General features: G+C 70.3%; 34 protein-coding genes and 1 tRNA gene. 21 read left to right on the forward strand and 14 right to left on the reverse strand.

The annotated features are described in order from the left end of the window. Positions 1–180 precede the first annotated feature (180 nt). Positions 181–253 (forward strand) — tRNA-Thr (locus tag ACFWU3_RS31335). 45 nt (positions 254–298) lie between these two features. Here ACFWU3_RS31335 and ACFWU3_RS31340 read toward each other — a convergent pair. Further along, positions 299–2,953 carry a SpoIIE family protein phosphatase gene (locus ACFWU3_RS31340; RefSeq protein ID WP_384444439.1) on the reverse strand — a complete coding sequence of 885 codons (2,655 nt, stop codon included), beginning with the start codon at positions 2,951–2,953 and terminating at the stop codon, positions 299–301. Positions 2,954–3,221: 268 nt separating this feature from the next. Here ACFWU3_RS31340 and ACFWU3_RS31345 point away from each other — a divergent pair, with 268 nt between their 5' ends. The 9 genes from ACFWU3_RS31345 (at position 3,222) to ACFWU3_RS31385 (ending at position 17,506) form a co-directional block, all read left to right on the forward strand. After that, positions 3,222–8,723: a HAMP domain-containing protein gene (locus ACFWU3_RS31345; protein ID WP_384444440.1), complete on the forward strand. Its 5,502-nt coding sequence runs from the start codon at positions 3,222–3,224 to the stop codon at positions 8,721–8,723. Between the two features lie 274 nt (positions 8,724–8,997). Then, positions 8,998–9,678: a two-component system response regulator gene (locus tag ACFWU3_RS31350; protein ID WP_384444441.1), complete on the forward strand. Its 681-nt coding sequence runs from the start codon at positions 8,998–9,000 to the stop codon at positions 9,676–9,678. 122 nt (positions 9,679–9,800) lie between these two features. Continuing rightward, positions 9,801–12,611 carry a DNA translocase FtsK gene (locus ACFWU3_RS31355; RefSeq protein ID WP_384444442.1) on the forward strand — a complete coding sequence of 937 codons (2,811 nt, stop codon included), beginning with the start codon at positions 9,801–9,803 and terminating at the stop codon, positions 12,609–12,611. A gap of 190 nt (positions 12,612–12,801) precedes the next feature. Beyond that, positions 12,802–13,626, forward strand: a complete 825-nt coding sequence (locus ACFWU3_RS31360; RefSeq protein ID WP_384444443.1) for a helix-turn-helix domain-containing protein — start codon at positions 12,802–12,804, stop codon at positions 13,624–13,626. Between the two features lie 72 nt (positions 13,627–13,698). Next, a complete protein-coding gene (gene rimO / locus ACFWU3_RS31365) occupies positions 13,699–15,192 on the forward strand; it encodes a 30S ribosomal protein S12 methylthiotransferase RimO (protein ID WP_384444444.1) in 1,494 nt (497 codons plus the stop codon). Beyond that, entirely contained in the window at positions 15,189–15,854 is a 666-nt protein-coding gene (gene pgsA / locus ACFWU3_RS31370) for a CDP-diacylglycerol--glycerol-3-phosphate 3-phosphatidyltransferase (protein ID WP_327679562.1), read from the forward strand. Before rimO ends, pgsA begins: the two co-directional genes overlap by 4 nt. Further along, a complete protein-coding gene (locus ACFWU3_RS31375; RefSeq protein WP_384444445.1) occupies positions 15,851–16,360 on the forward strand; it encodes a CinA family protein in 510 nt (169 codons plus the stop codon). The genes pgsA and ACFWU3_RS31375 overlap by 4 nt, the downstream gene beginning before the upstream one ends. Positions 16,361–16,469: 109 nt before the next feature. Continuing rightward, on the forward strand, positions 16,470–16,853 hold the full coding sequence (locus tag ACFWU3_RS31380; RefSeq protein ID WP_313943729.1) for a helix-turn-helix transcriptional regulator: 384 nt from the start codon (positions 16,470–16,472) through the stop codon (positions 16,851–16,853). A gap of 182 nt (positions 16,854–17,035) precedes the next feature. Then, positions 17,036–17,506, forward strand: coding sequence for a Dps family protein (locus ACFWU3_RS31385; protein WP_384444446.1), 471 nt, complete (start codon positions 17,036–17,038; stop codon positions 17,504–17,506). A gap of 485 nt (positions 17,507–17,991) precedes the next feature. Here ACFWU3_RS31385 and ACFWU3_RS31390 read toward each other — a convergent pair whose 3' ends face one another. From ACFWU3_RS31390 to ACFWU3_RS31400, 3 genes are all read right to left on the reverse strand, one after another. Then, complete coding sequence (locus ACFWU3_RS31390; protein WP_384444447.1) at positions 17,992–18,756, reverse strand: SDR family NAD(P)-dependent oxidoreductase; 765 nt, start codon at positions 18,754–18,756, stop codon at positions 17,992–17,994. A 145-nt stretch (positions 18,757–18,901) separates the two neighbouring features. Further along, the gene (locus tag ACFWU3_RS31395) at positions 18,902–19,738 is read right to left on the reverse strand and encodes an Fpg/Nei family DNA glycosylase (RefSeq protein WP_384444448.1); all 837 of its coding nucleotides are present in this window, start codon (positions 19,736–19,738) and stop codon (positions 18,902–18,904) included. Between the two features lie 252 nt (positions 19,739–19,990). Then, positions 19,991–24,622, reverse strand: coding sequence for an ATP-dependent helicase (locus ACFWU3_RS31400; protein WP_384444449.1), 4,632 nt, complete (start codon positions 24,620–24,622; stop codon positions 19,991–19,993). 91 nt (positions 24,623–24,713) lie between these two features. On the opposite strand from ACFWU3_RS31400, the gene ACFWU3_RS31405 reads away from it, so the two are divergent. From ACFWU3_RS31405 to ACFWU3_RS31415, 3 genes are read left to right on the forward strand one after another with little or no spacing between them, the layout of a single operon-like run. Further along, positions 24,714–25,574, forward strand: a complete 861-nt coding sequence (locus tag ACFWU3_RS31405; RefSeq protein WP_384444450.1) for an AraC family ligand binding domain-containing protein — start codon at positions 24,714–24,716, stop codon at positions 25,572–25,574. A gap of 10 nt (positions 25,575–25,584) precedes the next feature. Next, positions 25,585–26,562, forward strand: coding sequence for an AzlC family ABC transporter permease (locus ACFWU3_RS31410; RefSeq protein WP_384444451.1), 978 nt, complete (start codon positions 25,585–25,587; stop codon positions 26,560–26,562). Continuing rightward, positions 26,559–26,867: an AzlD domain-containing protein gene (locus ACFWU3_RS31415; protein ID WP_384444452.1), complete on the forward strand. Its 309-nt coding sequence runs from the start codon at positions 26,559–26,561 to the stop codon at positions 26,865–26,867. The genes ACFWU3_RS31410 and ACFWU3_RS31415 overlap by 4 nt, the downstream gene beginning before the upstream one ends. 47 nt (positions 26,868–26,914) lie before the next feature. Here the strand turns inward: ACFWU3_RS31415 and ACFWU3_RS31420 are convergent, their stop codons facing one another. Continuing rightward, a complete protein-coding gene (locus ACFWU3_RS31420; RefSeq protein ID WP_384444453.1) occupies positions 26,915–27,850 on the reverse strand; it encodes a hypothetical protein in 936 nt (311 codons plus the stop codon). 78 nt (positions 27,851–27,928) lie between these two features. Here ACFWU3_RS31420 and ACFWU3_RS31425 point away from each other — a divergent pair, with 78 nt between their 5' ends. From ACFWU3_RS31425 to recX, 4 genes are all read left to right on the forward strand, one after another. Next, a complete protein-coding gene (locus ACFWU3_RS31425; RefSeq protein ID WP_352205049.1) occupies positions 27,929–28,123 on the forward strand; it encodes a DUF3046 domain-containing protein in 195 nt (64 codons plus the stop codon). Between the two features lie 181 nt (positions 28,124–28,304). Further along, positions 28,305–29,597: an AI-2E family transporter gene (locus tag ACFWU3_RS31430; RefSeq protein ID WP_384444462.1), complete on the forward strand. Its 1,293-nt coding sequence runs from the start codon at positions 28,305–28,307 to the stop codon at positions 29,595–29,597. 231 nt (positions 29,598–29,828) lie between these two features. Continuing rightward, positions 29,829–30,959 (forward strand): recombinase RecA, encoded by a 1,131-nt coding sequence (recA, locus tag ACFWU3_RS31435; protein WP_384444454.1) that lies wholly within the window; start codon positions 29,829–29,831, stop codon positions 30,957–30,959. 3 nt (positions 30,960–30,962) lie between these two features. Beyond that, a complete protein-coding gene (gene recX / locus ACFWU3_RS31440; protein ID WP_313943718.1) occupies positions 30,963–31,535 on the forward strand; it encodes a recombination regulator RecX in 573 nt (190 codons plus the stop codon). A gap of 182 nt (positions 31,536–31,717) precedes the next feature. Here the strand turns inward: recX and ACFWU3_RS31445 are convergent, their stop codons facing one another. From ACFWU3_RS31445 to ACFWU3_RS31480, 8 genes are all read right to left on the reverse strand, one after another. Next, the gene (locus tag ACFWU3_RS31445) at positions 31,718–32,113 is read right to left on the reverse strand and encodes a rhodanese-like domain-containing protein (protein WP_384444455.1); all 396 of its coding nucleotides are present in this window, start codon (positions 32,111–32,113) and stop codon (positions 31,718–31,720) included. Beyond that, positions 32,110–32,667 carry a cysteine dioxygenase gene (locus tag ACFWU3_RS31450; protein WP_384444463.1) on the reverse strand — a complete coding sequence of 186 codons (558 nt, stop codon included), beginning with the start codon at positions 32,665–32,667 and terminating at the stop codon, positions 32,110–32,112. The genes ACFWU3_RS31445 and ACFWU3_RS31450 overlap by 4 nt, the downstream gene beginning before the upstream one ends. Positions 32,668–32,860: 193 nt before the next feature. Continuing rightward, positions 32,861–32,947: a putative leader peptide gene (locus ACFWU3_RS31455; protein WP_311605579.1), complete on the reverse strand. Its 87-nt coding sequence runs from the start codon at positions 32,945–32,947 to the stop codon at positions 32,861–32,863. A 32-nt stretch (positions 32,948–32,979) separates the two neighbouring features. Then, complete coding sequence (locus ACFWU3_RS31460) at positions 32,980–34,575, reverse strand: FAD-dependent monooxygenase (protein WP_384444456.1); 1,596 nt, start codon at positions 34,573–34,575, stop codon at positions 32,980–32,982. A 222-nt stretch (positions 34,576–34,797) separates the two neighbouring features. Further along, on the reverse strand, positions 34,798–35,703 hold the full coding sequence (locus ACFWU3_RS31465) for an amino acid ABC transporter permease (RefSeq protein ID WP_313943715.1): 906 nt from the start codon (positions 35,701–35,703) through the stop codon (positions 34,798–34,800). Then, positions 35,700–36,368, reverse strand: a complete 669-nt coding sequence (locus tag ACFWU3_RS31470; RefSeq protein ID WP_384444457.1) for an amino acid ABC transporter permease — start codon at positions 36,366–36,368, stop codon at positions 35,700–35,702. The genes ACFWU3_RS31465 and ACFWU3_RS31470 overlap by 4 nt, the downstream gene beginning before the upstream one ends. A 74-nt stretch (positions 36,369–36,442) precedes the next feature. Beyond that, positions 36,443–37,282: a glutamate ABC transporter substrate-binding protein gene (locus ACFWU3_RS31475; RefSeq protein ID WP_383243162.1), complete on the reverse strand. Its 840-nt coding sequence runs from the start codon at positions 37,280–37,282 to the stop codon at positions 36,443–36,445. A gap of 52 nt (positions 37,283–37,334) precedes the next feature. Next, positions 37,335–38,120, reverse strand: a complete 786-nt coding sequence (locus tag ACFWU3_RS31480) for an amino acid ABC transporter ATP-binding protein (protein ID WP_313943712.1) — start codon at positions 38,118–38,120, stop codon at positions 37,335–37,337. Between the two features lie 261 nt (positions 38,121–38,381). Between ACFWU3_RS31480 and ACFWU3_RS31485 the strand changes: the two genes are divergently transcribed. Both ACFWU3_RS31485 and ACFWU3_RS31490 read left to right on the forward strand, forming a co-directional pair. Continuing rightward, complete coding sequence (locus ACFWU3_RS31485; RefSeq protein WP_340475796.1) at positions 38,382–39,086, forward strand: response regulator transcription factor; 705 nt, start codon at positions 38,382–38,384, stop codon at positions 39,084–39,086. Positions 39,087–39,092: 6 nt separating this feature from the next. After that, positions 39,093–40,478 carry an ATP-binding protein gene (locus ACFWU3_RS31490; RefSeq protein ID WP_384444458.1) on the forward strand — a complete coding sequence of 462 codons (1,386 nt, stop codon included), beginning with the start codon at positions 39,093–39,095 and terminating at the stop codon, positions 40,476–40,478. 97 nt (positions 40,479–40,575) lie between these two features. Here the strand turns inward: ACFWU3_RS31490 and ACFWU3_RS31495 are convergent, their stop codons facing one another. Beyond that, the gene (locus tag ACFWU3_RS31495) at positions 40,576–41,574 is read right to left on the reverse strand and encodes a TAXI family TRAP transporter solute-binding subunit (RefSeq protein WP_384444459.1); all 999 of its coding nucleotides are present in this window, start codon (positions 41,572–41,574) and stop codon (positions 40,576–40,578) included. Positions 41,575–41,673: 99 nt separating this feature from the next. Between ACFWU3_RS31495 and miaB the strand changes: the two genes are divergently transcribed. After that, positions 41,674–43,164 carry a tRNA (N6-isopentenyl adenosine(37)-C2)-methylthiotransferase MiaB gene (gene miaB, locus ACFWU3_RS31500; RefSeq protein WP_384444460.1) on the forward strand — a complete coding sequence of 497 codons (1,491 nt, stop codon included), beginning with the start codon at positions 41,674–41,676 and terminating at the stop codon, positions 43,162–43,164. 104 nt (positions 43,165–43,268) lie between these two features. Continuing rightward, complete coding sequence (locus ACFWU3_RS31505; protein WP_384444461.1) at positions 43,269–43,979, forward strand: class III extradiol dioxygenase subunit B-like domain-containing protein; 711 nt, start codon at positions 43,269–43,271, stop codon at positions 43,977–43,979. Positions 43,980–44,186 lie beyond the last annotated feature (207 nt).

Below are 44,186 nucleotides of genomic sequence, written 5' to 3' on the forward strand. Positions count from 1 at the left end.
TGTGGGAGAGTAGGACGCCGCCGAACAATTTTTAGCCTCAACCCCCGGACCATGTCCGGGGGTTGAGGCATTTTTGCGTTCAGGACCGGACGCCGGCGGCGACGCGGATTCTGTGGCCCCGGTGGTTCGAACCACGCCTCGGTTCGGGGTATGATCTATCCCGTTGCCACAGCGCAGCAGGCCCCAATAGCTCAGTCGGTAGAGCGTCTCCATGGTAAGGAGAAGGTCTACGGTTCGATTCCGTATTGGGGCTCGTACGAAGAAGGCCCCCGCCAACTGGCGGGGGCCTTCTTGCTGTTCAGGAGTGCTGAGGCTCCGGTACGCGCATCGCCAGGATGGCCATGTCGTCCGAGGCCGGCTCTGCGGCGAAGCGTTCCACCGCTCGCAGGACGCGGGCCGCCACCGCGCCCGCCGTCAGTCCGGTGCAGGTGGTCAGCACATCGGTGAGGCCCTCGTCGCCCAGCATGCGTGTCCCCTCACGGCGTTCGGTGACGCCGTCCGTGACGCAGAGCAGGACGTCGCCGGGGTCGAGGGTGACCATCTGCTCGTACAGCTCGAGATCGTCCATGACGCCCAGCAGGGGCTGCGGTTCGGCCGCCGGTTCGACGGTGCCGTCCTGGCGCAGGCGCAGCGGAAGCGGATGGCCGGCGCAGACGACCTTGAGGACGGCGCTGCCGTCCTCCTGCGGCCACAACTCGCCGTAGAGCAGAGTGAGGAAGCGGCTGCGGGCGCCCTCGTCGAGGATCGCGGCGTTGAGGCGCTCAAGCACCGCCGGGCCGCCGAAGCCCTCCCTCGCCAGCAGACGCAGAGCGTGCCGGGCGAGACCGGTGACGGCCGCGGCCTCCGGGCCCGTACCGCAGACGTCGCCGATGGCGAAGCCGTAGGCGCCGTCGCGGATCGGGAAGAGGTCGTAGAAGTCGCCGCCGACTTCGTTGCCCTCGCCCGCCGCGCGGTAGATGACCTCGACCTCGACGCCCGGGATGTGGGGCAACTCCGGCGGGAGCAGGCTGCGCTGGAGGGACTGGCTGATGGCCACGCGCTCCGAGTACAGCCGCGCGTTGTCGAGGGCCAGAGCCGCCCGTCGCGAGAGGTCCTCGGCGAGTTCCAGGATCTCCTGGCGGAAGTGGTCGTCGGACGGCTTGCCGAGGGTCAGCATGCCGATGACACGGTTGCGTGCCACCAGGGGCAGTACGACCGTCTCGCCGCCGACGGCTGCCGCTGTGGCGAGCGTGGTGCCGATGCCGGAGGAGACCGGCGGGGTGGAGCCGATGCCGAGTTCGCGCTTGGAGGTCAGCAGCGCCGCCTGCTGGGCCGCTTCGGCCGGTGCGCTCCACACACGTGCGCCGGGGGTGGGCACCGGGTCCGGGGGCGCGATCTTGGAGAGCAGGGCCTTGAGGCCGTCGATGCGCTCCTCGTCCTCGTGGAGGACGTAACTGAGGTACGGGTCCGAGGCCTGGTCGGCGATCGTGTAGACGGCGCACCAGGTGGCCAGCGTCGGCACGGTCATCTGCGCCATGAGCGCCAGTGTCTGGTCGCGGTCGAGGGTGCCGGCGAGCAGGTCGGACGCCTCGACGAGGAAGGAGAGCGAACCGCGGCGCAGTCGTTCGAGCTCGCCGAGACGGGCGGACTCCACGGCCAGGGCGATGCGGTCGGCCGCGAACTGGAGGCGCAGGGCCTCCTCGTTGGAGTACCGGCCCGACGCTTCGGCGGCGACGCCCAGCGATCCGGTGAGGCGGCCCTCGACCTTCAGGGGGACGGTGACGACGGAGCGCATGCCCGTGGAGTTGAGGAGCGGAACGGCGCCCGGCACCACGGTGAGGTCCTCGTGCACCGCGGGCATCCGGGCCGACCCGTAGCGCCCGGTGCCGGCCTCGACGGGCACGCGGGCGAAGCGCTGGCGGGCGGAGGGGAGTCCGGTGCTGGCCCGCACTTCCAGTTCGGTCTCGTCGTCGGTGGCCAGCAGCAGGAAGGCGGCGTCGCCGTCGAGCATGTCCCGGGCGCGCTCCACCGTGCGCTGGAGGAGCCCGTCGAGGTCGTCGGGCGCCGGGGAGCCGATGAAGACCTCGAACGGGTCTGTCGAGTGGCTCTCGGCGCCCGTGTCGGTCACGGGGGCGCGCTGCGGGCTCTGGAGCACGGCGCGTTCGTCGTCCCTGACGAGCAGACAGACGGTGGAGGGTTCGCCGTGGGTGTCGCGGACCCGCAGGTGCGAGGCGTAGACGGGGACGACACGGCCGTCAGTGCCGCGGATGCCGTAACTGCCCTCCCAGCGGGAGAGCTGGAGCGCTTCGGCGATGCCGGTGCCGATGCCTGGCGTGTGCGGCCAGGCGGCGAAGTCCGTGAGCGGCTTGCCGATGACCTGGTCGGCGGCGTATCCGAAGAGGTGCTCGGCGTCGTCGTTCCAGACGGAGATCGCGCCGCTTCTGTCGATCTGGGTGACGGCGACGCGGACGCGTTCGTCGGCGACGGGGAGGAGCGCGGTCGGCAGGGCGGGTCCCGCGGAGCGGGTGCCCACCGGGCGCTGGGGGAGGTCGAGTTGGAACCAGACCTGCTTGAACGTGGGGCTGTACTCGACGCCCCAGCGGGAGGCCAGCGCCGCGCACAGCAGAAGCCCGCGGCCGTTCTCGCGGTCGGGGCTGCCCAGCGAGAGGCCGGTGCCCTGGATCGGGACCTCGCGTTCCGGGTAGCGGTCGGCGACCTCGACGCGTACGCCGTCGTCCGAGCGCAGACACAGGACGTCGGCAGCGGTGCCGGCGTGGATGACGGCGTTGGTGACGAGCTCGCTGGTGAGGACGACCGCGTCGTCGACGACGTCCGAGAACCCCCACCCGTGGAGTGTGTCCCGCACGAAGGCCCGGGCGGTCGCGACGGACCGCCCGACAGGGTCGAAGGTGGCAGCCGCCCGCGCGGTGATCACAGAACTCCTCGTACGCGTCTCGACGCCCGGCTCTGCCATGATCGGCCTGCCCCTCCCGGTGCCCGGTGGTAGTACTGCGTCCGGGCCGCCCCCGCCGGGCGGACCGGGGCGGTTGGACAGCCGGATGCCAGGTTACTTACCTTCGCTGTCCGAGCGGATGCCGGTTGCCGCTGTTTCCGCCCGACGGGGGCGGGGACGCTATGCGAAGCTGCCGAACTGTTATGGCCTGGTTCGGCGCAGGTGAAACACTGGGCAGGCTTCCAGGTACAGCCCGGACAGTACGGTCAACCCCTGCGGGAGGGACACGGTGGAGTCTGGCGTGGCGGCGCGTGGCAAGAGCACGCGTGCGAAAGGCGGACGGTCCCGTAGCAATGGGACAACCGAGGTGGACACAGCGGCCCTGAACAGGCTGCTGGGAGCTTTGGTGTCGATGCGGGACGGCAATTTCCGTCGGCGCCTGACCGTGTCCGGCGACGGGGTGATGTCCGAGATCGCGGCTGTCTTCAATGAGGTCGCGGACCGGAACGTTCACCTCACGGGCGAGCTCGCCCGGGTGCGCAGGGTGGTCGGACGTGAGGGAAAGCTGACCGAACGGCTGGAGACGGGGGCCTGCGAGGGCTCCTGGGCGGCCGCGATCGACGCCTCGAACGCTCTGGTCGACGATCTCGCGCGACCCGTGTCCGAGGTCGGCCGCGTCCTGTCGGCCGTCGCCGAGGGCGATCTGGAACAGCGGATGGAGCTGCGCTCCCACGCCCCGGAGGGGGAGGGGGCCGTACGGCCGCTGCGCGGCGAGTTCCTGAAGGTCGCGCGGACCGTCAACAGCCTGGTGGACCAGCTGTCGGCGTTCACCGACGAGGTGACCCGGGTCGCCCTGGAGGTCGGCACCGAGGGCAAACTCGGTGGCCAGGCACAGGTGCGTGGTATGTCCGGTTCGTGGAAAGACCTCACGGATTCGGTCAACACCATGGCGTACCGGCTGACGGCGCAGGTGCGTGACATTGCTCTCGTCACGACCGCCGTGGCCAAGGGGGATCTGTCACAGAAGGTCACCGTCCATGTCGCCGGCGAGATGCTGGAGCTGAAGAACACCGTCAACACGATGGTGGACCAGCTCCAGTCCTTCGGCTCCGAGGTCACGCGCGTGGCCCGTGAGGTGGGTACGGAAGGCGAGCTCGGCGGTCAGGCCGAGGTGCCGGGTGTGGCGGGCGTGTGGAAAGACCTCACCGATTCCGTGAACACCATGGCCGGCAACCTGACCTCCCAGGTGCGCGGCATCGCCGAGGTGACCACCGCGGTCGCCAACGGTGATCTGTCGCAGAAGGTGACGGTCAGCGCACGCGGCGAAGTGGCTCAACTCGCCGAGACGATCAACCAGATGACCGAGACGCTGCGGACGTTCGCGGACGAGGTCACCCGGGTGGCGAGCGAGGTCGGCGCGGAGGGCCTGCTCGGCGGCCAGGCGCAGGTGCCCGGTGCCGCCGGGACCTGGAAGGACCTCACCGACTCGGTCAACACCGTCTTCCGCAATCTGACCACGCAGGTCCGTGACATCGCCCAGGTGACGACGGCGGTGGCCAACGGTGACCTGTCGCAGAAGGTCACGGTCGATGTGGCCGGCGAGATGCTGGAGCTGAAGAACACCGTCAACACGATGGTGGACCAGCTCCAGTCCTTCGGTGCCGAGGTCACGCGGGTGGCGCGGGAGGTCGGCGTCGAGGGCCGACTCGGCGGTCAGGCCGAGGTGCCGGGCGCCGCGAACACCTGGAAGGACCTCACCGACTCGGTGAACACGGCCTTCCGCAACCTCACCGGCCAGGTCCGTGACATCGCCCAGGTGACGACGGCGGTGGCGAACGGTGACCTGTCGCAGAAGGTCACGGTCGATGTGGCCGGCGAGATGCTGGAGCTGAAGAACACCGTCAACACGATGGTGGCGCAGCTGTCGTCCTTCGCCGACCAGGTGACCCGTATGGCGCGGGACGTGGGTACGGAGGGCCGCCTCGGCGGCCAGGCCCGCGTCGACGGCGTCAGCGGCACCTGGAAGGAACTGACCGACTCCGTCAACTTCATGGCGGGGAACCTGACCTCGCAGGTGCGGCAGATCGCCCAGGTGACGACGGCGGTCGCGCGTGGTGACCTCTCGCAGAAGATCGACGTGGACGCGCGCGGCGAGATCCTGGAGCTGAAGAACACCATCAACACGATGGTCGACCAGCTCTCCGCGTTCGCCGAGCAGGTCACCAGGGTGGCCCGTGAGGTGGGTACGGACGGCCGGCTCGGCGGCCAGGCGCAGGTGCCCGGTGTCGCCGGTGTGTGGCGCGATCTGACCGACTCCGTGAACGGCATGGCGGGCAACCTCACCGCCCAGGTCCGCAACATCGCCCAGGTCGCCACCGCGGTGGCGCGCGGTGACCTGTCGCAGAAGATCGACGTGGACGCGCGCGGCGAGATCCTGGAGCTGAAGAACACCCTCAACACGATGGTGGACCAGCTCTCGAACTTCGCGGAGCAGGTCACGCGGGTGGCGCGCGAGGTGGGTACGGAGGGCATCCTCGGCGGTCAGGCCGAGGTTCAGGGTGTCTCCGGCACCTGGAAGGACCTCACGCAGTCCGTGAACTTCATGGCCAACAACCTGACCAGCCAGGTCCGCAACATCGCCGAGGTGACCACGGCGGTCGCCAAGGGCGACCTCTCCAAGAAGATCACCGTCGACGCCAAGGGCGAGATCCTGGAATTGGTGACGACCGTCAACACCATGGTCGACCAGCTCTCCGACTTCGCGGACGAGGTGACCAGGGTCGCCCGTGAGGTGGGTACGGAGGGTGTGCTGGGCGGTCAGGCCCGGGTGCGCGGTGTCACCGGCATCTGGAAGGACCTGAGCGACAACGTCAACCTGATGGCCAACAACCTGACCAGCCAGGTGCGCAACATCGCCCGCGTCTCCGCGGCCGTCGCCAACGGCGATCTGACCAAGAAGGTGACGGTGGAGGCGCGCGGCGAGGTCGCCGAGCTCGCCGAGACCGTGAACACGATGGTGACGACCCTGTCGTCGTTCGCCGACGAGGTGACCCGGGTGGCCCGCGAAGTGGGCACCGAAGGGGAGCTGGGCGGTCAGGCGCATGTGCCGGGCGTCTCCGGCACCTGGAAGGACCTCACCGAGTCCGTGAACTCGATGGCGTCCAACCTGACCGGCCAGGTGCGGCAGATCGCCACGGTCACCACTGCCATCGCGAAGGGCGATCTCACCAGGAAGATCGACATCGACGCGCGGGGCGAGATCCTGGAGCTGAAGACCACCATCAACACGATGGTCGACCAGCTGTCGTCGTTTGCCGGGGAGGTCACCCGGGTGGCCCGCGAGGTGGGCACGGACGGGCAGTTGGGCGGTCAGGCCCGCGTGCGGGACGTCGACGGCACCTGGCGCGACCTCACCGAGTCGGTGAACGAGATGGCCGGGAACCTGACCCGGCAGGTGCGCGCGATCGCGGCCGTCGCGACCGCGGTGACCCGCGGCGATCTGAACCTCAAGATCGATGTGGACGCGGCCGGCGAGATCCAGGTCCTTCAGGACAACATCAACACGATGATCGCGAACCTCCGTGACACCACCCTCGCCAACGAGGAGCAGGACTGGCTCAAGGGCAACCTCGCCCGGATCTCCGGTCTGATGCAGGGCCGGCGCGACCTGGACGACGTGGCCTCGCTGATCATGAGCGAGCTGACGCCGGTCGTCTCGGCGCAGCACGGAGCCTTCTTCCTGGCGATGCCGACCGGCAGCACCTCGGACGTACCGGGCAACGGGGAGCTGGCGTACGAGCTGTGCATGCGCGGCAGTTACGGCTACTCCGCGGGGCTCATGCCGACGTCGTTCCGGCCGGGCGAGACGCTGATCGGGACGGCCGCCGAGGAGAAGCGGACGATCCAGGTCAACGTGCCGCCGGGCTATCTGCGGATCTCCTCGGGTCTCGGGGAGGCGTCACCGGCGTATGTGATCGTGCTGCCGGTGCTCTTCGAGGGGAAGGTCCTCGGGGTGATCGAGCTGGCGTCGTTCCAGCCGTTCACGCAGATCCAGCGGGACTTCCTCAACCAGCTCGCCGAGATGATCGCGACGAGCGTCAACACCATCAGCGTCAACACCAAGACCGAGGTGCTGCTCAAGCAGTCGCAGGAGCTGACCGAGCAGCTGCGTGAGCGCTCGGCGGAGCTGGAGAACCGGCAGAAGGCGCTCCAGGCGTCCAACGCCGAGCTGGAGGAGAAGGCGGAACTGCTCGCGCAGCAGAACCGCGACATCGAGGTCAAGAACACCGAGATCGAAGAGGCCCGGCAGGTGCTCGAGGAGCGCGCCGAGCAGCTCGCGGTCTCGATGCGCTACAAGAGCGAGTTCCTGGCGAACATGTCGCACGAGCTGCGTACGCCGCTCAACTCGCTGCTGATCCTGGCCAAGCTGCTCGCCGACAACGCCGAGGGGAACCTCTCGCCGAAGCAGGTGGAGTTCGCCGAGACGATCCACGGCGCAGGGTCGGACCTGCTCCAGCTGATCAACGACATCCTCGATCTGTCGAAGGTCGAGGCGGGCAAGATGGACGTCAGCCCGACGCGTATCGCGCTGGTGCAGCTGGTCGACTACGTGGAGGCCACCTTCCGCCCGCTGACCGCGGAGAAGGGTCTCGACTTCTCGGTCCGTGTCTCGCCGGAGCTGCCGGCGACGCTGCACACCGACGAGCAGCGGCTGCTCCAGGTGCTGCGCAACCTCCTGTCGAACGCGGTGAAGTTCACCGACTCCGGCGCCGTGGAGCTGGTCATCCGGCCGGCGAGCGCGGATGTGCCGCAGTCGATCCGCGAGCAGCTGCTGGAGGCCGGGTCGCTTCAGGACGCTGACGCCGATCTGATCGCGTTCTCCGTCACCGACACCGGCATCGGGATCGCGTCGGGCAAGATGCGCGTGATCTTCGAGGCGTTCAAGCAGGCCGACGGTACGACCAGCCGTAAGTACGGCGGTACGGGCCTGGGCCTGTCCATCAGCCGGGAGATCGCGCGGCTGCTCGGCGGCGAGATCCACGCGGCCAGCGAACCGGGCCGCGGTTCGACGTTCACGCTCTATCTGCCCCTTCACCCGAGTGAACTGCCGCCGCAGGGTTATGCGCAGGTCACCTCGGGCGCCGTGGAGGCGCAGCCGGGGCCGGCCGACGACACGGCGGTCGAGGCCTCTTCGCAGCCTCGCCCCGAGCGGTCGGCGCCGCAGGGACCGGCCGCTCTCTTCCGGCGCCGCCGCAAGGCGCTGGAGGCGACCGACGAGCGGACGGCGCTGCCCGGGCGGCAGGGGTCGTCGGGCGACGGCACCGGGGCGCCTGGCGGGGGTGTCCGGGGCCAGGAGGAGTGGCAGGGCGGCCGCGGCGGCCAGGAAGCGCCGGAGCAGCGGCGGACGTTCACCTTCGACAACGAGAAGGTGCTCATCGTCGACGACGACATCCGCAATGTCTTCGCGCTCACCAGCGTGCTGGAGCAGCACGGCCTGTCCGTGCTGTACGCGGAGAACGGCCGTGAGGGCATCGAAGTCCTGGAGCAGCACGACGATGTGACGGTCGTACTGATGGACATCATGATGCCGGAGATGGACGGCTACGCGACGACGACGGCGATCCGCAGGATGCCGCAGTTCGCCGGACTGCCCATCATCGCGCTCACCGCGAAGGCGATGAAGGGGGACCGGGAGAAGGCGATCGAGTCGGGGGCATCCGACTATGTCACCAAGCCGGTCGATCCTGACCATTTGCTCTCAGTGATGGAGCAGTGGATGCGCGACGAGTGAGCGGCCGCTGTTCGGATCTTCGCCTGTTGTTGACTGGCTGTGGCCGAAGGCGTGTGAGGCAGTGGTATTCGGGGAACCTTCTGGTCTCCCGCTACGTTTCTGCTTCGTGCACTGTGACATCACGGTGACAGGGTGTGGCGACGGGCGGGGTGCGGCTACCATGACCGGCACAAGGACGGGCGACGCAAGGGAGTCGTCCCCTGGGGCGGCGCCCGGTGCGTCCCCCGGCTCGAAGAGCTGGGGAGACCCCACGCCGGGGCGAGGAGGACGGGGCATGGTGCAGAAGGCCAAGATCCTCCTGGTCGATGACCGGCCGGAGAATCTGCTGGCGCTGGAGGCCATCCTCTCTGCGCTCGATCAGACACTGGTGCGGGCATCGTCAGGGGAGGAAGCGCTCAAGGCGCTGCTGACAGACGACTTCGCGGTCATTCTGCTGGACGTCCAGATGCCTGGAATGGACGGTTTCGAGACCGCGGCGCACATCAAGCGGCGGGAGCGGACCCGGGACATCCCGATCATCTTCCTCACCGCGATCAATCACGGACCGCATCACACGTTCCGGGGCTATGCCGCGGGCGCGGTCGACTACATCTCGAAGCCGTTCGACCCCTGGGTGCTGCGTGCCAAGGTCTCGGTCTTCGTCGAGCTGTACATGAAGAACTGCCAACTGCGGGAGCAGGCCGCGCTGCTGAGGCTCCAGCTGGAGGGCGGCGGGCAGTCGGGCGCCGACAGTCACAAGGAGCCGGCGGGACTGCTCGCCGAGCTCTCCGCGCGCCTCGCTGCCGTCGAGGAGCAGGCGGAAGCGCTCTCGAAGCAGCTCGACGACGACTCCGCGGATGCCGCCGCCGTGGCCACCGCGGCCCATCTCGAGCGCAAACTCACGGGTTTGCGCAGAGCCCTGGACGCACTGGAACCGGGCACCGGCGGCCCCAGCGCCCTTCCCTCGCAGAACTGAGCGGCCCAGGCGTCTTCCGGTGTGTGAGGGAACGTCACTTTGCCGCCTCCGCAGGGCGACACGAACGGGTGAAGCAGTAAGCACACGTGTCCACTGCCTCCCACACCGGTAACCTCACCACTATGGCCTCACGTACGTCCGGCAAGGGTTCCCAGGGCACGGCGGGCACCGCGAAGCCGCGCCCCGGCCGTACGACCGGTGCCGCGAAGAAGGCGGCGCCCGCCAGGAAAGCCGTCGCGAAGAAGACCGCGCCCGCGAAGAAGGCACCGGCCAGGAAGGCCGTTGCCAAGAAGGTCGCGCCGAAACCGGCACCGTCTCCCACCGGCGGTGTCTATCGGCTCGCCCGCGCGCTGTGGCTCGGACTCGCGCACGGCCTCGGGGCGATGCTCCGCGGCATAGGGCGTGGTGCGAAGGGACTCGACCCGGCCCACCGCAAGGACGGCCTCGCGCTCCTCCTCCTCGGTCTTGCCCTCGTCGTCGCCGCCGGAACCTGGTCCAATCTCCGCGGCCCGGTCGGCGATCTCGTCGAGATGCTGGTGACAGGAGCCTTCGGCAGGCTCGATCTGCTGGTGCCGATACTGCTCGGCGCGGTCGCCGTCCGGCTGATCCTCTATCCCGAGAAGCCCGAGGCCAACGGCCGCATCGTCATCGGTCTGTCCGCCCTCGTGGTCGGCGTGCTCGGCCAGGTGCACATCGCGTGCGGCTCCCCGGGACGCGGTGAGGGCACCGGCGCCATGCAGGACGCCGGCGGTCTGATCGGCTGGGCCGCGTCCAAACCGCTGATCTTCACCATGGGTGAGGTGCTGGCGGTACCGCTGCTGGTGCTCCTCACGCTCTTCGGTCTGCTCGTCGTCACCGCCACTCCGGTCAACGCCATTCCGCAGCGGCTGCGACTGCTCGGCGCCAAGCTCGGCATCGTCGACCCGGTGTACGAGCCGGGGGAGTACGAGGACGGCGAGTACGCGCAGGGCACGGACGACGACCGCCGTTACGACGAGCAGTGGCGCGAGGCCGTCCCGGCCCGCGCCCGCCGCTCGGGCTCCCGCCGCAGCGAGGCCCCCGTCGACTACGACCCGGACCAGGCCGAGTCGGAGGCCCTGTCCCGGCGCCGCCGGCCGCGCCGCGGCTCGGCGCAGCCCGCGATGGACCGGCCGATGGACGCCGTGGACGTGGCGGCCGCCGCGGCCGCCGCCCTCGACGGAGCCGTCTACAACGGATTCCCGCCCTCGCCCCTGGTGGCCGATCTGACCAAGGACGTCACCGCGGAGCGGCAGCGGGCCGCGTCCCCGCTGCCGGCCGCGCGCGAGCCCGAACAGCAGGCGGAGCCCAAGAAGCGACGGGTCAAGGAGCCGGAGGAGACGCCCTCGCAGAGCGGGCCCGTCCCCGACCTCACCAAGCCGGCCCCCGACGACTCCCAGCCCCTGCCGCCGCGCGCCGAACAGCTCCAGCTGGCCGGCGACATCACGTACTCCCTGCCGTCGCTCGACCTGCTGGAGCGAGGCGGGCCGGGCAAGACGCGCAGCGCCGCCAACGACGCGATCGTCGCCTCGCTCTCCAACGTCTTCATGGAGTTCAAGGTCGACGCGGCCGTCACCGGCTTCACCCGGGGCCCGACGGTCACCCGCTACGAGGTGGAGCTCGGCCCGGCCGTCAAGGTCGAGCGGATCACCGCCCTGACGAAGAACATCGCGTACGCCGTCGCCAGCCCCGACGTACGGATCATCTCCCCGATCCCCGGCAAGTCCGCGGTCGGCATCGAGATCCCCAACACCGACCGCGAGATGGTCAACCTCGGCGACGTCCTGCGCCTCGCGGACGCGGCCGAGGACGACCACCCGATGCTGGTGGCGCTCGGCAAGGACGTCGAGGGCGGCTATGTGATGGCCAACCTCGCCAAGATGCCGCACGTCCTCGTCGCCGGCGCGACCGGCTCCGGAAAGTCGTCCTGCATCAACTGCCTGATCACCTCGGTCATGGTGCGGGCCACCCCGGAGGACGTCCGGATGGTGCTCGTCGACCCCAAGCGGGTCGAACTCACCGCCTACGAGGGCATCCCGCACCTGATCACCCCGATCATCACCAACCCCAAGCGGGCCGCCGAGGCGCTCCAGTGGGTCGTGCGCGAGATGGACCTGCGCTACGACGACCTCGCCGCGTTCGGGTACCGGCACATCGACGACTTCAACCAGGCCGTGCGCAACGGCAAGGTGAAGGCCCCCGAGGGCAGTGAACGCGAGCTGTCGCCGTATCCCTATCTGCTCGTCATCGTGGACGAGCTCGCCGACCTGATGATGGTCGCGCCGCGGGACGTGGAGGACGCGATCGTCCGCATCACGCAGCTGGCGCGCGCCGCGGGCATCCATCTGGTACTGGCGACGCAGCGGCCGTCCGTGGACGTGGTCACCGGGCTGATCAAGGCGAACGTGCCGTCCCGGCTCGCCTTCGCCACCTCCTCGCTCGCCGACAGCCGGGTCATCCTCGACCAGCCGGGCGCGGAGAAGCTGATCGGCAAGGGCGACGGGCTCTTCCTGCCGATGGGGGCCAACAAGCCGACCCGTATGCAGGGCGCCTTCGTGACCGAGGACGAGGTCGCGGCCGTCGTCCAGCACTGCAAGGATCAGATGGCCCCGGTCTTCCGCGAGGACGTCGTGGTCGGCACCAAGCAGAAGAAGGAGATCGACGAGGACATCGGCGACGACCTGGATCTGCTCTGCCAGGCCGCCGAACTTGTGGTATCCACCCAGTTCGGGTCCACGTCGATGCTCCAGCGCAAGCTGCGCGTCGGTTTCGCCAAGGCCGGACGGCTGATGGACCTGATGGAGTCGCGCAACATCGTCGGGCCGAGCGAAGGCTCAAAGGCTCGTGATGTTCTGGTGAAACCTGATGAGCTGGATGGAGTGCTTGCCGTGATCCGCGGGGAGTCTCACTCGTAAGGGTTTTGAGAGCAACCGTTTCCCCCGGTCCTACGTCAAGTTGGAGGGAGGGACATGCAGATGTCCCACCATCACGGATACCCGGCCATTCCGATGGCGTACAAACTCCCTCCGCCCAGTTGCCCCACCCTTTCGTACCACCCATAGACTGAACCTCCAGCAGGTGGCTACACGCTCGAAAGGCGCCCCCGTGTCCATCGGCAACTCCCCCGAAGACGACCGGCCTTCCCCCGAGGATGACCGGCCTTCGATCGGTCATGTGCTCCAGCAGGCCCGCATCGACGCAGGTCTGACCGTCGACGAGGTCAGCGCCTCCACCCGGGTGCGCGTCCCGATCGTCACCGCGATCGAGCAGGACGACTTCTCCCGCTGTGGCGGTGATGTGTATGCGCGCGGCCACATCCGCATGATCGCGCGTGCCGTCGCCCTCGATCCCGATCCGCTCGTCTCCCAGTTCGACGCCGAGCACGGTGGGCGGCCCGCGCCGACGCCCGCCGCGCCGATGTTCGAGGCCGAACGCATCCGGCCCGAGCGCCAGCGGCCCAACTGGACCGCGGCGATGGTCGCGGCGATCGTCGCCGTGATCGGTTTTGTCGGTTTCACGATGTTCAACGGCGACGACGAGGGCAAGGACGGCTCCAACGTCGCCGAGGGCTCGGCGCCCGACAAGAAGCCCTCGCCCAGCAAGTCCACGAGCAAGCCCGTCGACCCCAAGCCCGAACCCTCCGACAGTGCGATCGCCGCGGTGCCGAAGGACAAGGTCACGGTCAAGCTGTCCGTCCTCGACGACAAGAGCTGGATCTCCGCCAAGTCGCACAACGGCAAGCTGCTCTTCGACGGCACCCTGCTGAAGGGCCAGTCCAAGACCTTCCAGGACGACGAGCGCGTCGATCTGATCCTCGGCAACGCCGGCGCGATCGAGCTCTACGTCAACGGCAAGAAGGTCGAGGACCGCTTCGAGACGGGCCAGGTCGAGCGGCTGTCGTACACCAAGGGTGACCCCGAGGTCGGCTGACGCCACAGGGCGGCGGACGGCCGGGAACCCTCGGGGCCGGGGTGAGGGCCGGGACAAAGTAGTCTTGAGCCCATGCCCGAACGCCGTACCGTCGCCCTTGTCACTCTTGGCTGCGCCCGTAACGAGGTGGACTCGGAGGAGCTTGCAGGCCGCTTGGCAGCGGACGGCTGGGAGCTCGTCCAGGAAGCCGCCGACGCGGACGTCGCCGTCGTCAACACCTGTGGCTTCGTCGAAGCCGCGAAGAAGGACTCCGTCGACGCCCTCCTCGAAGCCAATGATCTGAAGGACCACGGCAGAACCCAGGCCGTGGTCGCGGTCGGCTGCATGGCCGAGCGGTACGGCAAGGAACTCGCCGAGGCGCTGCCCGAGGCGGACGGTGTGCTCGGCTTCGACGACTACTCCGACATCTCCGACCGGCTCCAGACCATCCTCAGCGGCGGCGTCCACGCCTCGCACACTCCGCGCGACCGTCGCAAGCTCCTGCCGCTCAGCCCGGTGGAACGCCAGTCGGCGACCGAGGTCGCGCTGCCGGGCCACGCCCAGGCCCCCGAGGACGTGCCCGAGGACCTTCCCGAGGGAGTCGCCCCGGTGTCCGGGCCGCGAGCCCCGCTGCGTCGGCGCCTCGGCACCAGCCCCGTCGCGTCCGTGAAGCTCGCCTCCGGCTGCGACCGCCGCTGCTCCTTCTGCGCGATCCCCTCCTTCCGCGGCTCGTTCATCTCCCGGCGGCCCAGCGACGTCCTCGGTGAGACGCGCTGGCTGGCGGAGCAGGGCGTCAAGGAGGTCATGCTGGTCTCCGAGAACAACACCTCGTACGGCAAGGACCTGGGCGACATCCGGCTGCTGGAGACCCTGTTGCCGGAGCTCGCGGACGTCGACGGCATCGAGCGGGTGCGCGTCAGCTATCTCCAGCCGGCCGAGATGCGGCCCGGGCTGATCGACGTGCTGACCTCGACGCCGAAGATCGCGCCCTACTTCGACCTCTCGTTCCAGCACTCCGCCCCCGGCGTGCTCCGGGCCATGCGGCGCTTCGGCGACACCGAGCGCTTCCTGGAGCTTCTGGACACCATCCGGACCAAGGCTCCCCAGGCCGGTGTGCGCTCGAACTTCATCGTCGGCTTCCCCGGCGAGACCGAGGCCGACTTCGCCGAGCTGGAACGCTTCCTCACGCACGCGCGTCTGGACGCCATCGGTGTGTTCGGTTACTCCGACGAGGACGGCACGGAGGCCGTCTCGTACGACGGCAAGCTGGACGCCGACGTCATCGCCGAGCGGCTGGAGCACCTGTCGCGGCTCGCGGAGGAGCTGACCGCGCAGCGCGCCGAGGAGCGGCTCGGTGAGCGCCTGGAGGTGCTCGTCGAGTCCGTGGACGGCGAGGACGGTGCGGTCGGCCGCGCCGCGCACCAGGCCCCGGAGACGGACGGCCAGGTCGTCTTCACCTCGGGCGAGGGCCTGGTCCCCGGCCGTATCGTCGTGGCGAAGGCTGTCGGTACGGAGGGCGTCGACCTGGTGGCCGAGCTCTGCGAGGTCCTGGAGGACGACCACAGGGTTCAGGAGGCAGCCAGATGACCGGAGTGCCGGCATCCGCGGGGGGCGGCACGGGTAGGCCCGCGCCCGGCGGCAAGCTCGGCGCTGCGGCCGTCAATCAGGCCAGTCTCTGGAACATCGCCAACATCCTCACCATGGTGAGGCTGGTGCTGGTGCCCGCCTTCGTCCTGCTCATGCTGCAGGACGGCGGGTACGACCCGGCTTGGCGGGCCTGGGCATGGGCCGCTTTCGCCGTCGCCATGATCACGGACATCTTCGACGGCCATCTGGCGCGCACGTACAACCTGGTCACCGACTTCGGGAAGATCGCTGACCCGATCGCCGACAAGGCGATCATGGCGTCCGGCCTGATCTGCCTGTCCGCGCTCGGCGATCTGCCGTGGTGGGTGACCGGAGTGATCCTTTTCCGCGAGCTCGGCATCACGCTCATGCGGTTCTGGGTGATCCGCCACGGTGTGATTCCCGCCAGCCGCGGCGGCAAGATGAAGACCCTCGCCCAGGGCGCGGCCGTCGGGATGTACGTCCTGGCGCTGACCGGTCCACTCGCCACCCTCCGCTTCTGGGTGATGGCCCTCGCCGTCGTGTTGACGGTGCTCACGGGCCTGGACTACGTGCGACAGGCGATCGTGCTGAGGCGCAAGGGGCTGGCCAGGGAGCGTGCCGTGGCGGAGGCGGACCGGTGACGGTCGCCGCCCGGATCATCGCGGTGCTCGCGGAGCGTGGCCAGACCCTGGCGGCCGCGGAGTCCCTGACGGGCGGTCTGGTGGCCGCGGAGCTCACCGGGGTCCCCGGAGCCTCGGCGGCCTTCCGCGGGTCCGTCACGGCGTACGCAACCGAGCTGAAGCGGGACGTCCTGGGCGTCGACGGGACTCTCCTGGCGGAGCGGGGCGCGGTGGACGCCGAGGTCGCGATGCAGATGGCGGCCGGTGTGCGCACGGTCCTGGGCGCAGGGTGGGGTGTCGCCACCACGGGTGTGGCAGGTCCCGAGCCGCAGGACGGGAAGCCTGTCGGGACGGTCTTCGTGGCCGTCGCCGGGCCGGACGGTTCCGGGAAAGTCGCCGCACTGCGGTTGAACGGTGGCCGGGCGGAAATCCGTAGAGAGAGTGTACGGAGCGTGCTCGAGCTGCTCTCCGGCGAACTGCACGAAAATGCGAGGGCACAGGATACGGAACAGAACGGGGGGAATTGATGTTTGCAGCCCTGAGTGAACACGACATCGCTCCCCGCACGGCCGCAGCGCGAGGCGGTACGGTGGGGCGTGAAGGATGCGGCTACACGGTCCGAGGAGGGAGCCACCGATGATTCTGCTCCGTCGCCTGCTTGGTGACGTGCTGCGTCGGCAGCGCCAGCGCCAGGGCCGTACTCTGCGCGAAGTCTCCTCGTCCGCCCGAGTTTCGCTCGGCTATCTCTCCGAGGTGGAGCGGGGGCAGAAGGAGGCTTCCTCTGAACTGCTCTCCGCCATCTGCGACGCGCTTGACGTACGGATGTCCGAGCTCATGCGAGAAGTGAGCGACGAGCTGTCGCTGGCCGAACTGGCCGAGTCGGCAGCGGCCACCGAGACGGTGCCTGTGCCAGTACGCCCGATGCTCAATTCCGTATCCGTGACGTCGGTGGCAGGTGTGCCGACGGAGCGGGTGACCATCAAGGCGCCTGCGGAGGCGGTCGACGTCGTGGCTGCCTGATCCCCGTACGGCTGGTGCGGCTCGTTTTCGAGCTGAGCCCCGGTCGCTGCCCCTCTGGGCGGCGCGCCGGGGTTTTTGCTTTGCGCGGCTTGTGCCCGAATGTCTGGTACGTGCGTCTATGTCATGGTGGGAAAGGCTGACAGCCCAGCTGACACGAGCTGACCACCTACTGGAGGACACGCATGTCTGTCGTGAAGAGCCCGTTGTCCGAGGCCGACCTCAAGGCGGTCGGTAACGCGCTGCGTGGAGCCCTGGTGGATCTGGTGGATCTCGGCCTCGTGGCCAAGCAGGTCCACTGGAACGTCGTGGGGCCGCGTTTCCGGTCCGTCCATCTCCAGCTCGACGAGGTCGTGGACACGGCTCGTCTGCATTCGGACACCGTGGCCGAACGGTGCTCCGCCATCGGCGTGACCCCGGACGGCCGGGCCGGCACGGTGGCGTCCCAGAGCGCCATCGGCACGGTGCCGGAGGGCTGGATCAAGGACGTCGACGCCGTGAAGACGCTGGTGGACGCCCTCGGCGCGGTGATCGAGCGGATGCGGGAGCGTATCGAGGTGACGGACGATCCGGACCCCGTGAGCCAGGACATCCTGATCGGGCTCACCGCGGACCTGGAGAAGCACGCCTGGATGTTCCAGGCCGAGAGCGCGTAGATCGGAGCCCGGTGCCGTTTCGCGCGCCGGGCCTGCATCCGGTGCGCCCTCCCGGCGGATGATCGCGCCGGTCTAGCGTGGGGCCGGAGGGAGGCGAGCCATGGCACGAGGCGGAGGAGTGCGCGTGCCTGCGGTCGCCCTGGGACTCATAGCCGGCGGTCTGTGGTGGTGGGCCGTGCTGCGCCTGCTGCTGGCGCCGGACCAGTCCGGTCTGGTCGAGGGGGCGGTGGCGGCGGGCGGCTGGGGGCTGAGCCTGCTGCCGGTGCATGTCACGGCATCCCGCGGGGCGGTCAGGGCGCCCCGCGGAGGTGGTGGGGCGGTGGTCGAGAGGGCGGTCGGTGGTGGGCCGATTGTCGGTGGCGGGGCTGCCGGGTCCGCTCGTATCGGTGACGGATCGCGTCGCACCGGCAGGGCATCGCGCAGCAGGTGGATGCGGCGCGTCACGCGGACGTTGCACGGTCCTCAGGTCCACGGCGGTGCCGGCCTCACCAGGGCATGGCGACGCCCCCGTTCGGGCGAATGATCTGACCCGTCGTGAACGACGAGGCGTCTGAGGCGAGATGCAGGACCGCGTGCGCGATGTCCTCGGGCTCGCCGACTCTGCGGAGGGGAGAGAGCCGGACCATCGTCGCCTCTGCCTGATGCTGGAGCGCCGCGTCATGGCGGTCGGTCATCGGGGTACGGACCCAGCCGGGGGCGATGGCGTTCACTCGTATGGAGCGCGGGCCGAGTTCGGTGGCCAGCGTCTTCGTCAGCTGGACGACGGCAGCTTTGGCCGCGCTGTAGCAGAGCAGGCCGGCGTTGGCCGCGTCCACGGCTCCTGAGGCCATCGTGACGATCGAGCCCGGAGTGCCGGCCGTGATCATGCTGCGTGCCGCTTCCTGGCAGGCGTACAGGACTCCCTTGAAGTTGACCGCGAGGACGCGGTCGAGATCCTCGTCCCTGGTCTCCAGCACGGAGCTGCTGTGCATGATTCCGGCGATCGCGGCCAGGATGTCGAGCCGTCCGGCGCTCTCGATCGCGGCCTTCACCTGCGCGCGGTCCGCGACGTCGAGGGTGTGGGTGGAGGCTGTGCCGCCCGCATCGCTGATCATGCTGCGGGTCTCGTCCAGTCCCTTCTCGTCGATGTCGGCGCAGTGGACCGCGGCGCCCGCTTCGGCGAGGAGTACGGCCGAGGCCCGGCCGATGCCGCCGGCCGCACCGGTGACGAACGCCGTCCGGCCGGTGAGGTCGTACGCGGTGAGACCCATGCCGGGACCGTACGACCGGATCTGACGGCCCGTCAACTGGTCGTCGGCGACTCATTGTCCGTTCACGAGCGCCTGCGGTGTCCGGGGTGGCAGCACGGGGATGTCCAGCACGGGGATGTCCAGGACGGGCTGGCGCGCCGGGGAGTCAGCGGGTGGGGCTCGGGCCCGCCTGGCAGCCCGGGCACCAGTACGTGACGCGTTCGCCGGTGCCGTCGCTCTGGTCCGCCTTGCGTACGGCGGTACCGCAGCGCAGGCAGGGATGGCCACCGCGGCCGTAGACGTACAACCGAGGGCCGAAAGCTTGTCGGCGAGGGCCCGCCGGCACACTGCGGTCGGTGGCCGTGGTCTGCCGTTCGAAGGTGTTCTTGTTGAGCTCCAGGAGCCGCTGGGCGGTGGCGACGAGCCGGGCGGGGACGTCCTCGGGCAGTTCGCCCACGGGAAGCCAGGGCGTGACCCCGGCGAGGAACGCGAGCTCCGACTTGTAGACATTGCCGATCCCGGCGAGATTGCGCTGGTCGAGGAGCGCTTCACCGAGGGGGCGGCCCGGGTCCGCGAGGAGATTGGTCCGCGCGGTGTCCGGGTCCCAGTCGGGGCCGAGGAGATCGGGGCCGAGATGGCCGACGACGTTGCTCTCTTCGGCCGTGCGGACCAGCTCCAGGACGGGGAGGCGATAGCCGACGGCCGTCTGGGCGGCGGTGCCGAGGATGACCCGGATCTGGTGTGCGGGCCCGCCGCTCCAGCGCTTGCCGACGGCGAACACACGCCACGCGCCGTCCATCCGCAGGTGCGAGTGGAGGGTGAGACCGCCCTCGAAACGGGTGAGGAGATGCTTGCCGCGTGAGGTGACGTCCAGCACGGACCGGCCGGTGAGGTCGGCGGTCGCGAACCGCGGCACGCGCAGATCGGACACGGTGAGTACCTGACCCGCCAGGGCGGTGTGCAGCCGCTTCGCGGTCAGCCAGACGGTGTCTCCTTCGGGCATGGATCCATGATGCGCGAGGCGGGCACGGTGTGGGAGCCGGGCCGCGCGAATGAGCCCTCGGGGTGAGGGTGGCGCGCCCCCGAGCGTGCCTGTTCGCAGCGGCAGCACCGCACTCCGGGGTGGCGGGCAGCGGCCGTGAGCGGGCCTTCTCCGAGCGTGCCCTCCCGTGCCCCCCGACCGCGCGGGCCACGGGTCTGTGAGCGGGTCGTCTCTCTGCGGACTCTCGCGCCGCCGACCTCGCGGGCAACGCCTTCAGGGGCGGAGCCGGAGCCCTCGCGGTGTGGCGAGGAAGCCGGAGACCTCCAGGGCCCGGGACAGCGGGGAGGTCAGCGCCGAGACACCGTTCGCCCGTTCCACCGTGATCGTGCCGATGGCTCCCGCGCGCGCCGCGTTCGCCAGGGCCGTGGCCGCCGCATGCAGAGCCGGCGCATCCGGGTCGGTCGCCCAGGACAGCAGGGACTTCCCGCCGCGCTCCATGTACATCGTGAGCTCGCCGTCGACCAGGACCACCAGGGATCCCGCTTTCCGGCCCGGCTTGTGGCCGGCGCCGTCCGGCGGCTCGGGCCAGGGCAGCGCGGCTCCGTAGGCGTTGGCAGGGTCCGCGGCCGCCAGCACGACCGCCTGGGGCGGTGCGTCGCCTCCGCTCCGGTCCAGGGTGTTGGCCGCGGCCCGGAGACGGTCCACCGCGCCGTCCATCGCGAACTGGGCCGCCCCCAGCCCCTCGACCACGTAGCCGCGCCGCGCCTGTCCGCTGTCCTCGAAGGCGGCGAGGATCCGGTACGTGGCGGAGAAGCCGCCCTCGACCCCTTCGGCCGCCACCGCGCCGCGGGTCACCACACCATGACGGTCGAGCAGGGTGCGGGCCAGGGCGTGTGCGCGGTGCGTCGGTTCGGGTTCGAGGGGCGGCAGGAGCGACCAGCGGCCACTGACCGTCGGCGGTCCCGTACGGGAAGCGGTGCGGGCGCTCGCCGTCAGGCTTCCGTAACGCCCGCGGGGCACCGTCCGCTTGGCGCGATGCGCCGTCGACCCGGCGGTGCGGCCCGAGCCGAGCAGCGAGCGCAGCGGGGAGAGGGTGTCGTTGGTGAGCCGGCCCGACCAGGCCAGGTCCCATACGGCGTCGGCCAGTTGGGGATCGTTGACGTCCGGGTGGGTCGTCGCCCGGATCTGCTCGGCGATCTGCCGGAAAAACAGCCCGTACCCCGGGGCGAGCGCGGTCAGGACGGATTCGTGCAGCGCGGTGAGCTCCAGCGGATGGGGCTGGGGAAGCAGCAGCGGTGCCGCGTCGGCGAGGTAGAGCGAGACCCAGCCGTCCTTGCCGGGCAACGCGCCCGCACCGGCCCACAGGACTTCGCCGGCCGTGGTCAGCTCGTCCAGCATCGCGGCGCTGTAGCCGCGGACGCGGGAGGGCAGGATCAGCTTCTCCAGGGCGGAGGCGGGGACGGCCGCGCCCTGCAGTTGCTCGATGGCGCGGGCCAGCCCGTCGATGCCGCTCAGGCTGTTGTTGCCCAGGTGCTGCCATTGGGGGACGAAGACGGCCAGCGCTGCCGGTGGCACGGGCTCCAGCTCGTGGCGCAGGGCCGCCAGCGACCGGCGGCGAAGCCGTCGCAGCACGGCCGCGTCGCACCATTCCTGGCCGATGCCGGCGGGGTGGAACTCGCCCTGCACCACGCGCCCGTTAGCAGCGAGCCGGTGCAGCGCACCGTCGGTCACGGCCACGCCCAGCCCGAAGCGGCCGGCGGCCTGTGCGGTGGTGAACGGGCCGTGCGTCCGCGCGTACCGGGCGAGCAGATCGCCCAGTGGATCCTTGACCGGTTCGGTGAAAGCCTCCGGGACGCCGACCGGGAGCGCGGTGCCGAGTGCGTCGCGCAGCCGTCCGGCGTCCTCGATCGCCGCCCAGTGATCGGCTCCGGCGATCCGCACCTGGATCGCCCGGCGGGACGCGGCCAGGTCCCGGGGCCACTGCCGTTCGGCGCCGCGCTCGACGAGTTCCGCGTCCGTCAGCGGGCCGAGGAGCCGCAGCAGGTCGGCGACGCCCTCCTCGTCCTTGATCCTTCGGTCCTCGGTGAGCCACTGGAGCTCGCGCTCCAGCTCGGTCAGTACGTCGGCGTCGAGCAGCTCGCGCAGCTCCGCCTGGCCGAGGAGCTCGGACAGCAGCCGGGAGTCCAGCGACAGGGCGGCCGCCCGGCGCTCCGCCAGCGGGGAGTCGCCCTCGTAGAGGAACTGGGCGACGTAGCCGAACAGCAGCGAGCGGGCGAAGGGCGACGGCTCGGGCGTGGTGACCTCGACCATCCGGACCCGGCGGGCCTCGATGTCGCCCATCAGCTCGGTCAGGCCCGGCACGTCGAACACGTCCTGGAGACACTCGCGGACCGCTTCGAGGACGATCGGGAAGGACCCGAACTCGCTCGCCACCTCCAAGAGCTGGGCCGCCCGCTGGCGCTGCTGCCACAGCGGGGTGCGCTTGCCGGGATTGCGCCGGGGCAGCAGGAGCGCTCGCGCGGCGCACTCGCGGAACCGGGAGGCGAACAGCGCGGAGCCGCCCACCTGGTCGGTGACGATCTGGTTGATCTCACCCTTGTCGAAGACGGCGTCGGCCGCCCCGACCGGTGCCTGGTCACTGTCGAACGTCGCGTCCAGATGCACCGGATCCTGGTCCAGAAGATCCAGGCCCATCAGATCGGCGTCCGGCAGCCGCAGCACGATTCCGTCGTCGGCGTGCATGACCTGGGCGTCCATGCCGTACCGCTCACTGAGCCGGGCGCCGAGCGCCAGTGCCCACGGGGCATGCACCTGGGCGCCGAACGGCGAATGGATCACCACTCGCCAGTCGCCCAGCTCGTCCCGGAACCGCTCGACGAGGATCGTCCGGTCGTCGGGCACATGGCCGCACGCGCGGCGCTGCTCGTCGAGGTAGGCCAGGATGTTGTCGGCGGCCCAGGCGTCCAGGCCGGCGGCCAGCATCCGCAGCCGGGCGTCCTCGGAGGACAGTCCGCCGACCTCCCGGAGGAACGCGCCCACCGCGCGCCCCAGTTCGAGCGGGCGTCCCAGCTGGTCGCCCTTCCAGAAGGGCAGACGTCCCGGAACTCCGGGCGCGGGGGAGACGAGCACCCGGTCGCGGGTGATGTCCTCGATCCGCCACGAGGTGGTGCCCAGCGTGAAGACGTCGCCCACGCGCGACTCGTACACCATCTCCTCGTCGAGCTCGCCGACCCGGCCGCCGCCCTTCTTCGGGTCCGCGCCCGCCAGGAAGACGCCGAACAGACCGCGGTCCGGGATGGTGCCGCCGGACGTCACGGCGAGACGCTGTGCGCCCGGCCGGCCCGTGACCGTGCCCGCGACGCGGTCCCAGACCACACGCGGCCGCAGCTCGGCGAACGCGTCGGAGGGATACCGTCCCGCCAGCATGTCGAGGACGGCTGTGAACGCCGACTCGGGCAACGAGGCGAACGGCGCGGCCCGACGGGTCAGTGCCAGCAGGTCGTCGACCTGCCAGGTGTCCAGGGAGACCATGGCCACCAGCTGCTGGGCGAGCACATCCAGGGGGTTCGACGGGACGCGCAGCGCTTCGATGGAACCGGTGCGCATCCGCTCGGTGACGACCGCCGACTGCACCAGGTCGCCGCGGTACTTCGGGAAAACGACGCCGGTGGAGACCGCACCCACCTGATGCCCCGCACGGCCCACGCGCTGAAGACCGGAGGCCACCGAGGGCGGCGACTCGACCTGCACGACGAGGTCCACCGCCCCCATGTCGATCCCCAGCTCCAGGCTGGAGGTGGCGACGACGGCGGGCAGCCGCCCCGCCTTCAGGTCCTCCTCGACCAGCGCCCGCTGCTCCTTGGAGACCGAACCGTGGTGCGCGCGGGCGAGCAGGGGCGGGGCGCCGCGCACGGACCCCGACTGCCCCATGAGTTCCGCGGGCGACGCCTCCTCCGGCATCGCCTCGCCCGTGGCCCGTTCGTAGGCGATCTCGTTGAGACGGTTGCACAGGCGCTCGGCCAGACGACGGGAGTTGGCGAAGACGATCGTGGAGCGATGGGCCTGGACGAGGTCGACGATCTTCTCCTCGACATGCGGCCAGATCGACGGTTTGTCGCCGCCGTCCGGCGACGACGAGGCCTCGGACGCAGGGGATCCGCCCAGTTCTCCCATGTCCTCGACCGGGACGACCACCGAGAGGTCGAACTCCTTGCCCGATTTCGGCTGGACGATCTCCACCTTCCGCTGCGGGGAGAGATAGCGGGCCACCTCGTCCACCGGGCGGACCGTCGCCGACAGGCCGATGCGCCGGGCCGGGCGCGGCAGCAGCTCGTCGAGACGCTCCAGCGACAGGGCGAGGTGCGCACCCCGCTTCGTCCCCGCGACGGCGTGCACCTCGTCGAGGATCACCGTCTCGATGCCCGACAGCGCGTCCCGCGCGGCGGAGGTGAGCATCAGGAACAGCGACTCCGGTGTGGTGATGAGGATGTCCGGCGGCTTCGTGGCCAGGGAACGGCGCTCGGCGGCGGGGGTGTCTCCCGAGCGGATGCCGACACGGATCTCGGGTTCGGGCGTCCCGAGCCGCACGGACTCCTGGCGGATACCGGTCAGCGGGCTGCGGAGATTGCGCTCCACGTCGACGGCGAGCGCCTTGAGCGGGGAGACGTACAGGACGCGGCAGCGCTTCTTCGGGTCCGCGGGCGGGGGAGTGGAGGCGAGGTCGTCGAGGGCGGCCAGGAACGCGGCCAGGGTCTTGCCCGAGCCCGTCGGCGCCACGACCAGGACGTCCGAGCCCTCGCCGATCGCCTGCCAGGCCCCTTCCTGCGCGGCGGTGGGCGCGCTGAAGGCTCCCGTGAACCAGCTGCGGGTCGCGGGAGAGAAGGATTCGAGTGCGGACCTGGCCATGTCCACCATCGTGCACCGGACCACTGACAATTACTGTCCGCGTCATGGACGCGCAGGTCAGAGGCGCCCCGTCTGGGCGCACAATGGCTGGATGAGCGGTCCGGCGGATCACGAGTGGGCACGGCACTGGCAGTACGAGGAACTGCCCGGCCTCGACCTGCTGCGCGCCCGCTATGTGCGGCACACCTTTCCCCGCCACAGCCACGAGGGCTTCGTCTTCGGGGCGGTCACCGGCGGGGTCGAGGACGTGAGCATGCCCGAGGGGAACATCAGTGCCCGGCCCGGCACGGTCGTCATGATCAATCCCGAGGTGCCGCACTCGGCGCGGGCCGGAGTGGACGAAGGCTGGGCGTACTCGACCCTGTACCCCTCCGTGGATCTCGTCACCGAGATAGCCGGCGAGGTCAGCTCCGTGCGCGGCACACCCGCGTTCGGCGAGACGATCGTCGAGGACGCGCAGACCGCCGAACTCATTCGCGGCGTCCATCAGGCGGCGGAGGCGGGCAACGCCCTCGCCGCCGACAGCCTGCTCCGGGTGGCCGTGGCCCGGCTGGTCGCGCGGCACGGCAGCCGGCTGCCCTCCCGGACGCCGAGTGCCTCCGGGGCGCGTACGGCGGCGGAGGCGAAGGCCGTGCTGGAGGCGCGCATGACCGATCCGCCGTCCCTGGAGCGGCTCGCGCTGGAGCTCGGCACGAGCCCCTTCGCGCTCCTGCGGGCCTTCAAGGCGGCGTACGGCATGCCTCCGCACACCTGGCTGACCAATGCGCGGGTGCGCCGAGCCCGTCGGCTCCTGGACGCCGGGGCCGCGCCCGTCGACGCAGCCGTCGCCGTGGGGTTCACCGACCAGCCCCATCTGAACCGGCATTTCACCCGGATCGTGGGCGTGCCTCCCGGCGCTTATCGCAAAGAGCGTGCAAGAACGTACAAGACCGCGGGCGAGAGCCCCGCGTAGCGTCCCTGACGTGCCAGAACAGACAGCCTCTCCCCAGACCCGCACACCGAGCCCGCCGGAGATACGTACGACATCCCCAGAGCCCCAGTCCAAGCCGGACTCGGCCGTCGTCCGGGACGCGCTCGGCGTCGGCATCGCCGTCGGGCTCTCCGGCTTCGCCTTCGGTGTGACGTCCGCGGGCGCCGGACTCACCCTGCTCCAGACCTGTGTGCTGAGCCTTCTGGTGTTCACCGGCGCCTCGCAGTTCGCGCTCGTCGGCGCGATCGCCGCGGGCGGCAACCCGCTCGCCGCAGCAGCAGGAGCGTTCTTCCTCGGTGTGCGGAACGCCTTCTACGGACTGCGGCTGTCGCAGCTGCTCGCCCTGCCGCGCTTCGTGCGTCCGCTCGCCGCGCACTGGGTGATCGACGAGACCGCGGCCGTCTCCCTGGCCCAGCCGACCCGGCGGGCCGTACGGATCGGCTTCACGGTCACCGGTCTGACGCTGTACGTGCTGTGGAACCTGACCACGCTGGTCGGCGCGCTCGGTGCCGAGGCGCTCGGTGACACGGATGCCTGGGGGCTGGACGCCGCGGGGCCGGCCGTGTTCCTGGCGCTGCTCGCACCCATGCTGCGGACGACCACCGAACGTGTCGCCGCCGGGCTCGCCGTCGTCCTGGGGCTCGGATTCCTGCCGGTGCTGCCCGCCGGGGTCCCGGTGCTCGTGGCGGCGCTCGCCGCGCCCGCGGTGCTCTGGCTCAAGGGACGGGGGCTGCTGGGGCGCAGGGCACAGGAGACCGACATCGCGGCGAGTGCCTCCGGACCGGCAACCCCGGCGGAGGCGGGCCCGGGCGAGGCGGGGAGAGACCGCATCGGACGAGGCAGCGACGAGTCCGGCCGGGACGGAAGCGGCCGTGACGTAAGGGGCCGTGGTGAGACCGGCCGTGATGAGTCCAGCCGGGACGGAAGCGGCCGTGATGAGTCCGGCCGTACGAAGGGAGACGACCGATGAGCATCTGGATCGCGATCGCAGCCACCGCCGTCGGCTGCTACCTCGTCAAGCTGGCCGGTCTGCTCGTGCCGGCCCACACTCTCGAGCGCCCGGTCGTCCAGCGGCTGGCGGCTCTCCTGCCCGTCGCGCTGCTGGCCGCCCTGACCGCCCAGCAGACCTTCAGCGACAACAGTTCCCTGGTCCTCGACGCCCGCGCGGCGGGCCTCGCGGCGGCGGCCGTCGCGCTGATCCTGCGGGCCCCCTTCCTCGTCGTGGTCGCCGCCGCCGTGGCGGTCACGGCGGGCGTGAGGGCACTCGGCGGGTGAGGCGGCGGCGACGAGCGCGGCGGTGAGGCGGGCTGCGGCCGGCGCGGTCAGCCGATCGCGCGGCCGTACGCCCGCAGCGTCCGCAGCGCCTCGATGGTCACGAGCGGGCGGGCCTCCAGGGCCGTACCGGGCGCCCACTGACGCCAGTTCACGGGCCAGCCACCGTCCTCCCGCTGCCGGCGCTCCAGGTGGTCCAGCGACCGTGCCATCTCGTCGTCCGTGAACCACCGTCTCGCCAGGGATTCAGGTGTACGGGCGTAGTCGTGCGGGAAGTGGTGCTCCTCCGGCGCATAGCCGTCGGCGACCGGGAACGCCTCGATCCGCGCCGGGTCCAGCACCGCCAGTCTCTGCTCCCGCACCAGCCGCCCGAGCCGGTCGGCAGCGGCCTCCGCCCGGACCCGGTCCGGTACACCCTCCAGAAAGGTGACCGCGGCCTCGATCTCGTACGGATGCGACTTCTCCAGCGCGTCGACAGCGGTCCAGCAGTAGTCCGTCGCACGGAACAGCCACGCGTGCCAGACCTGGTTGCGGTGCAGCAGCCCGACCACCGGCCCCGTCGTGAGGAGTTCACTCGGGGGGTCGTCCACCACGGGGACGAACGGCGCCGACGGATAGCCGCGCTGTGAGGGATGGACGGCGGGGAGCGCACCGTCCGCGGTCGAGACATCGGTGAGGTAGCGGCACATCCGCTCGATGCGAAGCCCGCCGCAACGGCCGATGGAGTCCAGGACGCGCAGCGCGTGCGCGGTGTGCAGGGGTTGGCTGACGGGCCCGCGCAGATCCGGTTCGAGGGCGTGGCCGTAACCGCCGTCCTCGTCGAGATAGGCGGCCAGGGCGGTCTCGACGGCGTCAGAGCTCCCTCCCAGGAAGTGATACGCGAAACGCCGCTGCTCCAGGACCCGGGCCGTGAGCCAGACGAACTGCTCGGCGCGGGCGAGTGGTGACGCGGGAGAGGGCACAGGGGTTGCTCCGGTTCCAGCCATCCTCCGACGGTAGGGCGGAAAGAGCTTTCGGCATCGGGACGGACGATGCTGCACCCCCGGGAGCGGGATAATGCAGTCATGCGGTTGACGATTTTCTGGGAGCGGATGGCGGACCACTTCGGGCCCGCCTACGCCGACTCCTTCGCGCGCGACCATGTGATGACCGAGCTCGGAGGGCGTACGGTCCACGAGGCGCTGCAGTCCGGCTGGGAGGCGAAGGACGTCTGGCGGGCCGTGTGCGCGGCCATGGACGTACCTGCCGACAAGAGGTGATTCATGCGATGGACACCCGGACGGCCGTCCAGCGGCCGTGGCTGTAGGCGAGACTGACCCCGTGGCCCAGACCGACGAGAGTGACCAGGACAGAACCGAGCAGGGCACGCCCGCGGGGGGCGCGACTCCTCCCCAGGCGCCGCCGAGCCCGCCGGTGGCCGGATCCGCCGGTTCTGCCCGGATGCCCCGCTGGCTGCCGCGCGCGATGGTGCTCGCCCTGACCCTCTACGCCTGCTTCCAGCTCGGCAGTTGGGCCTTCCATCAGCTCATCGGGCTGCTGATCAACATCCTGATCGCCTTCTTCGTGGCGCTGGCGATCGAGCCCGCGGTCGGCAGGATGGCCGCGCGGGGGATGCGGCGAGGACTCGCCACTTTCCTGGTCTTCTTCGCCGTGCTGGTCGCGGGAGCCGGCTTCGTCTTTTTGCTCGGCTCGATGCTGGCCGGTCAGATCGTGCAGATCGTCGAGGACTTCCCCCAGTACCTCGACTCGGTCATCAAGTGGATCAACGACACCTTCAGCACTCAGCTGTCCCGGGTGGAGGTCCAGGACAGCCTGCTGCGCTCCGACTGGCTCCGCCGCTATGTGCAGAACAGCGCGAGCGGTGTGCTGGACATCTCGGCCACCGTGCTCGGCGGGCTGTTCCAGGTGCTGACGATCTTCCTGTTCTCGTTCTACTTCGCGGCCGACGGACCCCGGCTGCGCCGCGCCCTGTGCTCCGTCCTCCCGCCGGCCAGGCAGACCGAGGTGCTGCGGGCGTGGGAGATCGCCGTCGACAAAACGGGTGGCTACATCTACTCGCGCGGTCTGATGGCACTGATCTCCGGCGGCGCGCACTACATCCTGCTGGAGATCCTGGGGGTGCCCTACGCCCCGGCGCTCGCCGTGTGGGTCGGTCTGGTCTCCCAGTTCATCCCGACCATCGGCACCTACCTGGCGGGCGCGTTGCCGATGCTGATCGCCTTCACCGTGAACCCCTGGTACGCGCTGTGGGTGCTCGGCTTCGTGGTGGTCTACCAGCAGTTCGAGAACTACGTGCTCCAGCCGAAGCTCACCTCCAAGACGGTCGACATCCATCCCGCTGTGGCCTTCGGATCGGTCGTGGCCGGCACCGCGCTGCTGGGAGCGGTGGGTGCCCTGGTGGCGATTCCGGCGGTCGCCACGCTCCAGGCCTTCCTGGGCGCCTATGTGAAGCGGTACGAGGTGACCGATGATCCCCGGGTGCAGGGCCACCGGCACCGCGGCGGCCGCACGCTCCGGCGGATGCGCGATGTACTGAGCAGGAAGCGGGACGCCCCGGGGGCAGGGAAGAACGCGCCTGCGGAGGCCGCGCACGAGGCCGAGTCGCCTGAGGGAGCTGCGCAGGGCGGCGAGCCGCCCGCCGCTCAGCCGCCGGCTGCCGGTCCGCCCGCCGGGGGTCCGCCCGACGAATCCGGTGCGGGAACAGGCACCGACGACCCCGACCGCCCCGCCTGACGGGCGCCACCAGGCAGGGTCCAGGCTTGCCCGGACCGGCCGGGGCCGACGGTTCGTGGCCCGCCGCGTGGTGCGCTTGACACCGAAATCGAACATCCATTCTTATGGGATTCCGGCCGCGGTGACCCGGGAGTTGTCCACAGGCTGGAAGGACGTCGAGGCCCATTGTCAGTGGCAGGGGATAGCGTCTTTGACGTGAAGCGATCGACTCAAGCAAATCGGGTGGAACCCATGGCAGGAACCGACCGCGAGAAGGCGCTCGACGCCGCGCTCGCACAGATTGAACGGCAATTCGGCAAGGGCGCGGTGATGCGCCTGGGCGAGCGGCCGAACGAGCCCATCGAGGTCATCCCCACCGGGTCGACCGCGCTCGACGTCGCGCTCGGCGTCGGCGGACTGCCGCGCGGCCGTGTGGTGGAGGTGTACGGCCCGGAGTCCTCCGGTAAGACGACTCTCACGCTGCACGCCGTCGCCAACGCCCAGCGGGCTGGCGGCTCGGTGGCCTTCGTGGACGCGGAGCACGCCCTCGACCCCGAGTACGCGAAGAAGCTCGGCGTCGACATCGACAACCTCATCCTGTCCCAGCCGGACAACGGTGAACAGGCGCTCGAGATCGTCGACATGCTCGTCCGCTCCGGCGCGCTCGACCTGATCGTCATCGACTCCGTCGCCGCGCTGGTGCCGCGGGCGGAGATCGAGGGCGAGATGGGCGACTCGCACGTCGGTCTGCAGGCGCGGCTGATGAGCCAGGCGCTGCGGAAGATCACCAGCGCGCTGAACCAGTCGAAGACCACCGCGATCTTCATCAACCAGCTCCGCGAGAAGATCGGCGTGATGTTCGGCTCGCCGGAGACCACGACCGGTGGCCGCGCGCTGAAGTTCTACGCCTCGGTGCGTCTCGACATCCGGCGTATCGAGACCCTGAAGGACGGCACCGACGCGGTGGGCAACCGCACCCGGGTCAAGGTCGTCAAGAACAAGGTCGCACCGCCGTTCAAGCAGGCCGAGTTCGACATCCTCTACGGCCAGGGCATCAGCCGCGAGGGCGGTCTGATCGACATGGGCGTGGAGAACGGCTTCGTGCGCAAGGCGGGCGCCTGGTACACGTACGAGGGCGACCAGCTCGGACAGGGCAAGGAGAACGCCCGTAACTTCCTCAAGGACAACCCCGATCTCGCCAACGAGATCGAGAAGAAGATCCTCGAGAAGCTGGGCGTCGGTGTGAAGCCGGAGGCGCCGGCGGCCGAGCCCGGTGCGGACGCGGTGGGCAGCCCGGCTGCTCCGGCCGAGGACGCGGCGAAGTCGGTGCCTGCGCCCGCCACCAAGGCCAAGTCGGCCAAGACGGCGGCGGCCAAGGGCTAGCGCATGGCCCGGCGAACCGAATGGCCGGGCGACAGCGCCGACTCGTCGAGGGCCGAGAAGGAGCTGTCGCCCCAGGACCCGGCGGAGCGGGCGCGGGCGATCTGCCTGCGCCTGCTCACCGGGACGCCGCGCACCCGCAAACAGCTCGCGGATGCGCTGCACAAGCGGGAGATCCCCTCGGAGGTGGCCGAGGAGGTTCTCTCCCGCTTCGAGGACGTGGGCCTGATCAATGACGCGGCGTTCGCGGACGCGTGGGTGGAGTCCCGCCACCACGGCCGCGGCCTCGCCCGACGGGCGCTGGCGCGCGAGCTGCGGACGAAGGGCGTGGACTCGTCCCTGATCGACGAGGCGGTGGGGCAGCTCGACTCCGAGCAGGAGGAGGAGACCGCGCGCGAGCTGGTCGCCCGCAGACTCCGCTCCACTCGTGGCCTCGACCGCGACCGCCGCATACGGCGCCTCGCGGGCATGCTGGCCCGCAAGGGCTACCCGGAGGGCATGGCGCTGCGGGTGGTCAGACGAGCCCTGGAGGAAGAGGGCGAGGATGTGGAAGGCCTGGACGAGGGTGGCGGGTTCTAGCCTCTTGGACCGGCGGGGGAGGAGCTCACGAGGAACGGCCCAATAATCCCGCCGGAAGCCGGAAGCCGGAAGCCGGAAGCCGGAAGCCGGAAGCCGGAAGCCGGAAGCCGGAAGCCGGAAGCCGGAAGCCGGAAGCCGGAAGCCGGAAGCCACCGGGCGTGCGCCGCGTCCCCGTGCCGGCCCTACGCCTCGACCGGGAAGCCCGCTGCCCTCCATGCCTGGAACCCGCCGATGAGGTCCGTCGCGCGGTGCAGGCCCAGGTCGCGCAGTGAGGCCGCCGCGAGGGAGGACGCGTAGCCCTCGTTGCAGACCACCACGACCCGCAGATCGTGGCTCACCGCCTGGGGCGCGCGATGGCTGCCCTGCGGATCCAGGCGCCACTCCAGCTCGTTGCGCTCCACCACCAGCGCGCCGGGGATCAGCCCGTCCCGGTCCCTCAGAGCCGCATAGCGGATGTCCACCAGCAGGGCGCCCTCCGCCGCCTCCGCGAAGGCCTGCTTCGGCTCGACACGGTCCAGACCTTCGCGGACCCGCTCCAGAAGTTCGTCGATCCCGACCCGGTCACCCTGCTCACTCATTGCCAGTCCTCCGGGCTCTCGACCTGCTCGAGACGGAGCACCGCACCGGTCCGGCTGAAGCGCCGGATCAGCGGGAGCGGCGGGTAGTACGCGTGGACCGAGACGGCGTGTTCGCTCGCCGACTCGTTCAGCACCTCGTGCACATGGTGCGTGCCGAAGGCGCGGCCCCGGCCCGCGCCCAACTGCCGCTCGCGGTCGACGCCTTCGTGCAGTTCCAGGGTCTTCCAGCCGCTCGCGGGCAGCCGTACGGCGAGCGAGTTCTCCTTCAGCTCACCGGCGGCCGTGGCGAACGCGCCGAACGACTCTGCGTGGTCGTGCCAGCCGGTGCCCGTGCCGGGCGGCCAGGCGATCAGCCAGGCCTCGCTGCCGCCGGGTCCTTCGAGCCGTACCCAGGTACGGCCCTCGGGGTCGAGGGGCAGTGAGGCGATGAGGTCGGTGTCGGCGGCGGCGTTCGAGACGAATTCGAGAAGTTCGGCCGCGGTCGGAGCCGATGGCTCGGCCACCGGGTCCACCGAGGCCGGCGCGCTCTCGACCGGGGCGCCGGAGACGGACACGGCGGGCTCGGACGCAGATGCACCGGAGACGGCGGCGCCCGAGGCAGCGGCCCCGGAGACCGAGACGTCAGAGGCAGAGGTGGCGGACGCAAGGGTGACAGGGGTGACGACAGACTGAGACACAGAAACCGTCCTGGGAGTTCGCGGGTGCGCGCGCAGGCTCAGTGGGGCCACGCACGGGGAAGAGGCGAATTCAGCAGGAGGGGCGACACACGCAGCCCGCATAGCGGACGAGGTCCATATGGACCCTCCGCCACAGGCGCACATCGGTGTCAGTCACGTTCCGGAGTACACCACGCGTGTCCGCGACGGTCAATTGATGTCCGCAGTGCGGTCACTGCGCACGGAAGACGGAGGGCCGCCTCGCGCCGCGTCCGCCGCCGCGTACAGCTCCGCGGGCCGTACACCCGTGAACGCGGCGACCAGATGCCCGTCCGGCCGCACCAGCAGCACGGTGTGTGCAGAGGCGCCGGGATAGCTCTCCGTCACCAGCAGCTCCGCCCGCACGGGCAGGGCTGTGACCGCCGCCGCCAGGCGTGGCATCACACCCGCGCTCATCCAGTGCCGCTGGTCCCACACCCCGGTACCCGGAGCCACGAGGACCACGAGCAACTGCCCACCGCCCAGCCGGTCCCGCAGTCGCGCGCTCGTCCCGTCCGGCGTGGTCACCCGGACGTCGACGACCGGGGCGCCGGCCTCCGTACCGACGAGGGTCTGCCCAGGAGCGTGTTCGGGTGCGAGAGGGGAGTGCGTGTAGACGGGGGGCGCACCGAGCGGGCCCAGCCCCAGATGGCCGTCCATGAGCAGGGCGTCGTGCCCGCGCGCCGCACCGGGAAGGTACGTACGCAGCGCGCTGCTGCCGCGCAGTATCGGCAGCGACTGGTCCGCGGCCCGCAGTCGGGCAGCGACACACGACCGGCGCTCCGCCTGGTAGCTGTCCAGCAGCAGCTCGGACCCGCCGTGGTGCCAGACGTGCGCCAGCTTCCACGCAAGGTTCTCCGCGTCCCGCAGCCCTTCGTCGAGCCCCTGGGTGCCCACCGCGCCGAGCAGATGCGCGGCGTCGCCGGCGAGGAAGGCCCGGCCCACCCGCCAGCGACGGGCGAGCCGGTGGTGCAACGTGTGGACCCCGGTGTCGATCAGCTCGTACGACGGCGTCCCGCCGGACCAGCCGGCCAGCGTGTCCCGGACCCGGGCGATCAGGGCGTCGGGAGTGACCAGTTCACCGCGCGCCGGGAGCAGCCAGTCCAGCCGCCAGACGTCGTCCGGCAGCGGGCGCGCGGTGATCTCCTCGCCGCCCGTCCGCCACGGCGGGAGGCGGTGCAGCAACGCCTCGTCGGGCCAGGGGAGTTCGGCGCGCAGCGTGGCGACCGCGTGCCGCTCCACCGCCGTACGCCCCGGGAAGCGGACACCGAGGAGTTTGCGGACCGTCGACCGCGCGCCGTCGCACCCCACGAGATGGCTGCCGCGCCACCACGTCGCCTCCGGGCCGCGGGTGTGGACGCTGACCCCGTCGTCGTCCTGTTCCAGGGAGTCCACATGACTTTCGGTCACGAGGTTGATCAGCGGCTGGGCGGCGACGGCGTCGCGCAGCCCGCGGGCCAGGGCGTGCTGAGGGATGTGCAGCGGTGAGGGAGCAAGGTCGTCCCCCAGCGCGACCACGCGGACGTCCTGCTTCCGCCGCATCGTGCGCCAGCCGGCCCAGTGGGCTCCTTCGTCACGAAGAGTGGTGCATCCGAGCCGCTCCATCATGGACGCGACATCGGGGCGCAGCACGACTGTGCGCGCGGGGCGGGGCTCCTCCTTGCCGACGCTGTCGTCGAGCAGGACAGAAGGGACACCTCGCTGGGCAAGGGCCACGGAGAGCGCCAGCCCCACAGGACCCGCGCCGACGATGATCACCGGGTCCACGGCGTGACTCCTCGGGCCCGGAGGGACGTGCGGAGAGGTGCGGTAGGAGCCCGGTGCGCGATCACAGAACGTATGCAACCTATTGCGCGTGCCCGCGTCAAGCGACCACGGTACGCAACGGAGGGCCCTGCGTTTTGCGGGCACTCGTGTGAAGCGTGACCGGAACGCGGTGAGGGGCGGTGGCCCATGGCCCCGCCCCTCACGCGTGCATCCGATGAACTGTCAGGTGGTGCTGCCGTCACCGGTCCTGATGCCGGGCTCGGCGACGGGCTCCTCGGCGCCGGCCAGGTCCGCGGCGAGTACCGCCCCCGTGCTCTTCTTCGCACGGCGCAGCCTGCGCTCCAGCCACGACGCGAAGGTCGTGAGGATCAGGTTGAGGACGATGTAGATCAGCGCGACGACGATGAAGCTGGGAATGACGTTCGCGTAGTTCGCGGCCAGCGTGCCCCGGGCGTTCAGCAGCTCCGTGAAGGCCAGGATCGCGCCACCGAGAGCGGTGTCCTTGACGATGACGACGAGCTGGCTGACCAGCGCGGGCAGCATCGCGGTCACCGACTGCGGCAGCAGAATGCTGGTCATCGTCTGACCCTTGCGCAGACCGATGGCCTTGGCGGCCTCCGTCTGGCCCTTGGGCAGCGACAGGATGCCGGCCCGAACGACCTCGGCGAGCACCGAGGCGTTGTACAGGACGAGGCCGGTGACCACGGCGTACAGCGGACGCAGGTCGCTGCTGATGCCGGAGGAGTTCGCGTACAGCTGGTTCGCGAACAGCATCAGGAGAAGGACCGGGATCGCGCGGAAGAACTCCACGACGACCGAGGCCGGAACCCTGATCCAGCGATGGTCCGACATCCGTGCGATGCCGAAGATCGCGCCCAGGGGCAGGGCGATGACCATCGCGAGCGCCGCGGCCTTCAGCGTGTTCCCGAGACCGGGCAGCAGATAGGTCGTCCAGGCCTGTGCCTCGGTGAACGGCTTCCACAGGGACCATTCGAGCTGTCCCTTGTCGGACATCACACTGAAGATCCACCAGCACAGCAGCGCCAGCACTGCCAGGAATCCTGCGGTGTAGACGATGTTGCGGCGCTTGGCGCGGGGGCCGGGAGCGTCGTAGAGGACCGACGTCATCGCTTCACCGCCACGCGCTTGCCGACCCAGCCGAGAAGGAGGCCGGTGGGGAGAGTCAGCACGACGAACCCGAAGGCGAAGACGGCCGAGATGAGCACCAGCTGCGCTTCGTTCTCGATCATCTCCTTCATCAGCAGGGCCGCTTCAGCCACACCGATGGCCGCCGCGACCGTGGTGTTCTTCGTCAGGGCGATCAGCACGTTGGTGAGCGGGCCGACCACCGAGCGGAACGCCTGCGGGAGAACGACACTCATGAGCACCTGGGTGAAGCTGAGCCCGATGGCCCGCGCCGCCTCCGCCTGGCCGACCGGCACCGTGTTGATGCCCGACCGCACGGCCTCGCATACGAACGCCGCGGTGTACGCCGACAGTCCGAGGACGGACAGCCTGAACGCCAGGGCGTCGAAGTCGTCCGCCACGCCCAGCGTCATGCCGAAGACATCGGCGAGACCGAGCGAGGAGAAGACGATGATGACGGTCAGCGGAATGTTCCGGACCAGGTTCACGTAGACCGTGCCGAAACCACGCATCAGAGGAACAGGGCTCACCCGCATCGCGGCAAGAATGGTGCCCAGTACCAGGGAGCCGATTCCGGAGAAGACGGTGAGCTGCACCGTCACCCAGAACGCTCCGAGCAAGTCGTAACCTTCAAGAAAGTCGAACACTGTCTCCCGCGCTTCCGCGTGTAGGAGGGCGCGGCACGCCGCCGTCAGTGGCGGCGTGCCGGGTCAGCCCTGCTTCACTTGACGATGTTGCCGATCTTCGGGGCGGGCTCGTTCTTGTAGTTGGCCGGACCGAAGTTGTCCGTCACGGCCTTGTCCCAGGCCTTGTCCTTGACCATCTTCTCGAGCGCGGCGTTGATCTTGTCGACCATCGCCTTGTCGCCCTTCTTGACGCCGATGCCGTAGTTCTCGTTGCTCAGCTTCAGACCGGCGAGCTTGAACTTGCCCTTGTACTGGTCCTGCGCGGCGAAGCCGGCGAGGATCGAGTCGTCCGTGGTCAGCGCGTCGACGGCGCCGCTCTGGAGGGCGCTGAGGCACTCGGAGTAGGTGCCGACCTGCTTCAGCTGGGCCTTCGGCGCGAAGTCCTTCTTCACGTTCTGAGCGGACGTGGAGCCGGTGACCGAGCAGAGCTTCTTGCCGTTGAGGTCATCGCCCTTGGCGACGTTGTCGTCGGTCCGGATCAGCAGGTCCTGGTGGGCGAGCAGGTAGGGGCCGGCGAAGTCGACCTTCTGCGCGCGCTCGTCGTTGATCGAGTACGTGGCGGCGATGAAGTCCACGTCGCCGCGGGCCAGCGCGGTCTCGCGGTCGGCGCTCTTCGTCTCCTTGAACTCGACGTCGCCCGGGGCGTAGCCGAGCTCCTTGGCGACGTAGTTGGCGACGTCGACGTCGAAGCCGGTGAACTTGCCGTCGGGCGTCTTCAGGCCGAGGCCCGGCTGGTCGTACTTGATACCGACGGTGATCTTCTTGCCGCCCGAGTCGCCCGAGCCGCTGTCCTTGTCGTCCGAGCCACAGGCGGTGGCGGTCAGGGCGAGCGCGAACACGGTGACCGAAGCGGCGGTGACCTTACGAAGCTTCATGATGATTTCCCTAGAGTTGACGCGAAGTGATGCGGATCGGGGGATCCAGGACTCAGTGGTGAAGGATCTTCGACAGGAAGTCCTTGGCCCGGTCGCTGCGCGGGTTGCTGAAGAACTCCTCGGGGGTGGCCTCTTCGACGATCTTGCCATCTGCCATGAACACGACTCGGTTGGCGGCGGACCGGGCGAAGCCCATCTCGTGGGTGACGACCACCATCGTCATCCCGTCACGCGCCAACTGCTGCATGACCTCGAGGACCTCGTTGATCATCTCGGGGTCGAGGGCCGAGGTCGGCTCGTCGAACAGCATGACCTTGGGGTCCATCGCCAGTGCCCGCGCGATCGCGACGCGCTGCTGCTGGCCGCCCGAGAGCTGGGCCGGGTACTTGTCGGCCTGGGCGCTGACGCCCACTCGGTCGAGAAGTGCCCGCGCCTTCTCCTCGGCGGCCTTCTTGTCGGTCTTGCGCACCTTGACCTGGCCCAGAGTCACGTTCTCCAGGACGGTCTTGTGCGCGAAGAGGTTGAACGACTGGAAGACCATGCCGACATCGGCGCGCAGCCGGGCCAGCTCCTTGCCCTCCTGGGGCAGCGGCTTGCCGTCGATCGAGATCGCTCCGGAGTCGATCGTCTCCAGACGGTTGACGGTGCGGCACAGCGTGGACTTACCGGACCCGGACGGTCCGATCACCACGACGACCTCGCCGCGAGTGATCGTCAGGTCGATGTCCTGGAGCACATGCAACGCGCCGAAGTGCTTGTTCACGTTGCTCAGCACGACCAGGTCGCCCGCTGCGGGTACGGCGTCGTCGGCGCCCTTGGTCACTGACACTCCGCTCATCGGCTTCTAGCTCCGTCCTCCTCGGTTGGAAGGACCTTAGTCACGCACCGCGACCAGCGTCATTACATCTGAGCGGAAATTGAGCATAACGATCCGGCTGCAAACGGACACTATGTGTGAACGCGCTGACGCAGGGCGTACGGTCGGCGTACCGGGTGGGTAACGGAACGCGTCGGGCATGGGAAAGTCTCTTGACTGTCCGCCCGGGAATCAGCCTTGATGCCCTGGTACGCCGGAAGACCGCACGGCCGAAGGGGGGCCATGAGGCTGCTGCTCGTCGAGGACGACGACCATGTCGCCGCCGCCCTGTCCGCGGTGCTCGCCCGGCACGGTTTCGACGTCGTGCACGCTCGCAACGGCGAAGAGGCCCTGCACGCGGTGCTGCCCGCGACGCATCCCGACAAGCCGCCGTTCGGCGTCGTCCTGCTCGACCTGGGGCTGCCCGACCAGGACGGCTACCAGGTGTGCGGAAAGCTCCGGAAGATCACGTCGACCCCGGTGATCATGGTGACCGCCCGCGCGGACGTGCGCTCCCGGATCCACGGCCTCAACCTCGGCGCCGACGACTATGTCGTCAAGCCGTACGACACCGGTGAACTGCTGGCCCGCATCCACGCCGTCAGCCGGCGCAAATCGGGCGGCGACGAGCCGGCCGTGGCCGTGGGTGACGAGGCGCTGCGGCTCGGCGCCGTCACCATCGAACTGCCCACCCGGCGCGTCAGTGTCGACGGCGCCCCGGTGCAGCTCACCCGCAAGGAGTTCGACCTGCTGGCGCTGCTCGCCCAGCGGCCCGGTGTCGTCTTCCGCCGGGAACAGATCATCAGCGAGGTCTGGCGCACCAGTTGGGAAGGTACCGGCCGCACGCTCGAGGTGCACGTCGCCTCCCTGCGCTCCAAGCTCCGGATGCCCGCACTGATCGAGACCGTGCGTGGCGTCGGCTACCGCCTGGTCGCCCCGGCCGCGTAACCCCCTGTGCGTACCCGACTTCTTCCGCTCCTCATCGTCCTCATGGCGGGCGTGCTGCTCGCGCTCGGCTTTCCGCTCGCGGTGAGCGTCGCGGCGGCGGAGCAGCAGCGGGTGGTCGTGGACCGGATCGACGACACGGTGCGCTTCGCGGCGCTCGCGCAGTTCGTCACCGACCGCTCCAGCCTGGACGAGCGGCGTTCCACGCTCCAGGAGCAGCTCGACCGCTACCACGCCACGTACGGCATCAAGGCGGGCGTCTTCTACCGCGACGGCGATGCGATGGCCCGCGCGCCCGAGGACTGGTCCGTGCCGTCGGACGGCGAGGGCCGCGAAGCCTTCAGGGACGCCCTGTCGGGGCGCCGCAGCCAGGACCCGCCGCAGGTGTGGCCGTGGCAGCAGGGCGGCCGACTCGTGGTCGCCTCACCCGTCGTACGGGACGGGGACGTCGTCGCCGTCGTCTTCACCGACTCACCCACCGACCAGCTGCGCTCGCGTGTGCTGCGCGGCTGGCTGCTGATCATCGCCGGCGAGAGCGCGGCCATGCTGGTCGCCGTCGGTGCGGCCATCCGTCTGACCGGATGGGTGCTGCGGCCGGTCCGCGTGCTCGACGCCGCCACACACGACATCGCTACGGGCCGGATGAAGTCGCGGGTCGCCGCGGCGGGCGGGCCGCCGGAGCTCAGACGGCTGGCGGGCTCGTTCAACGAGATGGCCGACAACGTCGAGCAAGTGCTGGAACAGCAGCGCGCGTTCGTCGCCGACGCCTCCCACCAGTTGCGCAACCCCCTGGCCGCGCTGCTGCTGCGTATCGAACTCCTCGCACTCGAACTGCCCGAGGGCAATGAGGAGATCGCCTCGGTGCGTACCGAGGGCAAGCGTCTTGCCCAGGTCCTCGACGATCTCCTGGACCTGGCGCTCGCCGAGCACGCAGCCGCTGATCTGCGGCTCACCGACATCGGCGAGCTGGCGGCGGAACGCGTCGCCGCCTGGCGCCCGCTCGCCGAGGAGAAGGGCGTCCGGCTCATCGAGCACCGGGCCGCCGTCACCGCCTGGGTGGACCCGATCGCCCTGTCCAGCGCCCTGGACGCGGTGATCGACAACGCGCTGAAGTTCACGCCGGCCGGTGAGGAGGTCACGGTGACCGTCGCCTCGAACGGCGACACGTCCACCATCGTGATCACCGACTGCGGTCCCGGCCTGACCGACGAGGAACTCACGCGCATCGGCGACCGCTTCTGGCGCAGCGGCCGCCATCAGAACGTCAAGGGCTCGGGCCTCGGACTCTCGATCTCGCGTGCCCTGCTGTCGGCGGGCGGTGGTCGGATCGCCTACGCCCACCATGAGCCGCGCGGACTCGTCGTGACGGTGAGTGTGCCGCGCACGTCTCCGTGACGGCTGCGGGGGCCGGCCCGGCGGCGTGCGGCCGAGCCGTACCGGCCGCGGACCAGGCGCCGTCGCGCGCCCGGTCCGGGCCACGCGCCCAGCCGGCTCAGGGCTTCGACGAGCTGTAGTAGCGCCGTGCGCCCTCGTGCAGCGGCAGCGGGTCTGTGTAGACCGCGGTCCGCAGATCCACGAGCTGCGCGGGGTGGACGGTGTTGCCGATCCGGTCCCGGCTCCTGATCACGGTACGGGTGAAGCCCTCCACCATCGCCGGGTCGATCCGGTCGGTCGTCACCAGCAGGTTCGCCACCGCCATCGTCGGCACGGTCGCCCCGCTCTGCGCCTGGAGATAGGCGTCGGGCGGCATCACGGCCGAGCGGTAGTAGTTCGCCGCGTCACTGGTGACGTGCAGCTTCTCCACCAGTTCCGACTCCAGCGGCACCAGTCGGATCTGGTAGCGCTCCGACAGCTTCTGCACGGTGCTGGTGGGCAGACCGCCCGACCAGAAGAAGGCGTCGAGCTTTCCGCGCTCCAGCTGCGACGGCATCGTGTCGATGCCCGCCGGCACGGCTGTGATGTCCCTCTTCGGGTCGATGCCCGCTGCGGTCAGCAGCCGCTCGGCGACCAGACGCACCCCCGACCCCACCTGGCCCACGCCGACCTTCCTGCCGCGCAGATCCTCGATCTTCAGGACCGGCGAGCTCCGGGGCACCACGAGCTGGACGTAGTCGTCGTACAGCCGCGCACAGCCCCGCAGCCGCTCGGCGCCCGCCTTGCTCTCCCGCTTGTACTTCGCGACGGCATCGGCGGTGGCGATGGTGAAGTCGGCCTCGCCCGAGGCCACCCGTGCCAGATTCTCCTGCGACCCCTCGCTGAGCCGCAGATCTATGTCGACGTCCGGCAGGTCCTTGGCGAGCGCGTCCTTGAGCAGCACGCCGTAACGCTGGTAGACGCCGCTCTGCGAGCCCGTGCTGAACGTGACCGAGCCCGCAGGCGAGGCGCCGGCGAACGGCATCAGCCACCAGAGCAGCAGTCCCACCACCGCGAGCGCGGTGGCCGACGTCTGCAGAGCACGACGACGGCTGACACGGGACAGGGGCTGGAGCATGCTGGCGATCCTGCCAGCTCACTCCCTGTGATGGCCAGGCCCTGCCTCGCGGAAGGCCGGGGCGGAGGGCCGGTGTCACCCCGTACCCTGGTTGGCGCGATGAGTGCGAAAACTTACGAGGTGCGCACCTACGGGTGCCAGATGAACGTCCACGACTCCGAGCGCCTGTCGGGCCTGCTGGAGGGCGCCGGATACGTCCGTGCGCCCGAGGGGGCCGACGGTGACGCCGATGTCGTCGTCTTCAACACCTGCGCGGTGCGGGAGAACGCGGACAACAAGCTGTACGGCAATCTCGGCCGGCTCGCTCCGATGAAGACCAAGCGGCCCGGCATGCAGATCGCCGTCGGAGGCTGCCTGGCCCAGAAGGACCGCGACACCATCGTCACCAGGGCGCCCTGGGTCGACGTCGTCTTCGGTACGCACAACATCGGCAAGCTGCCCGTCCTGCTGGAGCGCGCCCGCGTCCAGGAAGAGGCGCAGGTCGAGATCGCCGAGTCGCTCGAGGCCTTCCCCTCGACGCTGCCGACCCGTCGTGAGTCGGCGTACGCGGCCTGGGTCTCGATCTCCGTCGGCTGCAACAACACGTGCACCTTCTGCATCGTCCCCGCACTGCGCGGCAAGGAGAAGGACCGCCGGCCGGGCGACATCCTCGCCGAGATCGAGGCGCTCGTCGCCGAAGGCGTCTCCGAGATCACCCTGCTCGGCCAGAACGTCAACGCGTACGGCTCCGACATCGGCGACCGTGAGGCCTTCAGCAAGCTGCTGCGCGCCTGCGGTTCGATCGAGGGGCTGGAGCGGGTGCGCTTCACCTCGCCGCACCCCCGTGACTTCACGGACGACGTCATCGCCGCGATGGCCGAGACCCCGAACGTGATGCCGCAGCTGCACATGCCGCTCCAGTCCGGCTCGGACACGGTGCTGAAGGCGATGCGCCGCTCGTACCGGCAGGAGCGTTTCCTCGGGATCATCGAGAAGGTGCGCACCGCGATCCCGCACGCCGCCATCTCCACCGACATCATCGTGGGCTTCCCCGGCGAGACCGAGGAGGACTTCGAGCAGACGATGCACACGGTGCGCGAAGCCCGTTTCGCGAACGCCTTCACCTTCCAGTACTCCAAGCGCCCCGGCACCCCGGCCGCCACCATGGACGGCCAGATCCCCAAGGAGGTCGTGCAGGCGCGCTACGAGCGTCTGGTCGCCCTCCAGGAGGAGATCTCCTGGGCGGAGAACAAGAAGCAGGTCGGCCGGGTCCTCGACGTCATGGTCGCCGAGGGCGAGGGCCGCAAGGACGGTGCCACCCACCGCCTGTCGGGCCGTGCGCCCGACAACCGCCTGGTGCACTTCACCAAGCCGGACGAGGCGGTACGGCCGGGCGACGTGGTGACGGTCGAGATCACCTATGCGGCGCCGCACCATCTGCTCGCGGAGGGCCGGGCGACATCGGTGCGCCGCACCCGCGCGGGCGACGCCTGGGAGAAGCGCAACGCCACGCAGGCGACGCAGCCCGCGGGCGTGATGCTGGGTCTGCCGAAGATCGGCGTCCCTGAGCCGCTTCCGGCTGCCGCGGCACCGGGCTGCGGCTGCGACTAGAGCAGAGTCCGGACGGGGCCTGAGCGGCGGGCCGCCGCCAGGCCCTCCGCGGCGCTTCCGACCGACCGCGCGGCGGCTTCCCCGGGCGGACTAGGCTGCCGATCATGCTTGTCGCCGCAGCCGTCTGCCCCTGTCCGCCGCTGCTCGTGCCCGAGGTCGCCGCGGGCGCCGCGCCCGAACTCGACGTGGCGCGGACCGCGTGCGCGGATGCCCTCGGAGTGCTCGCCGCCGCACGTCCCGATCTGCTGGTCGTGGTCGGGCCCACGGACGGGAACGCCGGCGGACCGTACGCCGCCGGAGCGCCCGGTTCCTTCCGCGGCTACGGCGTGGACGTCGATGTCCGCCTCGGCGACGACACGGCTCAGGAACTGGACCGGATCCTGCCGCTGTCCCTCGCGGTCGGCGCCTGGCTGCTCGACCGCGCCCAGTGGTCGGGCCCGGTGGAGGGTCTCGGTGTCAACGAGGACCTTTCTCCCGAGCTCTGCGCGGAGACGGGGCGGGAGCTCGCCGGCAGGGCCGGGCGGGTGGCCCTCCTGGTGATGGGTGACGGCAGCGCCTGCCGCACCCTCAAGGCGCCGGGGTACCTGGACGAGCGGGCCGCGGACTTCGACGCACTGGCCGCCCGCGCGCTCGGCGACGCGGATGTGGAGGCGTTGAAGGCGCTGGACAAGTCCCTGGCGTACGAACTCAAGGCGGGGGGCCGTGCCCCGTGGCAGGTTCTCGCCGCGGCGGCCGAGGGCGCCGATCCGGGGGGCCGGCTGCTGTATGACGACGCTCCGTACGGCGTCGGCTACTTCGTCGCCACCTGGTCCTGACCGGCCATCGGCACTTGACGCGGCCGGCAGCGGCCAGGGCCCGTCGATTCGAGGGCGGGCGTCGACTCGACGGCGGAGGCCGATTCGAGGGTGGGCATCGACTCGACGGCGGAGGTCGACTCAACGGCGGACGGCCGCGGCACGGGGTGTGCGCGGGCGTCCGCCGGTGAGGACCGCGGGGGGGGGGAGCCGGCGGGGGAGGGGGTG

The sequence above is a fragment of the Streptomyces sp. NPDC058685 genome (assembly GCF_042714725.1).
Taxonomy (GTDB): domain Bacteria; phylum Actinomycetota; class Actinomycetes; order Streptomycetales; family Streptomycetaceae; genus Streptomyces.

Coding starts and splice junctions, on each gene's coding strand:
- ACFWU3_RS31505 (WP_384444461.1), top strand. CDS start 43,269: ATGCTTGTCGCCGCAGCCGTCTGCCCCTGTCCGCCGCTGCTCGTGCCC.
- ACFWU3_RS31340 (WP_384444439.1), bottom strand. CDS start 2,953: ATGGCAGAGCCGGGCGTCGAGACGCGTACGAGGAGTTCTGTGATCACC.
- ACFWU3_RS31355 (WP_384444442.1), top strand. CDS start 9,801: ATGGCCTCACGTACGTCCGGCAAGGGTTCCCAGGGCACGGCGGGCACC.
- ACFWU3_RS31495 (WP_384444459.1), bottom strand. CDS start 41,574: ATGCTCCAGCCCCTGTCCCGTGTCAGCCGTCGTCGTGCTCTGCAGACG.
- ACFWU3_RS31475 (WP_383243162.1), bottom strand. CDS start 37,282: ATGAAGCTTCGTAAGGTCACCGCCGCTTCGGTCACCGTGTTCGCGCTC.
- pgsA (WP_327679562.1), top strand. CDS start 15,189: ATGACCGGAGTGCCGGCATCCGCGGGGGGCGGCACGGGTAGGCCCGCG.
- ACFWU3_RS31485 (WP_340475796.1), top strand. CDS start 38,382: ATGAGGCTGCTGCTCGTCGAGGACGACGACCATGTCGCCGCCGCCCTG.
- recX (WP_313943718.1), top strand. CDS start 30,963: ATGGCCCGGCGAACCGAATGGCCGGGCGACAGCGCCGACTCGTCGAGG.
- ACFWU3_RS31480 (WP_313943712.1), bottom strand. CDS start 38,120: ATGAGCGGAGTGTCAGTGACCAAGGGCGCCGACGACGCCGTACCCGCA.
- ACFWU3_RS31390 (WP_384444447.1), bottom strand. CDS start 18,756: ATGGGTCTCACCGCGTACGACCTCACCGGCCGGACGGCGTTCGTCACC.
- ACFWU3_RS31385 (WP_384444446.1), top strand. CDS start 17,036: ATGTCTGTCGTGAAGAGCCCGTTGTCCGAGGCCGACCTCAAGGCGGTC.
- ACFWU3_RS31445 (WP_384444455.1), bottom strand. CDS start 32,113: ATGAGTGAGCAGGGTGACCGGGTCGGGATCGACGAACTTCTGGAGCGG.
- ACFWU3_RS31405 (WP_384444450.1), top strand. CDS start 24,714: ATGAGCGGTCCGGCGGATCACGAGTGGGCACGGCACTGGCAGTACGAG.
- ACFWU3_RS31415 (WP_384444452.1), top strand. CDS start 26,559: ATGAGCATCTGGATCGCGATCGCAGCCACCGCCGTCGGCTGCTACCTC.
- ACFWU3_RS31395 (WP_384444448.1), bottom strand. CDS start 19,738: ATGCCCGAAGGAGACACCGTCTGGCTGACCGCGAAGCGGCTGCACACC.
- ACFWU3_RS31350 (WP_384444441.1), top strand. CDS start 8,998: ATGGTGCAGAAGGCCAAGATCCTCCTGGTCGATGACCGGCCGGAGAAT.
- ACFWU3_RS31465 (WP_313943715.1), bottom strand. CDS start 35,703: ATGACGTCGGTCCTCTACGACGCTCCCGGCCCCCGCGCCAAGCGCCGC.
- recA (WP_384444454.1), top strand. CDS start 29,829: ATGGCAGGAACCGACCGCGAGAAGGCGCTCGACGCCGCGCTCGCACAG.
- rimO (WP_384444444.1), top strand. CDS start 13,699: ATGCCCGAACGCCGTACCGTCGCCCTTGTCACTCTTGGCTGCGCCCGT.
- ACFWU3_RS31425 (WP_352205049.1), top strand. CDS start 27,929: ATGCGGTTGACGATTTTCTGGGAGCGGATGGCGGACCACTTCGGGCCC.
- ACFWU3_RS31420 (WP_384444453.1), bottom strand. CDS start 27,850: ATGGCTGGAACCGGAGCAACCCCTGTGCCCTCTCCCGCGTCACCACTC.
- miaB (WP_384444460.1), top strand. CDS start 41,674: ATGAGTGCGAAAACTTACGAGGTGCGCACCTACGGGTGCCAGATGAAC.
- ACFWU3_RS31380 (WP_313943729.1), top strand. CDS start 16,470: ATGATTCTGCTCCGTCGCCTGCTTGGTGACGTGCTGCGTCGGCAGCGC.
- ACFWU3_RS31400 (WP_384444449.1), bottom strand. CDS start 24,622: ATGGCCAGGTCCGCACTCGAATCCTTCTCTCCCGCGACCCGCAGCTGG.
- ACFWU3_RS31430 (WP_384444462.1), top strand. CDS start 28,305: ATGCCCCGCTGGCTGCCGCGCGCGATGGTGCTCGCCCTGACCCTCTAC.